55 protein-coding genes (2 of these 55 only partly in view) are annotated in these 55,747 nt (G+C 67.4%); 20 read left to right on the top strand and 35 right to left on the bottom strand.

The window, feature by feature from the left end:
- Positions 1-551: the 5' end (the start) of a helicase HerA-like C-terminal domain-containing protein gene (locus BKK80_RS06625; RefSeq protein WP_071068757.1), read on the bottom strand. It extends 976 nt beyond the left edge of the window; only the first 551 of its 1,527 coding nucleotides appear in the window; it begins with the start codon at positions 549-551; its stop codon lies beyond the left edge, outside the window.
- A gap of 227 nt (positions 552-778) precedes the next feature.
- On the opposite strand from BKK80_RS06625, the gene BKK80_RS06620 reads away from it, so the two are divergent.
- From BKK80_RS06620 to BKK80_RS06575, 10 genes are all read left to right on the top strand, one after another.
- The gene (locus BKK80_RS06620; RefSeq protein ID WP_071016190.1) at positions 779-1,504 is read left to right on the top strand and encodes a YebC/PmpR family DNA-binding transcriptional regulator; all 726 of its coding nucleotides are present in this window, start codon (positions 779-781) and stop codon (positions 1,502-1,504) included.
- 114 nt (positions 1,505-1,618) lie between these two features.
- On the top strand, positions 1,619-2,887 hold the full coding sequence (purD, locus tag BKK80_RS06615; RefSeq protein ID WP_071011714.1) for a phosphoribosylamine--glycine ligase: 1,269 nt from the start codon (positions 1,619-1,621) through the stop codon (positions 2,885-2,887).
- 151 nt (positions 2,888-3,038) lie between these two features.
- Positions 3,039-3,950 carry an oxygen-dependent coproporphyrinogen oxidase gene (gene hemF, locus BKK80_RS06610; protein WP_071070733.1) on the top strand — a complete coding sequence of 304 codons (912 nt, stop codon included), beginning with the start codon at positions 3,039-3,041 and terminating at the stop codon, positions 3,948-3,950.
- Positions 3,951-3,960: 10 nt separating this feature from the next.
- Positions 3,961-4,707 carry a nicotinate-nucleotide adenylyltransferase gene (locus tag BKK80_RS06605; RefSeq protein WP_071037294.1) on the top strand — a complete coding sequence of 249 codons (747 nt, stop codon included), beginning with the start codon at positions 3,961-3,963 and terminating at the stop codon, positions 4,705-4,707.
- Between the two features lie 51 nt (positions 4,708-4,758).
- Positions 4,759-5,502, top strand: coding sequence for a ribosome silencing factor (gene rsfS, locus BKK80_RS06600; protein ID WP_071037295.1), 744 nt, complete (start codon positions 4,759-4,761; stop codon positions 5,500-5,502).
- Between the two features lie 41 nt (positions 5,503-5,543).
- Positions 5,544-6,023 (top strand): 23S rRNA (pseudouridine(1915)-N(3))-methyltransferase RlmH, encoded by a 480-nt coding sequence (gene rlmH, locus BKK80_RS06595; protein WP_071011707.1) that lies wholly within the window; start codon positions 5,544-5,546, stop codon positions 6,021-6,023.
- 147 nt (positions 6,024-6,170) lie between these two features.
- On the top strand, positions 6,171-6,773 hold the full coding sequence (locus BKK80_RS06590) for a Maf family protein (protein ID WP_156811356.1): 603 nt from the start codon (positions 6,171-6,173) through the stop codon (positions 6,771-6,773).
- Positions 6,774-6,877: 104 nt separating this feature from the next.
- Positions 6,878-8,344, top strand: a complete 1,467-nt coding sequence (gene rng, locus BKK80_RS06585; RefSeq protein ID WP_071011704.1) for a ribonuclease G — start codon at positions 6,878-6,880, stop codon at positions 8,342-8,344.
- 144 nt (positions 8,345-8,488) lie between these two features.
- Positions 8,489-9,097 carry a phosphatase PAP2 family protein gene (locus BKK80_RS06580; RefSeq protein ID WP_071068756.1) on the top strand — a complete coding sequence of 203 codons (609 nt, stop codon included), beginning with the start codon at positions 8,489-8,491 and terminating at the stop codon, positions 9,095-9,097.
- 166 nt (positions 9,098-9,263) lie between these two features.
- Positions 9,264-9,785 (top strand): hypothetical protein, encoded by a 522-nt coding sequence (locus BKK80_RS06575; RefSeq protein ID WP_236903729.1) that lies wholly within the window; start codon positions 9,264-9,266, stop codon positions 9,783-9,785.
- 79 nt (positions 9,786-9,864) lie between these two features.
- Here BKK80_RS06575 and BKK80_RS06570 read toward each other — a convergent pair whose 3' ends face one another.
- Together BKK80_RS06570 and msbA are read right to left on the bottom strand one after the other, a co-directional pair.
- A complete protein-coding gene (locus tag BKK80_RS06570; protein ID WP_071011700.1) occupies positions 9,865-10,458 on the bottom strand; it encodes a peroxidase-related enzyme in 594 nt (197 codons plus the stop codon).
- Between the two features lie 132 nt (positions 10,459-10,590).
- Entirely contained in the window at positions 10,591-12,366 is a 1,776-nt protein-coding gene (msbA, locus tag BKK80_RS06565; RefSeq protein ID WP_071011698.1) for a lipid A export permease/ATP-binding protein MsbA, read from the bottom strand.
- 194 nt (positions 12,367-12,560) lie between these two features.
- Here msbA and BKK80_RS06560 point away from each other — a divergent pair, with 194 nt between their 5' ends.
- The 3 genes from BKK80_RS06560 to BKK80_RS06550 all read left to right on the top strand — a co-directional run bounded on the left by BKK80_RS06560 (position 12,561) and on the right by BKK80_RS06550 (position 15,630).
- A complete protein-coding gene (locus BKK80_RS06560) occupies positions 12,561-13,310 on the top strand; it encodes a glycosyltransferase family 2 protein (RefSeq protein ID WP_071037297.1) in 750 nt (249 codons plus the stop codon).
- Between the two features lie 84 nt (positions 13,311-13,394).
- Positions 13,395-14,240, top strand: a complete 846-nt coding sequence (locus BKK80_RS06555) for a glycosyltransferase family 2 protein (protein WP_071011695.1) — start codon at positions 13,395-13,397, stop codon at positions 14,238-14,240.
- Positions 14,241-14,361: 121 nt separating this feature from the next.
- A complete protein-coding gene (locus tag BKK80_RS06550; RefSeq protein ID WP_071011693.1) occupies positions 14,362-15,630 on the top strand; it encodes an O-antigen ligase family protein in 1,269 nt (422 codons plus the stop codon).
- Positions 15,631-15,645: 15 nt separating this feature from the next.
- Here BKK80_RS06550 and BKK80_RS06545 read toward each other — a convergent pair whose 3' ends face one another.
- The 4 genes from BKK80_RS06545 to dnaE all read right to left on the bottom strand — a co-directional run bounded on the left by BKK80_RS06545 (position 15,646) and on the right by dnaE (position 23,053).
- Complete coding sequence (locus tag BKK80_RS06545) at positions 15,646-16,638, bottom strand: glycosyltransferase family 2 protein (protein WP_071011691.1); 993 nt, start codon at positions 16,636-16,638, stop codon at positions 15,646-15,648.
- A gap of 18 nt (positions 16,639-16,656) precedes the next feature.
- Complete coding sequence (locus BKK80_RS06540) at positions 16,657-17,955, bottom strand: O-antigen ligase family protein (protein WP_083383992.1); 1,299 nt, start codon at positions 17,953-17,955, stop codon at positions 16,657-16,659.
- A gap of 277 nt (positions 17,956-18,232) precedes the next feature.
- Positions 18,233-19,447 (bottom strand): glycosyltransferase family 9 protein, encoded by a 1,215-nt coding sequence (locus tag BKK80_RS06535; protein ID WP_071011690.1) that lies wholly within the window; start codon positions 19,445-19,447, stop codon positions 18,233-18,235.
- A gap of 105 nt (positions 19,448-19,552) precedes the next feature.
- Entirely contained in the window at positions 19,553-23,053 is a 3,501-nt protein-coding gene (dnaE, locus tag BKK80_RS06530; protein ID WP_071011688.1) for a DNA polymerase III subunit alpha, read from the bottom strand.
- A gap of 232 nt (positions 23,054-23,285) precedes the next feature.
- Here dnaE and BKK80_RS06525 point away from each other — a divergent pair, with 232 nt between their 5' ends.
- Complete coding sequence (locus BKK80_RS06525; protein ID WP_071037301.1) at positions 23,286-24,128, top strand: sulfurtransferase; 843 nt, start codon at positions 23,286-23,288, stop codon at positions 24,126-24,128.
- Between the two features lie 32 nt (positions 24,129-24,160).
- Here BKK80_RS06525 and BKK80_RS06520 read toward each other — a convergent pair whose 3' ends face one another.
- From BKK80_RS06520 to rpsP, 5 genes are all read right to left on the bottom strand, one after another.
- A complete protein-coding gene (locus tag BKK80_RS06520; protein WP_071011685.1) occupies positions 24,161-24,841 on the bottom strand; it encodes a CoA pyrophosphatase in 681 nt (226 codons plus the stop codon).
- 121 nt (positions 24,842-24,962) lie between these two features.
- The gene (gene rplS, locus BKK80_RS06515) at positions 24,963-25,355 is read right to left on the bottom strand and encodes a 50S ribosomal protein L19 (RefSeq protein ID WP_071011683.1); all 393 of its coding nucleotides are present in this window, start codon (positions 25,353-25,355) and stop codon (positions 24,963-24,965) included.
- A gap of 75 nt (positions 25,356-25,430) precedes the next feature.
- On the bottom strand, positions 25,431-26,213 hold the full coding sequence (gene trmD / locus BKK80_RS06510; RefSeq protein WP_071011682.1) for a tRNA (guanosine(37)-N1)-methyltransferase TrmD: 783 nt from the start codon (positions 26,211-26,213) through the stop codon (positions 25,431-25,433).
- Positions 26,214-26,254: 41 nt separating this feature from the next.
- Positions 26,255-26,911 (bottom strand): ribosome maturation factor RimM, encoded by a 657-nt coding sequence (gene rimM, locus BKK80_RS06505; RefSeq protein ID WP_071011680.1) that lies wholly within the window; start codon positions 26,909-26,911, stop codon positions 26,255-26,257.
- A 78-nt stretch (positions 26,912-26,989) separates the two neighbouring features.
- On the bottom strand, positions 26,990-27,244 hold the full coding sequence (gene rpsP, locus BKK80_RS06500) for a 30S ribosomal protein S16 (protein ID WP_071011679.1): 255 nt from the start codon (positions 27,242-27,244) through the stop codon (positions 26,990-26,992).
- 143 nt (positions 27,245-27,387) lie between these two features.
- On the opposite strand from rpsP, the gene BKK80_RS06495 reads away from it, so the two are divergent.
- From BKK80_RS06495 to BKK80_RS06485, 3 genes are all read left to right on the top strand, one after another.
- On the top strand, positions 27,388-28,527 hold the full coding sequence (locus BKK80_RS06495; protein ID WP_084545501.1) for a PQQ-dependent sugar dehydrogenase: 1,140 nt from the start codon (positions 27,388-27,390) through the stop codon (positions 28,525-28,527).
- 151 nt (positions 28,528-28,678) lie between these two features.
- Positions 28,679-29,083 carry a hypothetical protein gene (locus BKK80_RS06490; protein ID WP_071011677.1) on the top strand — a complete coding sequence of 135 codons (405 nt, stop codon included), beginning with the start codon at positions 28,679-28,681 and terminating at the stop codon, positions 29,081-29,083.
- A 254-nt stretch (positions 29,084-29,337) separates the two neighbouring features.
- A complete protein-coding gene (locus BKK80_RS06485) occupies positions 29,338-29,832 on the top strand; it encodes a TM2 domain-containing protein (protein ID WP_071011675.1) in 495 nt (164 codons plus the stop codon).
- A gap of 67 nt (positions 29,833-29,899) precedes the next feature.
- Here the strand turns inward: BKK80_RS06485 and BKK80_RS06480 are convergent, their stop codons facing one another.
- Positions 29,900-31,045: a PA0069 family radical SAM protein gene (locus tag BKK80_RS06480; RefSeq protein ID WP_071011674.1), complete on the bottom strand. Its 1,146-nt coding sequence runs from the start codon at positions 31,043-31,045 to the stop codon at positions 29,900-29,902.
- 19 nt (positions 31,046-31,064) lie between these two features.
- The gene (locus tag BKK80_RS06475; RefSeq protein WP_071011673.1) at positions 31,065-31,583 is read right to left on the bottom strand and encodes an Lrp/AsnC ligand binding domain-containing protein; all 519 of its coding nucleotides are present in this window, start codon (positions 31,581-31,583) and stop codon (positions 31,065-31,067) included.
- A 142-nt stretch (positions 31,584-31,725) separates the two neighbouring features.
- On the opposite strand from BKK80_RS06475, the gene BKK80_RS06470 reads away from it, so the two are divergent.
- Positions 31,726-33,030: a D-amino acid dehydrogenase gene (locus BKK80_RS06470; protein WP_071068755.1), complete on the top strand. Its 1,305-nt coding sequence runs from the start codon at positions 31,726-31,728 to the stop codon at positions 33,028-33,030.
- 362 nt (positions 33,031-33,392) lie between these two features.
- Here the strand turns inward: BKK80_RS06470 and BKK80_RS06465 are convergent, their stop codons facing one another.
- From BKK80_RS06465 to BKK80_RS06435, 7 genes are all read right to left on the bottom strand, one after another.
- Positions 33,393-34,328 (bottom strand): electron transfer flavoprotein subunit alpha/FixB family protein, encoded by a 936-nt coding sequence (locus BKK80_RS06465; RefSeq protein WP_071011670.1) that lies wholly within the window; start codon positions 34,326-34,328, stop codon positions 33,393-33,395.
- Positions 34,329-34,345: 17 nt separating this feature from the next.
- A complete protein-coding gene (locus BKK80_RS06460) occupies positions 34,346-35,095 on the bottom strand; it encodes an electron transfer flavoprotein subunit beta/FixA family protein (RefSeq protein WP_071011668.1) in 750 nt (249 codons plus the stop codon).
- Between the two features lie 203 nt (positions 35,096-35,298).
- Complete coding sequence (locus BKK80_RS06455; RefSeq protein ID WP_071011666.1) at positions 35,299-36,105, bottom strand: MetQ/NlpA family ABC transporter substrate-binding protein; 807 nt, start codon at positions 36,103-36,105, stop codon at positions 35,299-35,301.
- A gap of 66 nt (positions 36,106-36,171) precedes the next feature.
- Positions 36,172-36,825 carry a methionine ABC transporter permease gene (locus BKK80_RS06450; RefSeq protein ID WP_071011665.1) on the bottom strand — a complete coding sequence of 218 codons (654 nt, stop codon included), beginning with the start codon at positions 36,823-36,825 and terminating at the stop codon, positions 36,172-36,174.
- Positions 36,815-37,849 carry a methionine ABC transporter ATP-binding protein gene (locus tag BKK80_RS06445; protein ID WP_071011663.1) on the bottom strand — a complete coding sequence of 345 codons (1,035 nt, stop codon included), beginning with the start codon at positions 37,847-37,849 and terminating at the stop codon, positions 36,815-36,817. Before BKK80_RS06445 ends, BKK80_RS06450 begins: the two co-directional genes overlap by 11 nt.
- Before the next feature lie 200 nt (positions 37,850-38,049).
- Positions 38,050-38,850: an enoyl-CoA hydratase gene (locus BKK80_RS06440; RefSeq protein ID WP_071011661.1), complete on the bottom strand. Its 801-nt coding sequence runs from the start codon at positions 38,848-38,850 to the stop codon at positions 38,050-38,052.
- A 36-nt stretch (positions 38,851-38,886) separates the two neighbouring features.
- Positions 38,887-39,810, bottom strand: a complete 924-nt coding sequence (locus BKK80_RS06435; protein ID WP_071068754.1) for a histone deacetylase family protein — start codon at positions 39,808-39,810, stop codon at positions 38,887-38,889.
- A gap of 135 nt (positions 39,811-39,945) precedes the next feature.
- On the opposite strand from BKK80_RS06435, the gene mltB reads away from it, so the two are divergent.
- Positions 39,946-41,052, top strand: coding sequence for a lytic murein transglycosylase B (mltB, locus tag BKK80_RS06430; protein ID WP_071068753.1), 1,107 nt, complete (start codon positions 39,946-39,948; stop codon positions 41,050-41,052).
- Positions 41,053-41,176: 124 nt separating this feature from the next.
- Here mltB and cysM read toward each other — a convergent pair whose 3' ends face one another.
- The 11 genes from cysM to cmk form a co-directional block, all read right to left on the bottom strand.
- Positions 41,177-42,079 carry a cysteine synthase CysM gene (gene cysM, locus BKK80_RS06425; protein WP_071068752.1) on the bottom strand — a complete coding sequence of 301 codons (903 nt, stop codon included), beginning with the start codon at positions 42,077-42,079 and terminating at the stop codon, positions 41,177-41,179.
- Positions 42,080-42,164: 85 nt separating this feature from the next.
- Positions 42,165-43,469 (bottom strand): solute carrier family 23 protein, encoded by a 1,305-nt coding sequence (locus tag BKK80_RS06420; RefSeq protein WP_071011655.1) that lies wholly within the window; start codon positions 43,467-43,469, stop codon positions 42,165-42,167.
- A 394-nt stretch (positions 43,470-43,863) separates the two neighbouring features.
- A complete protein-coding gene (locus BKK80_RS06415; protein ID WP_071068751.1) occupies positions 43,864-44,208 on the bottom strand; it encodes a ComEA family DNA-binding protein in 345 nt (114 codons plus the stop codon).
- Positions 44,209-44,372: 164 nt separating this feature from the next.
- Positions 44,373-45,365 carry an ADP-glyceromanno-heptose 6-epimerase gene (gene rfaD / locus BKK80_RS06410; protein WP_071011652.1) on the bottom strand — a complete coding sequence of 331 codons (993 nt, stop codon included), beginning with the start codon at positions 45,363-45,365 and terminating at the stop codon, positions 44,373-44,375.
- 65 nt (positions 45,366-45,430) lie between these two features.
- Positions 45,431-46,378 (bottom strand): D-glycero-beta-D-manno-heptose-7-phosphate kinase, encoded by a 948-nt coding sequence (gene rfaE1 / locus BKK80_RS06405; protein WP_071011651.1) that lies wholly within the window; start codon positions 46,376-46,378, stop codon positions 45,431-45,433.
- 71 nt (positions 46,379-46,449) lie between these two features.
- Complete coding sequence (locus tag BKK80_RS06400; RefSeq protein ID WP_071011649.1) at positions 46,450-47,835, bottom strand: UDP-glucose dehydrogenase family protein; 1,386 nt, start codon at positions 47,833-47,835, stop codon at positions 46,450-46,452.
- Positions 47,836-47,877: 42 nt separating this feature from the next.
- A complete protein-coding gene (lapB, locus tag BKK80_RS06395; RefSeq protein WP_071011647.1) occupies positions 47,878-49,098 on the bottom strand; it encodes a lipopolysaccharide assembly protein LapB in 1,221 nt (406 codons plus the stop codon).
- Positions 49,099-49,101: 3 nt separating this feature from the next.
- Positions 49,102-49,419, bottom strand: a complete 318-nt coding sequence (locus tag BKK80_RS06390; protein WP_071011646.1) for a LapA family protein — start codon at positions 49,417-49,419, stop codon at positions 49,102-49,104.
- Between the two features lie 229 nt (positions 49,420-49,648).
- Positions 49,649-50,059 carry an integration host factor subunit beta gene (locus BKK80_RS06385; RefSeq protein WP_071016182.1) on the bottom strand — a complete coding sequence of 137 codons (411 nt, stop codon included), beginning with the start codon at positions 50,057-50,059 and terminating at the stop codon, positions 49,649-49,651.
- Positions 50,060-50,087: 28 nt separating this feature from the next.
- Positions 50,088-51,782, bottom strand: coding sequence for a 30S ribosomal protein S1 (gene rpsA / locus BKK80_RS06380; protein WP_071011644.1), 1,695 nt, complete (start codon positions 51,780-51,782; stop codon positions 50,088-50,090).
- Positions 51,783-51,937: 155 nt separating this feature from the next.
- Positions 51,938-52,600, bottom strand: coding sequence for a (d)CMP kinase (gene cmk / locus BKK80_RS06375; protein ID WP_071011642.1), 663 nt, complete (start codon positions 52,598-52,600; stop codon positions 51,938-51,940).
- 138 nt (positions 52,601-52,738) lie between these two features.
- Here cmk and BKK80_RS06370 point away from each other — a divergent pair, with 138 nt between their 5' ends.
- Complete coding sequence (locus BKK80_RS06370; protein ID WP_071011641.1) at positions 52,739-52,975, top strand: DUF2061 domain-containing protein; 237 nt, start codon at positions 52,739-52,741, stop codon at positions 52,973-52,975.
- Positions 52,976-52,994: 19 nt separating this feature from the next.
- On the opposite strand, the gene aroA is transcribed toward BKK80_RS06370, so the two are convergent.
- The 3 genes from aroA to hisC form a co-directional block, all read right to left on the bottom strand.
- A complete protein-coding gene (gene aroA / locus BKK80_RS06365) occupies positions 52,995-54,299 on the bottom strand; it encodes a 3-phosphoshikimate 1-carboxyvinyltransferase (RefSeq protein ID WP_071011639.1) in 1,305 nt (434 codons plus the stop codon).
- Between the two features lie 81 nt (positions 54,300-54,380).
- Positions 54,381-55,277: a prephenate dehydrogenase gene (locus tag BKK80_RS06360; RefSeq protein WP_071037304.1), complete on the bottom strand. Its 897-nt coding sequence runs from the start codon at positions 55,275-55,277 to the stop codon at positions 54,381-54,383.
- A 146-nt stretch (positions 55,278-55,423) separates the two neighbouring features.
- On the bottom strand, positions 55,424-55,747 hold the final stretch of the coding sequence (gene hisC / locus BKK80_RS06355) for a histidinol-phosphate transaminase (RefSeq protein ID WP_071011636.1). The gene runs 798 nt beyond the window's last position; 324 of the gene's 1,122 nt are visible here — the last part of the coding sequence; the start codon falls outside the window, past its right edge; its stop codon occupies positions 55,424-55,426.

Raw genomic sequence — 55,747 nt, 5'->3', positions numbered from 1 at the left:
TGGATGGCGCCGATGGAGGCCGCCGAGATATTGCCGTACTCGGTGGTGAACTGCCCGGCATTGTCTCCCACGTACTGCAGCATCGCGCGCAGGTCCTTGGCGTCGAGCAGCAGCAGGCCGCTGGCATCGGCGATGCGGAACACCAGGTTCAGCACGCCCTGCTGGGTGTCGTTCAGCTCCAGCATGCGCGACAGCAGCAGCGGCCCCATATGGCTCACCGTGGCCCGCACCGGGTGGCCCTTTTCACCGAACACGTCCCACAACGTGGCGGGACAGGCGCCCCAGGCCGGCTCGGGCAGTTGCAGCTCCTGCAGGCGTGCCTTGAGCTTGTCGGTCGGCTGGCCCGCCTGGGAGATGCCGGCCAGGTCGCCCTTGACGTCGGCCAGGAAGACCGGCACCCCGAGCCGCGAGAAGCCCTGCGCCAGCGCCTGCAGGGTCACGGTCTTGCCAGTGCCGGTGGCACCCGTGATCAAGCCGTGGCGGTTGCCCATCCCGGGCAGCAGGGCGAGTTCATGCTGGGCGTTCTTGGCGATGACGATGGGTTCGGCCATGGCGGGGTCTCGTGTCGGCGGTGGCGCCGGGCGCCGGCGGGCGCGCAGCCCCGGCGCCGGCGGGGGCGCGTGATAAAATGCAAGGTTGATTATAGCCAGCAGCAAGGCATAACAAGCACATGGCGCGCCCGCCATGGCCGATCGCATCGGCATGGCGGGCGCGCCAGGCACATCCGGCGGCGGCGGGAACCTGCGCGCCGCCACAGCATTCCGCCTCGGAGAACATCATGGCCGGTCATTCCAAATGGGCCAACATCAAGCACAAGAAAGCCGCCGCTGACGCCAAGCGCGGCAAGATCTGGACTCGCCTGATCAAGGAAATCACGGTTGCCGCCAAGCTCGGCGGCGGCGACGCGGACTCCAACCCGCGCCTGCGCCTGGCCATGGACAAGGCCACCGACGCCAACATGCCCAAGGACAACATCCAGCGCGCCATCCAGCGCGGCGTGGGTGGCCTCGAAGGCGTCAACTACGAAGAGATCCGCTACGAAGGCTATGGCCTGTCCGGCGCCGCCATCATCGTCGACTGCCTGACCGACAACCGCACCCGCACCGTGGCGGAAGTGCGCCACGCCTTCTCCAAGCACGGTGGCAACATGGGGGCCGAAGGCTCGGTGGCCTTCATGTTCACCCACTGCGGCCAGTTCCTGTTCGCCCCCGGCACGCCCGAGGACAAGCTGATGGACGCCGCGCTGGAAGCCGGCGCAGACGACGTGGTGACCAACGACGACGGCTCCATCGAAGTGGTCTGCCCGCCCAACGACTTTGCCGCCGTCAAGGCGGCGCTGGAAGGCGCCGGCTTCAAGGCGGAGGTCGCCGACGTGGTGATGAAGCCGCAGAACGAAGTCAGCTTCACCGGCGACGATGCGGTCAAGATGCAGAAGCTGCTCGACGCCATCGAAGGCCTGGACGACGTGCAGGAAGTCTTCACCAACGCGGTCATCGAGGAATAAGCAGGCCTCCCGCAATCGGCTGGCGGCAGCCGGCGGCGCAAGCGCCGGCACCGCCCTTTCCGCGCCCCTCGGCACCGTCGCATCGCACGGGCGCATCTCTTCTGGCAGTGGATCATGAAAGTATTGGTTGTCGGCTCGGGCGGCCGTGAACACGCGTTGGCCTGGAAACTGGCCCAGTCCCCCAAGGTACAGGTTGTCTACGTGGCCCCCGGCAACGGCGGCACGGCGCTCGACAAGCGCCTGCAGAACGTGCCGCTGACCGACCCCGAGGTGCTGGCCGCCTTCGCCGAGCGCGAGGGCGTGCAGTTCACCGTGGTCGGCCCGGAGGCGCCGCTGGCCGCCGGCATCGTCGACATCTTCCGCGCCAAGGGCCTGCGCATCTTCGGCCCGACCCGGGCCGCCGCGCAGCTCGAGTCCTCCAAGGACTTCGCCAAGGCCTTCATGCAACGCCACGGCATCCCGACCGCGGCCTACCAGACCTTCTCCGACGCCGCGCAGGCCCATGCCTACATCGACGCGCAGGGCGCCCCCATCGTGATCAAGGCCGACGGCCTGGCCGCCGGCAAGGGCGTGGTGGTGGCGATGACGCTGGAAGAAGCGCACAGCGCGGTCGACATGATGCTGGCCGACAACAAGCTCGGCGACGCCGGTGCGCGCGTGGTGATCGAAGAGTTCCTGGAGGGCGAGGAAGCCAGCTTCATCGTCATGGTGGACGGCAAGAACGTGCTGGCCCTGGCCACCAGCCAGGACCACAAGCGCCTGCTGGACGGTGACGCCGGCCCCAACACCGGCGGCATGGGCGCCTACTCGCCGGCCCCGGTGGTAACGCCCGCGCTGCACGCGCGCGCGCTGCGCGAAATCATCCTGCCCACCGTGCGCGGCATGGAGAAGGACGGCATTCCCTACACCGGCTTCCTCTACGCCGGCCTGATGATCGACAAGGACGGCAACCTGAAGACGCTGGAGTTCAACTGCCGCATGGGCGACCCCGAGACCCAGCCGATCCTGGCGCGCCTGAAGACCGACCTGGTCGACGTGCTCGACCACGCGGTCGCCGGCAAGCTGGACAGCATCGAACTGGAATGGGACCGCCGCACCGCGCTGGGCGTGGTCATCGCCGCCCACGGCTATCCCGACGCGCCGCGCAAGGGCGACGCCATCACCGGCATTCCTGCCGAGACCGCGGACAGCGTGACCTTCCACGCCGGCACCACGCTCAAGGACGGCACTCTGCAGGCATCGGGCGGGCGCGTGCTGTGCGTGGTGGGGCTGGCCGACACGGTCAAGGCGGCGCAGCGCGCGGCCTATGCCGCAGTGGAGCAGATCCGCTTCGACGGCATGCAGTACCGCAGCGACATCGGCTACCGGGCGATCAAGCACTGAGCCGGCATGCCGGGCGCAGGCGCCGGTGCCGGCGCCCGGTCTTCCGGCCTGCCGGTACAATCATGACAACGCCATGACGCCGGGCGCCGCCACGCCCGGCCCCCGTCCCCGGCCCGAAGGGCCCGCCGCGGGTCCGCCCGCCTCCATCGCCATGATCGATTCCCAGGCAGTACGAGACTACCTGCTCGGACTGCAAGACCAGATTACCGACACGATCGCCGCCATCGACGGCGGCGCATTCCGCACCGACGCCTGGGAAAAGCCGCCCACCGAACGCCTGCGCGGCAACGGCCGCACCCGCATTCTCGAAGGCGGCGCCGTGATGGAACGCGCGGGCGTGGGCTTTTCGCACGTCACCGGCGACGCGTTGCCGCCGTCGGCCAGCGCCAACCGGCCCGAGCTGGCCGAGCGCGGTTTCGAGGCCATGGGCGTATCGCTGGTGTTCCATCCGCGCAATCCCCACGTGCCCACGGTCCACATGAATGTGCGCTGCTTCCTGGCCACCAAGGCCGGCGCGGATCCGGTCTGGTGGTTCGGCGGCGGCATGGACCTGACCCCCTACTACGGCGTGGCGGAAGACTGCGCGCACTTCCACCGCACCTGCCGCAATACCCTGGCGCCCTTCGGCGACGACCTCTATCCACGCTTCAAGCAGTGGTGCGACGAGTATTTCTACCTGAAGCACCGCGGCGAGGCGCGCGGCATCGGCGGCATCTTCTTCGACGACTTCTCCGCACTCGGCTTCGCGCGCAGCTTCGACATGATGCGCGCGGTCGGCGATGCCTTCCTGCCAGCCTACCAACCCATCCTGGAAGCCCGCCGGCACACGCCCTACGGCGAGCGCGAGCGTGACTTCCAGGCCTACCGGCGCGGCCGCTACGTCGAGTTCAACCTGGTCTTCGACCGCGGCACGCTGTTCGGGCTGCAGTCGGGCGGACGCGCCGAATCCATCCTGATGTCGATGCCCCCGCAAGCTAGCTGGCGCTACGACTGGCAGCCCGAGCCCGGCAGCGCGGAAGCGGCGCTGTACACCGACTTCCTGCCCGCGCGCGCCTGGGCCTGAACGCGAGACCATGCATAACAAGGAAACAGGCCCTGCCCCCGACGCCCGCGAGCAAGGCAGCACCACCCCCCGCCCCGAAGCAGACGCGGGGGCAAGCCAACGCCCCTACCGCCTTGGCATCCTGGGCGGCACCTTCGACCCGCCCCACATGGGCCATGTCGCGCTGGCGCGGCTGTGCATCGACCACCTCGGCCTGGACGAACTGGTCTGGATCCCGACCGGGCAATCCTGGCAGAAGGGTGCGGACGTGACGCCAGCCGCCCACCGGCTGGCCATGACCGAGCTGGCCGCCGGCGCACTGGCCGGCACCGGCGCCAGGATACGGGTCAGCCGCATGGAGGTCGAGCGCGCCGGCCCGAGCTACACGATCGATACCGTGCGCCAGCTCCGTGAGCAGTATGGGCCGCACGCCTCGATCGCCTGGCTGATGGGCACCGACCAGTTGCTGCGGCTGGACACCTGGCACGGCTGGCAGGACCTGTTCGCCTACGTGCACCTGTGCACGGCCACCCGCCCCGGCTTTGCGCTGGATGCGCTGGACGGGCCCGTGCGCGCTGCGCTGCAGGAGCGCCAGGCCGACACCCGGCTGATACAATGCACGCCCTCCGGCCATATGTGGATCGACCAGACGCTCGCCGTCGACCTCTCCTCCACCGGCCTGCGCCAGCACCTGTCCGACGGGCTGGCGGCGGATGACCAACTTCCCCCGGGCGTGGCACACTACATCGCGCAGCAGCGGCTCTACCGCGCCGCTTGAACCGTGCCGACCGCCCGAACGCAACCGAACCGAGCTGAACAAGAACACACCATGGATATTCGCAAACTGCAGCGCGCCATCGTCGACGGCCTCGAAGACGTCAAGGCGCAGGACATCAAGGTGTTCGACACCAGCCACCTGACCGAGCTGTTCGACCGCGTGGTGATCGCCAGCGGCAACTCGAACCGCCAGACCAAGGCGCTGGCGGCTTCGGTGCGCGATACGGTCAAGGAGGCCGGCGGCCACATCGTCGCGGTGGAAGGCATGGAAACCGGCGAGTGGGTGCTGGTCGACTGCGGCGACGCCGTCGTGCACATCCTGCAGCCGCAGCTGCGCCAGTACTACAACCTCGAGGAAATCTGGGGCGGCAAGCCGGTGCGCATGAAGCTGGCCGCCGCCAAGGGCCTGGCCAAGGCCAGCGAGCCGCTCGATGCCGAGGACGATTTCCCGGCCGCGCCGCGCCGCGCCAGCGGCCTGCGCCCGGCGCTGGCCCGCCTGCCGGAAGGCATGAAGGAACCCTCGCCGCCGCTCGGCCACGAGGACACCGATCCCGACGCCATCGCCACCCTGCGCAAGCCGGCCGCGCGCCCCCGCACCACCAGCACCGGCGGCGCCGCGCCCGCGCGCAAGGCCGCGGCCAAGACCGCCGCGCCGCGCAAGACGGCCGCCAAGACCGCGGCCACCAAGACCACGCGCGCCGCAGCCAAGCCTGCTACCAAGACGGCTGGCAAGACGGCGGCCAAGAGCGCCGCGGCCAAGCCGGCCGCGCGCAAGCGCACCACGCGCCAGGCCTGAGCCGGCGCGATGCCTGAGCCACGCCGCCAGCCCCCCGTGCCATGCAGCTCGTGATCGTCGCGGTCGGGCACAAGATGCCCGGCTGGATCGAGACCGGTTTCGCCGAGTACGCCAAGCGCATGCCGCCCGAGCTGCGTATCGAGCTGCGCGAGGTGAAACCCGAGACCCGCTCGTCGAGCAACAATGCCGCCACCGTGATGCAGCGCGAAGCCGCGCGCATCGACGCGGTACTGGCCGGGCTGCCGCGCCAGTGCCGCATCGTGGCGCTGGACGAGCGCGGGCGCGACCTCAGCACGGTGCAACTGGCGGAACAGCTGACCGGCTGGCAGCGCGAAGGCGGCGACGTGGCCTTCCTGATCGGCGGCGCCGACGGCCTCGACCCTGCGCTCAAGGCACGCGCGCAGATGCTGCTGCGCCTGTCCAGCCTGACCCTGCCGCACGGCATGGTGCGCGTGCTGCTGGCCGAGCAGCTCTACCGCGCCTGGTCGGTGACGCAGAACCACCCCTACCACCGCGCCTGAGGCGCCGCGCCGCGGGCACGGAAGCGGCCGGCGCCGGGTAGAATGCGGCCAGTCGCATGCAGGCGCGCCGCGCCGCCCGTCTCGATGCGCTCCGATCCGCCCGGATCCCCCTTTCCATCCGCCTTGCCCCACCCCGTTGCCGCCGTGATCCACGACACCCTCTACCTCGCCTCGCAAAGCCCGCGCCGGCGCGAACTGCTCGACCAGATCGGCGTGCGCCATACCCTGCTGCTCGCGGGCGCAGACGAGGATGCCGAAGCGCTCGAAGTGGTGCTGTCCGGCGAAACGCCCGACGACTATGTGCAGCGCGTCTGCGCGCTCAAGGCCGAGGCCGCGCTGCGCCGGCGCGAACTGCGCGCCTTGCCCGACAACCCCATCCTGTGTGCCGACACCACCGTGTGCCGCGACGGAGAGATCCTCGGCAAGCCGGCCGACGCCGACGAGGCCGCGCGCATGCTGGCCTCGCTGGCCGGACGCAGCCATCGCGTGCTTACGGCGGTGACGGTCGCCTCCACGCTAGGCCTGCACCACGCGCTGTCGATCTCCGAAGTCACCTTCCGGCCGCTGCGGGACGACGAAATCGCACGCTATGTCGCCAGCGGCGAGCCACTCGGCAAGGCCGGCGCGTACGGTATCCAGGGCCGCGCGGCCGAGTTCGTCGAGCGGATCGCCGGCAGCTATTCGGGTATCATGGGCCTGCCGCTGTTCGAGACAGCGGCGCTGCTGCGGCAGGCGCAACTGCGCTTCTGAAGGTTCCGCAGGGACTGCCGGCGCGTGCCGGCGCCCGCAGCAGGATCGTGGCAGCGGCAGCCACAACGATAAGGCCGGCCGACCGGCGACGCGACGCATTCACCATGACCGAAGACATCCTCGTCAACATCACGCCGCAAGAAACCCGGGTAGCCATCGTGCAACAGGCCGCCGTGCAGGAACTGCACGTCGAGCGCACGCTGACGCGCGGGCTGGTCGGCAACATCTACCTCGGCAAGGTCGTGCGCGTGCTGCCCGGCATGCAGTCGGCCTTCATCGACATCGGCCTGGAACGCGCAGCCTTCCTGCACGTGGCCGACATCTGGCATCCGCGCGATGGCGACAAGGGCGGCAACGGCGCGCCGCTGGCCATCGAAAAGACGCTCTACGAAGGGCAGGCGCTGATGGTGCAGGTGATCAAGGATCCCATCGGCACCAAGGGCGCACGCCTGTCCACCCAGGTCAGCATCGCCGGCCGCACCCTGGTCTACCTGCCGCAGGACCCGCACATCGGTATTTCCCAGCGCATCGAGGGCGAGATCGACCGCGAGGCCCTGCGCGCGCGCGTGCAGGGCCTGGTGCCTGCCGACGAGCGCGGTGGCTTCATCGTGCGCACCATCGCGGAGGAAGCCAGCGACGAAGAACTCGGCAACGACATCGCCTACCTGCGCAAGATCTGGGCGACGATCCGGCAGAGCGCCACCACCCTGCCGGCGCCCAGCCTGCTGTACCAGGACCTGAACCTGGCCCAGCGCGTGCTGCGCGACTTCGTCAGCGACCTCACCGGCCAGATCCAGGTCGACTCGCGCGAAAACTACCAGAAGCTGGTCGAGTTCGCCGAGGAATACACGCCGGCCGTGCTGCCTCGGCTGTCGCACTACACCGGCGAACGGCCCATCTTCGACCTCTACAACATCGATGCGGAGATCGAGCGCGCGCTGTCGCGCCGGGTCGACCTGAAGTCGGGCGGCTACCTGATGATCGACCAGACCGAGGCGATGACAACGATCGACGTCAACACCGGCGGCTACGTCGGCGCGCGCAACTTCGACGACACGATCTTCAAGACCAACCTCGAGGCCGCCCACACCATCGCGCGCCAGCTGCGCCTGCGCAACCTGGGCGGCATCATCATCATCGACTTCATCGACATGGAGAACGCGGAGCATCGCGATGCCGTGCTCTCCGAACTCAAGCGTGCGCTGTCGCGCGACCGCACCCGCATCACCGTCAACGGCTTCTCCCAGCTCGGCCTGGTGGAAATGACGCGCAAGCGCACGCGCGAATCGCTGGCGCACGTGCTGTGCGAGCAATGCCCGGTCTGCCAGGGCAAGGGCCAGGTCAAGACGCCGCGCACGGTCTGCTACGACGTACTGCGCGAGATCATGCGCGAGTCGCGCCAGTTCAACCCGCGCGAATTCCGCATCCTGGCCTCGCAGGAAGTGATCGACCTCTTCCTCGAAGAGGAAAGCCAGCACCTTGCCATGCTGGGCGACTTCATCGGCAAGCCGATCTCGCTGCAGGTGGAGTCCACCTTCCACCAGGAGCAGTACGACATCATCCTGATGTAGGCAGGCGCACCCAGGCAGGCGCCGCCGCACCAGAGGGTCAGGCTAGAGGTCACACCCGAGGGCCTCGCCGAACCTCCTTGTCGCAAAACCGTCATACAGGCACCGCACGCCTGTACCGCGGCCGTTTTCCACGACAAGGAATCCATGCTGGTCCTCGATGAACTCGCCGTCCCCGGCAATGCTCCGCTGCTGCTCTGGCTCGCCAGCCAGGCCGGGCACTTCGACCCGATCCTGCTGCGCGCCAGCTCGGCACTGTTCGACCCGCGCCTGTTCCCGCTGCACGCCGCCGCCTGCGCCTGGCTGCGCAGCCGCCAGCACAGGCCAGCCGCCCTGTCCGCGGCGGCTGGCGGCTGGCGCGACCTGCTCTATTGCCTGTTCTGTTTCACCTTGGCAATCGGCCTGGTCGGCGCCGCCAAGGTCCTGGTGCAGGCGCCGCGGCCGGCACTGCTGCTCGCCGAAGTGGTGCCGCAGCTGGCAGCCGGCGATCCCTACAGCTTCCCCAGCGGCCACGCGGCCGCAGCCGCCGCTCTGGCCTGCCTGCTGTGGGCGCGCGCGGGGTCGGTGGCACGCGCCGTGCTGGTCTTGCTGCTGGCCTGGGTGATGGCGATGCGTTGCATCGCCGGACTGCACTTCCCGCTCGACGTGGCGACGGGCGCCGCGCTGTCATGCGTTGCTTGCGCAGCGGCGGCGCGGCTGCGCGACCGGTTCGTACCGCGCCATGTCCGCGGGTCCGCGCTTCCGCCGACGCGCTGAACGGCAGCCGTCCGCGCCGTCCGGCATCGACGGGCCGGCGGTGTGTGGCGAACCACCTGCGTACACGATTCCGCCCTCGTCTTTCCCTCGCCATTGGCTATAAATAAGAATGCAGGCGAGGCTCGCCAACCGCGGCGGACCGTGGCAGCGCCTGGAAGGAGCCAGCATGCGGATCGCACCGATCATGTCCGGCAGCGTGGCCGGACTGCTGGCGACTTGCCTTCTCACCGCCTGCGAGACACCTCTGCTGCCCACCCCTCCAGCCGTCGTCGGCGCACCGCGCGTCTCCTCCGGCCCGGGCCTGCCACAGGCCGCACCGACGCCGATCCCGCAGCGCGATATCGAGCTGGCCGGTGAATGCAGGCGTACCGAGGAAGACGGTTTCCATGAGGAAGCCCAGATGCGCGTCGCCCACAATGCGGTCGAGGTCCTGATCTGGAACGTGCAGGCGGGGCGCCATGGCACCTGCCATTTCGACCTGAGGGAATTCCACCAGGTGCGCCAGACCCCGCACGTGGAACTCCAGGCGGTCGACGGCAGCGCCTGCAAGCTGATGGTCTGGCAGGATCCACGCCGCATCACACTGGCCTTCGCGCAGTGCGAAAGCCACTGCACACCGGGCGCGTACGAGCATGCCTGGCCGGTGCTGTTCGATCCTGAGAGCGGCAGCTGCGCCCAGATCCGCTGAGACGACTGAAGCGACTGAAGCGACTGAAGCGACTGAAGCGACTGGCGCGACTGGCGCGGCCTGCGCGCGGATACGTTCCTTACTTCGCTTTGGGCACCCGCCCCATCAGGAAGAACTCATCGTTGGGACGCATGCCGATGGTGTTGGCCATGCGGTTGGAGAGCCCGAAGAAGGCCGTGATGGCCGCGATGTCCCAGCCATCCTCGTCGCTGAAGCCATGGGCGCGCAGGGCGGCAAAGTCCTCTTCGCCCACCTCGGCCGATGCCTGGCTGACCTTGAGGGCGAAGTCGAGCATGGCGCGCTGGCGCGGCGTGATGTCGGCCTTGCGGTAGTTGACCGCGACCTGGTCGGCGAGCAACGGCTGCTTCTCGTAGATGCGCAGGATGGCGCCGTGGGCCACCACGCAGTACAGGCACTGGTTGGCGCCCGACGTGGCAACCACGATCATCTCGCGCTCGCCCTTGCTCAGGCCACCCTCCTTGAGCATCAACGCATCGTGGTAGGCGAAGAAGGCGCGGAATTCATCCGGCCGGTGCGCCAGCGCGAGGAAGACATTGGGCACGAAGCCGGCTTTCTCCTGCACTTCCAGGATGCGCGCGCGGATGTCCTCGGGCAGATCCGGCAAGGCGGGAACGGGAAAGCGGCTGATGGCGGCTTGCGGTGCGTGAGTCATCGTTGTCTCCTTGTACGGGGTTCCCCCCGGCCGGCCTCGACGGGCCTGTTGGAATGCCGCCGCGGCCCTGCCGCGCCGGCGCTCGGCGTCCCCGCGCCGGGAGCCCGGCACGATGGCCGGGGCCGCGCCGTCTCACTGCACCGCGAACTGGATGCGGTGCAGGCCGGCGTACAGGCCGTCGGCGGACAGCAGTTCGTCGTGGGTGCCTTGTTCCGCCACCCGGCCCTGCTCCAGCACGACGATGCGGTCGGCGTTCTCGATGGTGGACAGGCGGTGCGCGATCACCAGCGTGGTGCGGCCTTGCATCAGCGATTCGAGCGCGGCCTGGACCTGGCGCTCCGATTCGGAATCGAGTGCCGAAGTGGCCTCGTCCAGGATCAGGATCGGCGCATCCTTGTACAGCGCGCGGGCGATCGCCAGGCGCTGGCGCTGGCCGCCGGACAGCTTCATGCCATTGTCGCCGATATTGGTCTCCAGCCCCTCCGGCAAGCCCTTGACCACGTCGGTCAGGTAGGCCGCCGCCAGCGCCCGCTCCACGCGCGCCATGTCGATCTGCTCGCGCGGATGCACGCCGTAGGCCACGTTGGCGGCCACGGTGTCGTTGAACAGCACCACGTCCTGGCTGACGAAAGCGATCTGGTGGCGCAGATCCTGCAACGAGTAGCCGTCGATGGACTTCCCGTCGAGCAGGATGCGGCCCTCGGTCGGATCGAAGAAGCGCGGCACCAGGTTGACCAGCGTGGTCTTGCCGCTGCCCGACGGCCCCACCAGGGCCACCACCTCGCCGGCGTCGACGCGGAAATCGATGCCCGACAGCGCCGCCTTGCCGGCTTCGCCGTAGCGGAAGCCGATCCGCTCGAAGACCAGGTCGCCGCGCGCGCGTGCCAGCGGCAGGCCGCCTTCGCGGCGCTCGATCGGCTCGTCGATCAGGCGGAAGATCATCTCGGCGGCGGTGATGCCGCGCGTCAGAGGCTGGTTGATATCGGTCAGGTGCTTGAGCGGGGAGATCAGCAGCAGCATCGCCATCACGAAGCCGGTGAAGCCGCCTACCGTGGTCTGGTTGCCCTGCGCCTGCACCATGGCGATGGTGATGATCACCGACAGCGCCAGCGCGGCCAGGAAAGCGGTCACCGGCTGGTTCAGGCCACCCGCCACAGCCATGCGCATCGAATAGGCCTTGAGCCGCTCCGACATGCGGCGGAAGCGGTCCATCTCGTAGGCCTCGCCGCCGTGCAGCTTGACCACCTTGAAGCCGCCCGCCGCCTCTTCCACCACATAGGCCGCGCTGTTGGTGAGCGCCTGGTGATCGCGGTTCAGGCGGCGCAGGCGGCGGTTGATCTTCGACATCAGGTAGCCGATCACCGGCAGGATCACGGCCACGATCAGGGTCAGGCGCCAGTTCGTATAGAACAGGTAGATGAGTAGCGCCAGCACTGTGAGCGAGTCCCGCACCAGGGTGATGAACACATTGGTCAGGATGGACAGCACCTGATTGACCTCGAAGATCACGGCATTGATAAGCGAGGCGGCGGTGTTGCGGTGGAAGAACAGCGCGGGCGCGTGCAGCATGCGGTCGAACATCTGCATGCGCATCTTGAGCAGCACCCGGTTGGAGATCAGGCTCAGCAGGTAGCCCGAGGCGAACTGGGCCACGCCGCGGATCAGCGCCACGCCGGTCAGGATGGCGGGCACGTGCCACAGCCGCCCCGCGTAGTCGCCGCCGAAGCCCTTGTCCAGCAGGTCGTTGACGACCTTGGGGATGATACCCTCGCTGGCGGCGACCACCGCCATGGCCAGGATCGCGATGAGGAAAACGCGGGCTTCGGGACGCAGATAGCCCATCAGCCGCTTGCCGACTTGCACATCCTCCGCGGTGGTCTGTTGGGGCTTTGCTTGTATACTCACCATCACTCTTGATTAGAAGGCCCGTGAAGCCGGCATGCCGGTGGAAGGGCCGGCCACCGCCATCGGCGCCGGCGCAGCAGCATCACACATCTGGCACGCGGAGCCGGTGCCAGATGTGTGATGCTGCTGCCGCATTGGCGCACCTGGGCGGCAGCCATTGTAACCGTAATCCCTCGGATTCCCTCTCACTCTCCCCGATGCCTTCCCTGTCCGTCATAGTCATCACCCGCGACGAGGCGGCGCATATCGGCGACTGCCTGCGCTCGGTGCGGGACCTCGCCGACGAGATCGTCGTGGTGGATTCCGGCAGCCGCGACGACACCGTCCGCATCTGCCGCGAACTCGGCGCTCGTGTGATCGAAACCGACTGGCCGGGCTTCGGCCCGCAGAAGAACCGTGCGCTCGACGCCGCCACCGGCGACTGGGTGTTCAGCATCGACGCCGACGAGCGCGTCACGCCCGAACTGGCCGCCGAACTGCGCGCAGCCATGGCCGACGGCCGCGCCGATGCCTACGCCGTGCCGCGCTTGTCGCAGTTCTGCGGTCACTGGGTCCATCATTCGGGCTGGCGGCCCGACTACATCGTGCGCCTGTTCCGGCGTGGCAGCGCGCGCTTTTCCGACAACCTCGTCCACGAAAGCGTGGAGCCGCGAGGCCCCGTCGCCAGGCTCAAGACCTCGCTGCTGCACTACAGCTATACCTCGCGCGCGCAGGTCGAGGCCAAGAGCCGCCAATATGCCGAGGCCGGCGCTCGCGAACTGCGCCGGCGCGGCAAGCAGGTCGGGCCCCTCTCGCCCGCCCTGCATGGCGCCTGGGCCTTCCTGCGCACGCTGCTGGTCAAGCGCGGCATCCTGGACGGCCGCACCGGCTTCGCCATCGCCCGCATGAATGCCGCCGTCAGCTACGAGAAGTACCGCCGTGCCCGTGCATTAGGAGCCTCGGCCTGAGCCCGTCGCCACCCGCCAGGCCAGCCAGCCGGCAGACCATGCCGCTCCCCCACGCGCCCACAACGATCCCGCACCCTGATTGCCATGTTCTCCATCATCATCCCGACCTGGAACAACCTGCCCTACCTCCGCCTGGTCATCGACAGCCTGCGCCGCCATTCGGCGCATGACCACCAGATCATCGTGCACGTCAACGACGGCTCGGACGGTACGCTGGACTGGGTACGCGAACAAGGCATCGAACACACTGCCTCGCCGGGCAACATCGGCATCTGCCATGCGGTCAACCTGGCAGCCGCCCGCGCCACGCGCGACTACATCGTCTACATGAACGACGACATGTTCTGCTGCCCCGGCTGGGACAGCGCCCTGGTGCGCCATATCGAGCGGATGCCGTCGGACCTGTTCATGTTGTCCGGCACCATGATCGAGCCGGTCGACACCGGCAACCCGTGCGTGGTAGTGCAGGATTTCGGCCGTGACGCCGACCGCTTCGACGCCGCCGGACTGGTCGCCGCCACCACGCGGCTCGCCCGCGCCGACTGGCTCGGCGCCACCTGGCCGCCCACGCTGGTGCATCGCGACTGGTGGTTCAAGGTGGGTGGCTACAGCAGCGAACTGAGCCCGGGCATGAGCAGCGACAACGATTTCTCGATGAAACTCTGGCATGCCGGCTGCCGCGTCTTTCTCGGCGTGGGTGACAGCCTGGTCTACCACTTCCAGCAGAAGAGCACCGGCAAGATCGTCAAGAACGACGGCCGGCGCCAGTTCCTGAACAAATGGGGAATGACGCAGGCCACCTTCGACCGCTTCTATCTGCGGCGCGGGCAGGCAGCAGGCCATACCACGGTCCTGGGTGAACCGCCCGCGGACGGGCGGCTGCGCCGCGCCCTGCTCCGTGCGCGCCTCAAGCGGGTCCTGCAAGGATAAGCGCAGCCGCGCCCCGGCAAGCACGCCACAGCATCGCATATACTCGCGGTCGCGGCCACAAGCCAAGAACCGACGTCGGAACACGCACCCGTCGCTGCGCGCACGGGCCAACCCTCTCCCCATGCCATCCCAATCCACCCGCGCTTCCCGGCAACTGACCGCAGCCCGTCTCTTCGCGGTCACCGCCCTGTGCCTGGTGCCTGTTTCGACGGCAGGCACCAATATCGCCTGCGGGCTGTTCGCCGCCTGCCTGCTGCTGGCACCCGAGTTCTGGCGCGGCCTGCCGCTGCTGCCGCGCCATGGCGCCTCGCTCGCGGCCCTGCTGCTGCTCGGCGCCCTGATCATCAGCGTGTCCTATACGGTGGCCCCACATCACGAGGCCTGGGGCTGGGTCGGCAAATACCGCAAGCTGCTGTTGCTGCCGCTGGCGGTGATCGCCTTCAAGGACTCGGGCTGGGCGCCAGCGGTGCGCTACGCGCTGTTCGGCACCCTGACCCTGATCGTGGTGCTGTCGACGAGCAACTATCTGGGCTTGACCCAGATCGGCCCGGCCTATCTCGCGCACGAGCCGGAAACGCACGCCTGGGTCTTCAAGAACCGCATCGCCGCCGGCATGTTCGGCGTACTGCTCTTCTATCTTGCTGCCGACATGGCGCTCCGTGCCCGCGAGAGGCGCGTGCAGTGGGCGTCGGCGGCCGTGGCGGCCCTCTCGCTCATCAACGTCCTCGTCATGCTGCAGGGCCGCACTGGGCAAGTGATCGCCCTGCCCTTCGTGCTGCTCGTGGCGCTGCGCTGTATCCAAGGCCAGCGCAAGAGGTCGCCGGGCCGCGCCATGGCCATGGCATCGGTGCTGGTCGTTGGGGCGGGGGTGCTGCTGGGCATCGCCTTCACCATGCACGGCGGGCGCCTGCTGGAAGTCCGCGACGAAGTGCGGCAATACGAGCACAGCAACGCCGTCACCTCGTCGGGATTGCGCCTGGAGTTTTATCGCAAGAGCCTGCTGCTGATCGCGCAACGGCCACTGGCGGGCTTCGGTGCCGCTGGACTCGGCACCGAGTTCGAGCAGATGACACGCGGCAAGACGGAAGCAGCGGGTCAGATGACCTACAACCCGCACAATGAATACCTGCTGATGGCAGTCCAGCTCGGCGCTGTCGGCCTGCTGCTGTTTCTCAACCTGTTGCTGCAGATCGCGCGCGGCGCGGCGCGCCTGGACGGCCCGTCGCGCCATCTTCTGCTGGCCTGGCTCGCCATCTTCACCGCAGGCTGCCTGGCCAACTCGCTGCTGCTCGATTTCGCCGAAGGGCACATGATGATGCTGCTGGGCGGCATTCTGCTTGGCTGCGGATACCGTGGTGCGAAATCGCCAGCCGCACCGATTCCCAACTGAGCGCCTGCAGTCAGCCTACGCTTGCCGGGCCGCGCTCCAGGTCGTCGCGGCGCCGGCGGCGGCGCTGTCGGCCCCAGGCTTCTCGCCCGTTTCCGCCGTTTCCGCCGTTTCCAGCACCCGCCCCAATTGCGCCGGCAAGTCGGGTTCCCAGGCGTAGAGGTCCGCGGTCGGATGGCCGCGGAAGGCGTAGAGCGCGCGCTTCATCCTGGCCAGCCATCCGGAGCGGATCGCTGCCGGCGGCCGTCCTCTGCCACCGGACATCGATGCGCGCACATGGCCACGAACGAACGCCTGCTGCGTGATGCCCCATTTGAGCAGGAATGCGCGCCCACCGCGATTGCGCCGGACGCGCCGCGTCGTCGCACAACTGAAGTGATAGACGCGCGCCCCGCCGACCACGCGGAACGTCCTGCACCCCACCAGCCAGAGCTTCATCAGAAAATCATCGTCACTGCTCATGCCGGGGCCGAACTCGATGCTGTACCCGCCGACGAGTTGCCAGAGCCGGCGGCTGATCAGCATCGGTTGCAACGCGATGCCATCCCTGTCAGCGATCTGCCCGACTGCGGCAGCGAAAGCGCATAGGCCATCCGCATCGAAATCGTCGGGGGTCCTGCCAAAGTCGGCAACCATCACCTGCGCATTGCCCGTATCGACCGGTTCGATCAGATTGGCGGCCAGATAAACAAATGAGCCCCCTGCCCGGCGTCGCGCCGCATCGAGCGCGATGTCCCAGCCCGGCGTGCAGTACATATCGTCATTCAGATAGAGCAGCGTATCGCAGGTAGCAAGGCGCGCGGCATCATTCAGTGCCAGGCAGACGCCGACGTTTCCAGCCGACCATGTGTGGCGAATGCCCTGGGAACGGACCCACTCCAGCGTGCCATCCGAACCATCGTTGACGTGCACGATGATCTCGTGCGCGAGAGCGGAATGACGGCGAATCCCTTCGATGCACAATTTGAGATACGGCAGATTATTCCAGGACGGAATCAGTATGCTGAACATGTCGGTCCACGGTAGAAGCTACTGCAAGGAGCGCCCGGCGGCCGACGCCACCGGAGGTGCATTGTGCGAAGCGATGGCAGCCAGCACTGCAATCACGGTCGCATAGAACGACGCCGTCATCTTCAGGTTGAAGGTTTCCACCGTCAAGCCGAACGTCACAAAGGCGACGACAAAGACCACGCCCATCAGCGCCGCGCGCGCGGCGCACCTGGCCGGCGCCGCCCGAAAATTCCAGAACAGCGCGGCAGGCATCAGATAAAGCGCTGCCAGCGCTAGTCCGCCGATGATGCCGAAGCTGCCCACATAGGCCAGCATCTGGTTGTGCGTCTCGCCTCTCCCGAACTGCGCGGCGATCGGAGTCATGCCCCCCGTATCAACCAGGGACTGCAGGCTGGCGGCAAGCCCGTCCGCACCAAGGCCGAAGACGGGATCGCGTGGAATCAGGGAAAGCACTGCCTGGTAGATCTGAAGCCGGATGCCGATCGAGGTGTCCTTGTGTCCCTGCTCGAACTGCGACAGATCGGACCAGATCATGTGGATCCGCTCTCGCACCGTGTGGGAGGCCAGGTAGCCAGCCAAGGCAATCGCCAGAGCAGCGAACGGGAGCACCTTACGCCACCCACGCCCTTTCCGCTCCCGGGGCACGAAGGCCAGAACAACGACGATCACCGGGATAGCGAGCCATCCGCCGCGCGCACCGGTCTGCAGCGAGGACAGCAGGCCGGCTGCCAACCCTGCCAGCTTGAACAGCCGCACGCCAAGGGGATCCTTGCCCCACCAGTTCAAAGACAGTGCTGAAAGGACACCGAGCACGAGGGCAATGGCACCGAAATGGATCGGATTGAGGAAGGTACTGCCAAGCCGGCCATCGCCCCAGTCACGCGGCGCGAACACACTGATGCCCAAGGCGGCCATCGCGCCAACGCCAAAGGACAGATCTGCCCAACGCAGGGTGGCCGCCGGCGCCTTGCGTAGAGCGAGAAAGAGCGGGGCGGCAGCCAGGAAACGCGCAGGGGAATCGAAGGCGCCGAGTGTCAGCTGCCGATGCCACAGCTCGCTAAGGGCCACCGCGCAGAGTGGCGCGGCCATGGCGAAGCAGAAGCCCACGGCAAGCCGCGCGGACGCGTCCTGCACAGGAGCCGGCAGGGAGCGCGAAACGATCAACGAATATACGGCAACGAGCGATGCTGCCAGCAGCAGCGCACTCGCCCCGCCTCTCACTACCAGCGTCGCGGCGGGATACAACAACAGGAACGCCCCCCACAGCCAGCGCTGCGGAACGGGGCTGCCTGGCAATCTCGAAGGGAGGATAGGCATGGCTTGTCGCCGCCGAACTCGGCATCTGGCACGCTACGGCACGTGTGCCGACACAAGGAGTCCGGGAATGGGCAGCGGCCGACCCGGCCGCTCAAGCCACGGCCCGGACCATCAGAACAAGCTTCGGGCGCGCAGCAAGCTTGCACCGGCCGGCACACCAAGTCTTTCACAATAGCATCTTCATGCCATCGTGGGCGAACCGTGCTGTCACCACTAGCAAATTTCGGAAATTGCGCAGGCGACGGCGGAAAAACCTGAGCGATGCAGGCGACGAACGTCAGGGTCGGGACCGCATATCCCCTGCGGCATCCGGGCGGGAGACCTCGATAAGCTGGATGCGCTGGCGCCCTGCCATCGCGTCGGCGCTCCCGGCTGGCAGCCCGAGCATTTCCGCCGCGACCTGGATTACGCGTTGCGGACTCATTCCCGTCAGGCAGCGGCTCAGGCTATCGAGGCGCCGCTCGCAGCCCTCCTGCCGGCAAGGCACGCATTCGCCCTCGCCTTGCAGTAGGTAGACATTGCCGCGACGCCCAGAGCCACGCAGTGGCCACGGATCGCCGCCGCCCGCCACCCCCCCCTTCGGCCAGGGCCCCCAACGCACCGCATCGGATGGGCCGAACAATGCGATGGTCGGAGTCCCCGTCGCAGCGGCAACGTGGGTGGCACCGGTATCGGGACCAATGTAAAGGCTGGCGCGACGGAACAGCTCGGCGCTCTCGCCGAAAGATAGCTTCCCGACCAGGTTCAGGACCGGCCCTGCGGCGCCTGCCGCGATACCCTCGGCATACTCGCGTTCGCCCGCAGCCGGCCCGCCGCTAAGCGCTACCGCGAAGCCTTGCCCGAGCAGCCAGTCGCAGGCGGTGATCCAGCCGTCGACATGCCACTGCTTGTACGCGTACATCGGGTATGGATGCAGCACCGCCAATGGCTGGCCTGGCCGATAGGCCGGCGCAGCGAAAAGCGCGTCGAAACGGGCGATGCGCTGCGGATCCGTACCGATGCCCGGCGCCACGACCTCGGGCACCGGCTCGATGCCGATGGCCGGGGCCAGAGCAAGCGTGCTCGACACCGTATGCTCCGACTCGTGGCGATTCAAAGCGATACGGTGCAACATCAACCGCGTCCACCATGTGACGCGCTCAGGATCGACCAGCCCGGCGCGCCGGCGGCCAGCAAACCAGGCATAGAAGCGCGGACGGTCAGAGCTGAGCGCCGCGCAGGCCAGGTCGTAGCGCCGCCAGACGCGTGCGGCATCGCGCAAACGCTCGCCGAGACGGGCACGCTGCGCTACCACGATCACCCGACGGACATCCGGATTGTTCTCGAGTACACCTTCGGTGCCCCGGAAAACGAGCATATCGATCTGAGCCTCGGGCCAGCGCGCCTTGAGCGAGCGTACGATCGGCGTCGTCAGCAGAACATCGCCGATACGGCGCGTGGCCACCACGAGGATCGTACGGGGCGGGCGGGCAGGTGGGAAAAGCGCAGGCACGTGGAATCGATTCAGGCTGGCGGTAAGGGGAGCATGGGCTGGCAATGCAGACTCCAGGCCGTCCAGCGCCAGACGGCCGCGGGACGGTTGGCGGAAACCCTTGCCTCAACCATAGACCATGCTGACATTCTCGCTCGACAAGGCCTCGCGGAAGCTGGCGAGCGCCTCGTCCGACGGCGTCACTGCCCACTGCCGGCCGAGGATGGCCTCGCATTGCGCACTGGCGGCGGCGTAGCTGACACGCACCGGCAGTCCGGGGCCGCCGGCCTCGCCGGCCAGGTGCGGCGTCAGCAATTCGCGCAGCCGCTGCAGCGACGCATTGCCGTTGAAGGACAAAGCGACCGCTTCGGCAAAACGGCCGCGGGCGGCGACCAGGTCCAGCACCGATTCCGCGGTAAAGCGCACGCCGCCGGTAAAGGTGTCGTGGCGCGCGTTGCCGGTGGCGATCAGCAGTTCGTCTTCCTTGAACATGTGGCGGTTGGCGTCGAACAGCTCGTTGAAGACTGTCATCTCGATCTGCGCCGTGCCATCGTCGACCAGCACGATCAGCATCTTGCCGCGCTGGGTCATCTGGGTACGGATGCCGGTGATCACGCCGGCGATGGTCTTGCCGCGCACGTCGCGGCCGTAGCCGCCGCCGTTACCCTGCACCTCCTTCTCCAGCGCGGCCAGTGTGCCCTTGACGAAGCGCCGGACTTCGTCGCGGTAGGCATCGAACAAGTGGCCGGAGAAGTAGTAGCCGAGTGCCTGCTTTTCTTCCTGCAGCGTGCGCTTGGGCGGCCAGAACGGCTCGTCGACCAGCTCCGGCTTGTGCGCATCGCCGGCGTCACCCATGAGGTCGAACAGCGATACCTGATTGGCCGATTCCGCCTTCTGTTCCGCCGCCTCCATCGCACGCGAGACCGACGCCAGCATCTGCGCGCGGTTGCTGTTGAGGCTGTCGAAGGCTCCTGCCCGGATCAGTGCCTCCATGGTGCGGCGGTTGACCTGGCGACGATCGACGCGCTCGCAGAAGTCGAACAGGTCATCGAAGGGACGTTCCTCGCGCGCGCGCAGGATGTCCTCGATAGCACCCTGCCCCGAGCCCTTGATGCCGCCCAGGCCGTAGCGGATGGTCTTGGCGTCGGTCGGGGCGAAACGGTATTCGCTGGCATTGATGTCCGGCGGCAGCAGCTTGAGTCCGTTCAGCTTGCAGTCCTCGAACAGGATCTTCACCTTGTCGGTGTCGTCCATCGCCAGCGACATGTTGGCTGCCATGAATTCGGCCGGGTGGTGCGCCTTGAGCCAGGCCGTGTAGTAGGCCAGCAGAGCGTAGGCGGCCGCGTGCGACTTGTTGAAGCCGTAGCCCGCGAACTTCTCCATCAGGTCGAAGATCTCGTCGGCCTTCTCGCCGCTCAGGCCGTTCTTGTCGGCCCCTTCGCGGAACAGCTCGCGATGCTTGGCCATTTCCTCGGGCTTCTTCTTGCCCATGGCGCGGCGCAGCAGGTCGGCGCCGCCCAGCGAGTAGCCGCCGATGATCTGCGCCATCTGCATCACCTGCTCCTGGTAGACCATGATGCCGTAGGTCTCCTTGAGCACCGGCTCGACGCGCGGATCCGGGTACTCCACCTTCTCGCGGCCGTGCTTGCGCGCGCAGAAGCTGGGGATCAGGTCCATCGGGCCCGGGCGGTAGAGTGCCACCAGTGCGATGATGTCCTCGAAGCGGTCGGGCTTGGCATCCTTCAGCATGCCCTGCATGCCGCGGCTTTCCAGCTGGAACACCGCCACCGTATTGGCGGTCTTCAGGATATCGAAGGCAGGGGCGTCGGCGAGCGGAATCTGGCTGCAGTTCCAGTCGGCCTTGCTGGGGTCGAGGCGCCGGATGTAGCGCTCGGCCCAGTCGAGGATGGTCAGCGTGGTCAGGCCCAGGAAGTCGAACTTGACCAGGCCGGCGGCCTCGACGTCATCCTTGTCGTACTGGCTGACCACGCCACCGTCGTCGCCCTGCGTGTAGAGCGGACAGAAGTCGGTCAGCTTGCCGGGTGCGATCAGCACGCCGCCGGCGTGCATGCCGACGTTGCGCGTCATGCCCTCGACGCGCTGTGCCAGCTCCAGCAACTGGCGGACCTCTTCCTCGTTGTTCTCGCGCTCGGTCAGCAGCGGCTCTTCTTTCTTCGCTTCCTCGATGGTGACCAGTTTGCCCGGCTTGAACGGAATCAGCTTGGCGACGCCGTCGACGAAGCCGTAGCCCAGGTCAAGCACGCGGCCCACGTCGCGCACCGCCGCCTTGGCCGCCATGGTGCCGAAGGTGGCAATCTGCGACACCGCGTCCTTGCCATACTTCTCCTTCACGTAGGTGATCACGCGATCGCGCCCGTGCTGGCAGAAGTCGATATCGAAGTCGGGCATCGACACCCGCTCCGGGTTCAGGAAACGCTCGAACAGCAGCGCGTACTTGAGCGGGTCGAGATCGGTGATGCCCAGCGCGTAGGCGACCAGCGAACCAGCCCCGGAGCCCCGCCCCGGACCCACCGGCACGCCGTTGTTCTTGGCCCAGTTGATGAAGTCCGCCACGATCAGGAAGTAGCCGGGGAAGCCCATCTTGATGATGGTGCCGGTCTCGAATTCCAGCCGCTCGTAATACTCGGGCCGCTTCGCCTCGCGCTCGGCCGCATCCGGGAACAGGATTTCGAGGCGCTTCTCCAGGCCTTCCTTGGCCATGTGCACCAGGTAGTCGTCGAGCGACATGCCGTCCGGCGTCGGGAACAGCGGCAGGCGCGGCTTGCCCAGTTCCAGCGTCAGGTTGCAGCGGCGCGCGATCTCGACGGTGTTCTGCAGCGCCGACGGGATGTCGGCGAACAGCGCGCACATCTCGTCCTGTGTCTTGAAGTACTGGTCGGTGGTGAAGCGGCGCGTGCGGCGCGGGTTGGCCAGCAGCTCGCCCTCGGCGATGCAGGTGCGGGCCTCGTGCGCCGTGTAGTCGTCCGGTGTCATGAACTGCACCGGATGCGTGGCCACCACCGGCAGCCGCAGTGCGGCGGCCAGCTGCACCGCCTGCTGCACATAGCTTTCCGTACCGGCGTGGCCGGCGCGCTGCAGTTCGATATAGAAGCGCTGCGGAAAAAGTGCCGCCCAGTGCTGCGCGGCACGTTCGGCGCCGGCCGGGTTGCCGTTGGCCAGCGCCATGCCGATGTCGCCGCCCATGGCGCCGGACAGCGCGATCAGGCCGGTGGCCAGCGGCTCACCGCCTTCGCCCGGCTCTTCGAACCAGCCCGGGTCGATCTCGGCGCGGCCGCGATACTGGTTGACCAGCCAGGCACGCGACAGCAGGGTACACAGGTTCAGGTAACCGCGGCGGTCCTGCACCAGCAATTGCAGCCGCGGCGCCTTGTCGCGGTCATCGGCGTTGGTCAGCCAGACGTCGGCGCCGACCAGCGGCTTGACGCCGCCGCCGCGCGCTTCCTTGTAGAAGCGGATCAGGCCGAAGGCGTTGGCGAGGTCGGTCAGGGCGAGCGCTCCCATGCCGTCGGCCGCGGCGGCCTTGACGGCGTCCTCGAGGCGGACGATGCCATCGACGACAGAATATTCGGAGTGCAGGCGGAGGTGTACGAAGCGGGGTGCGGACATGGGGCGATATTGTACCGGCTCGGCCGGCCCTGGCTGACGGCTTTGTGTCCGCGGCCGGCCCCGCCACCCGCCCGCCTGGCCTGGCATCCCCCAGGGCCAAGTCCGACGAGGACGCTGGGGCATGCGCGCCACCCGGCCCCGTGGCGCTATAATTTCGCCTTTCCAATCAGGCAGTTACCGCCCGCATAGCGAGAACGCGCGTGGCGGCGCCTGCGCATCGATACGCGCCGTCATGCAGATCATCAATATCTCCGCCTACAAGTTCGTCACGTTGGAAGACCGCGAGACGCTGCGCGAGCAACTACGCGAGCGCTGTGAGGCCGCCGGCCTGAAGGGTACCGTGCTGCTGGCGCCGGAAGGTATCAACCTGTTCCTGGCCGGCCCGCGCGCCGCCATCGACGAGGTCGTCGGCTGGCTGCGCGCGGATGCGCGCTTCGCCGACCTGGCGCCCAAGGAAAGCGTGTCGGACACCCAGCCCTTCAAGCGCATGCTGGTGCGCCTGAAGAAGGAAATCATCACCATGAAGATGCCGCTGATCCGCCCGGAAGAGGGGCGCGCGCCATCGGTGGCACCGGTCGAGCTGAAGCGCTGGCTGGACCAGGGCCATGACGACGCCGGGCGCCCGGTTGTGATGCTGGATACGCGCAATGCCTTCGAGGTGGCGGTGGGGACCTTTGCCGGGGCAGTCGAGTACGGCATCCACAAGTTCAGCGACTTCCCTGCCGAGGTCGCCGCGCATCGGGCCGAACTGGAAGGCAAGACAGTGGTGTCGTTCTGCACCGGCGGAATCCGCTGCGAGAAGGCCGCCATCCATATGCAGGAAGTCGGCGTCGAGCACGTCTACCAGCTCGAGGGCGGCATCCTGAAGTACTTCGAGGAAGTCGGTGGCAGCCACTACCAGGGCGATTGCTTCGTCTTCGACTACCGCACCGCACTGAACCCGCAGCTGGAACCGGCCGGCCCCAAGCAATGCTTCGCCTGCCGCGCGGTGGTCACCGCCGAGGAGCAGCAGAGCCCGCTCTACGTGGTCGGCCAGAGCTGCCCTCACTGCGCCGCCGGCCAGGCCGCCGCCTGAACCCGGCCGCGCCCCCGGCGCGGGCCCGCGCCTCAGGCAGCCAGCAGGTGGTAGAGGTTGCGCAGCATCGCCGCGGTCGCCCCCCAGATGAAACGGTGGCCGCCGCCCTCGCGCGGGAACGGCATCGCATAGAACATGCGCTCACCGTCGACCCAGCGCAGCAGCCTGCGCTGGTGGTGGGCCGGGTCCATCAGAAATGACAAGGGCACCTCGAACACATCGGCCACCTCGCCGGCATTCGGGCGCAGCGTGAAGCCATCGCGTACCAGCCCCACCACCGGACTGACCAGGAAGCCGGTGCCGGTGATGTAATCGGGCAGGGTGCCGACCACCTCGACGAAATTGCGCGGCAGCCCCACCTCTTCCTCGGTCTCGCGCAATGCGGTCGTGATCCGGTCCGGGTCCGTCACGTCGAAGCTGCCGCCGGGAAAGCTGATCTGGCCCGCATGCGCGCTCAGGTTGGCATTGCGCTCGGTCAGCAGCACCGTCAGCCCATGCTCGCGCTCCACCAGCGGCATCAGCACGGCGGCATCGCGCAAGGCGCGGCCGCGGTCGTTGGCGCGGGAATCGTCGACCAGTTCGGGCTGCCAGGGGGGTGGCAGCTGCAGGCGCTGCCGGATGAAGCCCGGCTGCAGCCGCGAAGCGGCGATCGCCGGGTGGCGCGTATCGGTATCGAGGACGGGAAGGGCTTCGGGATCAAAGGCAGGGCGCATAGCGGCAGTAGTATGACAGAAGCCGCGCCGCAGCATATGAGGCGGCCGCAACCATGCAAAAAGGGCACCCGAAGGTGCCCCTGGAAAGCTGCCGACGGCCGGAGCCGCCGGAGTGACCGCCTTACTGAGCGGCAGCTGCCTTGGTCGAAGCCTTGGAAACCAGCTTTTCCTTGATACGAGCCGACTTGCCCGAGCGCTGGCGCAGGTAGTACAGCTTGGCGCGGCGCACGTCGCCGCGGCGCTTCACCTCGATGCCGGCGATCAGCGGCGAGTACAGCTGGAACGTACGTTCCACGCCCTCACCCGACGAGATCTTGCGCACGATGAAGGACGAGTTCAGGCCGCGGTTGCGCTTGGCAATCACGACGCCTTCGTACGCCTGCACGCGCTTGCGGTTACCTTCCACCACGTTCACGTTGACCACCACGGTGTCGCCGGGGGCGAACGCGGGAATGGTCTTGTTGGCGGTCAGACGAGCGATCTCGTCCTTTTCGATTTGCTCGATGATGTTCATCGTTTTTCTCCTAGACCATCATACCGGCGTTGTGTGCCCCAGGCATTGCCCGGGCCCCGGCAGAGGATGGGGTTTTCACTTGGCGGGAGCGAGCTCCCGCCCTTCCTTCGCGGACCACTCCGACAGAAACTTCTCGTCGGCGCGGGTCAGCAAACCCTGCTTGCGAGCCGCCTCGATCAGGTCGGGACGCTTGCTCGCGGTGTTGGCGAGCGCCTGACGGCGCCGCCATTTTTCAATCTCGGCATGATGGCCACCGAGGAGAATCTCGGGTACGCGCACGCCTTCATACACTTCCGGCCGCGTATAGTGCGGACAGTCGAGCAGGCCATTGACGAAACTGTCCTGTACCGCCGACTGCGCATCGCCCAGCACGCCGGGCAGATGTCGCACCACCGCGTCGATCAGCGCCATGGCCGGCAATTCGCCGCCCGACAGCACGAAATCGCCGAGGCTGATTTCCTCATCCACGCGCCGATCGATCAGGCGCTGGTCGATCGCCTCGTAGCGACCGCACAACAGCACCAGGCCGGGACGCTGCACCAGTTCCATCACCTTGGCATGGTCCAGGCGCGCGCCCTGCGGCGACATCAGCACCGTATGCGGCCGCTCGACGCCGGCCTGCGCCTGCACGGCAGCCGCCGCATCGAGAGCGTCCTCCAGCGGCTTGGCCAGCATCACCATGCCGGGGCCGCCGCCGTACGGGCGATCATCGATCGTGCGGTAGTTATCAGCGGTGAAATCGCGCGGATTCCAGGTCCGCAACGCGTAGCGCTGCTGCTGGGCTGCCCGGCTGGTGATGCCCCAGTCGGTCAGCGCACGAAACATCTCGGGAAACAGCGTGATCACATCGAACTGCATCCGCCCCTCCCCCACCACGCCGCCACCGCGCGGCTGGCCAATCAGTAATCCAGCCCCCAGTCCACCACGATGCGCCTGGCCGCTGTATCGACCTCGCGCAGATAGGCATCGACGAAGGGGATCAAACGCTCGCCCGGCTTGCCATCGGGCAGCGTGCAGGCGACCTGCAGAATCTGGTGCGCGCCATTGTCGATCAGGCCGGACACCTCGCCGAGGGATTCCCCCGACTCGTTGCTGACGGCACAACCGATCAGGTCGACCCAGTAGAATTCGTTTTCCTGCGGCGCCGGGAAGTCGGCACGACGGACCCAGACGCGGCGCCCCTTGAGCGCCTCGGCCAGGTTGCGGTCTGCCACGCCGGCAGCCTGCGCGACCACCGTACCGCTGTGCTCGCGCGCCTGCGCGATCTTCAGGCACAGTGGCGGCACCCCGGCATCCGCACTGCCGGCGAGGCCGGGCCGCGGTACGGCGAGCAGCCACCAGCGACGTGCATTCAGCAATGCTTCGGCGTCCTGGGCATGCGGCTGGACCTTGATCCAGCCACGGATGCCATAGGCAGCACCGACGTAGCCGACCTCCACCAGATCTTCCGGCAGGGCATCGGCATGAACCAGTGCCGCAGGCAACCTGGCAGGCTGCGGGGCGGCGGGCGAAGTCAACGGCCGCCGCGGCGCGGCGCCCTGCTTGCGTTCAGTCACGGCAGGAGGACAGATCTGTGCCGGAGACTGCCAGCCACGCACACGGCATGGCCAGGCGCATCTCCCGGCTCAAGCCGATCAGGCAGCGGCCTTGGCGGCGCCTTGCTTGACCAGGCGCGCCACGGTCGGCGACAGCTGGGCACCGACGCCTTGCCAGTAGGTCAGGCGGTCGGCGACAACGCGCAGGCCTTCGGCGCCGTCGGCAGCCAGGGGGTTGTAGAAGCCGATACGCTCGATGAAACGGCCATCACGGCGGTTACGCGAGTCGGTAGCGACGATGTTGAAGAACGGGCGCTTTTTGCTGCCGCCGCGAGCCAGACGGATGACGACCATGGATGAATTCCTCAGAAAACGGGGTGTTCGAACACGAAACACGAGAGTATAGCCCAATTCTCAAGGCCAAACAAACACTTAGCCAATTGACTGTGCACGGCAGGGCAGGCATGGTGGCGGGAACCCCTGCGAAGGAGCGCATCATGAGGATCCTGCCGCACTTCCACCCGGGCCGCGCGCTGGCCGCCTGGCGCAGCGCCGCCCTGCTCCCCTGCATGCTGTGCCTGGCTGCCCCAGTGCGGGCGGCCCTCCCGCTCAACGAGATCAAACTGCCGCCGGGCTTCCACATCGAACTGCTCAGCGACAAGGTGCCGGATGCCCGCGGCATGACGTTCTCACCGGGCGGCACACTCTTCGTCGGCACAAGTGCAAAAGGAAAAGTCTACGCCATCTCCGATCCGCTGGGGCCGCGGCCACGGGTGCGCACCATTGCCAGCGACCTGACCATGCCGGTCGGCGTCGCTTTCCGCAACGGCGCGCTCTACGCTTCCTCGGTTTCGCGCATTGTCCGGCTGGATGGGATCGAGGCACGCCTGGACGACCCGCCGCAGCCGGTGACGGTCAGCGACCGTTTTCCGAGCGAGACTCACCACGGCTGGAAATTCATCGCTTTCGGACCCGATGGCTACCTCTACGTGCCGGTCGGCGCGCCCTGCAATATCTGCGCGCCGGACGAGAACCGCTACGCCAATATCATGAAGATGCGGCCCGACGGCTCCGACCTGCAGGTCGTGGCCAAGGGGGTGCGCAACAGCGTGGGATTCGACTGGAATCCGGCTTCCGGTGAATTCTGGTTCACCGACAACGGACGGGACTGGATGGGCGATGACCAGCCCGACGACGAACTCAACCGCCTGTCCCGCCCCGGCCAGCACTTCGGCTACCCCTACTGCCATGCCGGCGACATCCCCGATCCCGAATTCGGCAAGCAGCGCCCGTGCTCGGAATTCGCGCCGCCCGCCGCCAAGCTCGGCGCCCATGTCGCCGCCCTTGGCATGCGCTTCTACACAGGCAATGCGTTTCCGCCGGAATACCGGCGCAATACGATCTTCATCGCCGAGCACGGCAGCTGGAACCGCAGCACACCAGTCGGCTACCGGGTGGTACGGGTGATGCTGGATCAACAGGGCAAGGTCACCGGCCAACAGGTGTTCGCGGAGGGCTGGCTGCGCCGGGGCAAGCCTTGGGGCCGCCCGGTCGACGTGCAGGTCGCACCCGACGGCTCCCTGCTGGTCAGCGACGACTTCGCCGGTGCCATCTACCGGATCCGCTACGCACCGTAGCGCCCTGCCCGTCCAGCCACCCGAACTGCCCCGAAACGGGGAAACAATCCGTTACACCGGTAACGCGATTCGCATAGGCGCACTCGGAGCGCATGCGTACCATGAAGCCATCTCGTGAACCCATCCGCGCGACAGGCTTCTGGAAATCCGTATGCTTTCCCGCTCCCCCCTGCGCAACGGCGTGGCCGGCCTGGCACTGCTTGCAGGCCTGCTCGGCACCGCGGCGATCAGCCACGCACAGGTCGCCTTCTGGCACCAGGCGCGCCCCGATGCCCGCCAGGCAGGCCCGCGCGCGCAAGCAGGCGGCTGGGAGATGGCAAGCGTGCGGGCCGAAAGCCGCGACCATGTCCGCGCGCAGATCGAGCGGATGGAAGCAAGGGCCCGCGCCGACGATCGCCTGAGCGGGCGCCCCGCGCCCTCTCCAGCCGCCTTGCGCAATGAGGAGCGCCCCCCACCCGCCGAACGGGAACGACCGTCCGACAATGCGCGCGGCGATCCGCGCGCGACCGGGATGGGTCCGGGCTGGCAGGCGCGCGAGCGCGAAAACGGCCGCTGAGCAAGGGGCCGGATCGGCGCCCACCCCTGGCTGGCTGCAACGCCTGGCATCCTGCCCCCCCCTGAACTCCACGAGCTTGCCCGCGCGGCAAGCTCCACCACCGCAAGCCCCCACCCTACATGTGGCGACGATGGCAAGGTACGGCCATCGCGCCTCGCCACGGCTTACAATGTGACCCGCCGCACGCTGGCCGCCAGTCAGCACGCCGCCCGGCGGGGGTGCCTGCCCGCCGCATGACCGGATCCCGTTCTGCCATGTCCGCTGCAAGCCAAGCCTCTGCCACGCCCTCCACTGCCAATGCCCGCCCGGCACGCGGCAAGTCCAAGCTGGCCACCGTCGCGCTCGCCTTCCTGCTGGGCAGCCTCGGGGCACACCGCTTCTACCTTGCCGGCGTGCGCGACCGCTACGGCTGGATGCACCTGCTCGCCACGCTGGCCGGCACGATCGGCGTGGCCTCGCTGCTGGCCGATGCCGGCAATCCGGTATTGAACTGGGTCTTCGCCGTGCTCGGCGGCACCTCGCTGACCTCGGCCTTCCTGGCTGCGATCGTCTACGGCCTGCGGCCGGACGAAAAATGGGATGCGCGCTTCAACCCGCACGGCGCACCGACCCGCTCCGGCTGGCCCGTCGTCATCTTGGTGATCCTTTCGCTGCTGATCGGCACCGGCCTGTTGATGGCCGGCCTGGCCATCAGTTTCCAGACCTACTTCGAATCGCAGGTAGAAGCTGCGCGCGCGCTGTCACAGTAGCGCCGAAACCGCGCCGCGGCAGCCGGGGAAGCCGGAAGCGGGCACGCGCCCCGACCGCCGTGCGCACTCAGAAAAGCGATCCCTGGCGCGGCGCCGGTGGCGCAGGAAGGGCCGGCGGCCGGAAGCGCGAGGTGTCCAGCTCATAGCGGTTGTAGCGGTAGCCCAGCCGGTCGGCCGCCTTGTAGAAGCGCTGGCGCAACAGGTCGGCCCAGATGCCGGTGCCGCGCATGCGCGAGGCAAAATCCGCGTCGTAGTCCTTGCCGCCGCGCATGTCGCGCACCCGGTTCATCACGCGCTCGGCCCGGTCCGGAAAGTGTGCCTGCAGCCACTCCTCGAACAGGGGCCTCACCTCCCACGGCAGCCGCAGCACGATGTAGTTGGCATAGACCGCGCCGGCTTCGCGCGCCGCCTCGAGGATGCGCTCCAGGTCCGGCTCGGTGACGAAGGGAATCAGGGGCGCCACGCTGACACCCACCGGAATGCCGGCCTCGCTGAGCGTGCGGATCGTGCGCAGCCGGCGCGATGGCGCCGCCGCACGCGGCTCCAGGGTGCGCGCCAGTCCGGCATCCAACGTGGTGATGGTGACGGCGGCCACGGCCAGGCGCTTGGCCGCCATCGGCGCCAGCAGGTCGATATCCCGCTCGATCAGCGCCGACTTCGTGATCAGCGCGACCGGATGGTCGCAAGCGTGCAGCACCTCGAGCACGCTGCGGGTGATGCGGTGTTCGCGCTCGATGGGCTGGTAGGCATCCGTATTGACGCCCAGCGCGATGGTCTCGCAGCGATAGAACGGTCGCGACAGGGCATGGCGCAAGCGCTCGGCGGCATTGGCCTTGGCGAACAGCCGGCTCTCGAAATCCAGCCCGGGAGACAGATCGAGGTAAGCGTGGGTCGGCCGCGCGAAGCAATAGATGCAGCCATGCTCACAGCCGCGATAGGGATTCAGCGAGACATCGAAGGGAATATCCGGCGACGCGTTACGCGTCAGGATCGAGCGCGCCTGTTCGAGGGTGACATGGGTGACCAGCCGCGGCCCCGCCTCGCTGGCGGGGGCCTCCACCGCGTCGGCGCGCGCGGGCATCTCGCCGGCCGGCGCCCAGCCGTCGTCGAACGCCTCGCGCCGGTCGCGCTCGAAGCGTCCCTGCAGGTTGCTGACGGCACCCCGCCCCTTGCTCGGCGCGGGCGGCCGCCCTGGACGTCCGGAATCTCCCATACCTGGCCAGCCCGGCGCCTCAGTTACGCCCGGCGCCGGCCGCCGGCGCCTTCTCTTCGACGGAAATGGCCAGGGTCTCCTTGATCTCTTCCATCACCACATAGCTCTTGGACTGGGCCGCGCCGGGCAACTGCAGCAGGATGTCACCCAGCAGGCGGCGATACTCGCCGATCTCGCGGATGCGCGCCTTGATCAGGTAGTCGAAGTCACCCGACACCAGGTGGCATTCCAGCACCTCCGGGATGCGCAGCACCTCGCGCCGGAACTGCTCGAACATATTGCCCGACTTGTCGCGCAGCGTGATCTCCACGAATACCAGCAGGGCACTACCCAGCAGCACCGGGTTCAGGCGCGCGTGGTAGCCCATGATGACACCATCGCGCTCGAGCCGCTTGACCCGCTCGATGCAGGGCGTGATGGTCAGGCCCACAGCCTCGGCAAGGTCCTTCATCGACATGCGCCCGTCCGCCTGCAGCAAGGCCAGGATCCTACGGTCCAGCCGGTCCAGGCTGCGCACGGGTTGCCGACTCGTTCTCATGATTTCTTCCTGTTTATCGAAATTTTTCGACAACTATAACTAGCGTATTTTCAATAGCATAGTAGTAAATGCTTCCGTGACTGGTTCTCCCAGTTACGCCCCCAACGCCGGATGCCCGGTCGACCAGTCGGAGTGAGTGGAAATGCGCGTTCTTGTTCTTGGCAGCGGTGTGATCGGTGTCACCAGCGCCTGGTATCTGGCCCAGGCCGGACACGAGGTCACGGTGGTAGACCGCGAGGCCGGACCGGCGCTGGAAACGAGCTTCGCCAACGCCGGCCAGATCTCACCGGGCTATGCGTCGCCCTGGGCGGCCCCCGGCGTGCCGCTCAAGGCCATCAAGTGGATGTTCCAGCAGCACGCGCCGCTGAGCATCCGCCCCGACGGCACGCTGTTCCAGCTGCGCTGGATCTGGCAGATGCTGCTGAACTGCAGCGCCGACCGCTATGCCGTCAACAAGGAACGGATGGTGCGCCTGGCTGAGTACAGCCGCGACTGCATCCGCGCACTGCGGGCCGACACCGGCATCGCCTATGAGGGCCGCACGCAGGGCACCCTGCAACTGTTCCGCACCGAAGCGCAACTGGCTGGTGCAGCCAAGGACATCGCCGTCCTCGACCAGGCCGGCGTGCCCTACGAACTGCTCTCGCGCGAACAACTCGCGAGCGCAGAGCCGGCGCTGGCCACGGTCAGCCACAAGCTGACCGGCGGCCTGCGCCTGCCCAATGACGAGACCGGCGACTGCCAGCTGTTCACGCGCCGGCTCGCCGCGATGGCCGAAGCCCAGGGCGTGCGCTTCCTCTTCAACCGCACCATCGGCAACCTGCTCACGCGCGGCGACGCGGTGACCGGCGCCATGGTGGACGGCGAGCCGATGTCGGCAGACCTGGTGGTGGTGGCGCTGGGCAGCTGGTCGACGCAGATGGTCAAGCCCTTCCTGTCCGGCCTTTCCGACCTGCCTGTCTATCCGCTCAAGGGCTTCTCCATCACGGTGCCGATGAACGACGCCTCGCGCAGCCCGGTCTCCACCGTGCTGGATGAAACGTTCAAGGTGGCCATCACGCGCTTCGACGACCGCATCCGGGTCGGCGGCATGGCGCAGATCGTCGGCTATGACCGTTCGCTGGACCCAGCCAAGCGCCGCACGCTGGAACACGTGGTCACCGACCTGTTCCCGGGCGCCGGCGACGTCAGCCGCGCCACCTTCTGGACCGGCCTGCGGCCGATGACGCCGGATGGCACGCCCATCGTCGGGCCGACCCCGGTCAAGGGCCTGTGGCTGAACACCGGCCACGGCACGCTGGGCTGGACCATGGCCTGCGGCTCGGGCAAGCTGCTGTCCGATCTGGTGTCGGGCGCCAAGCCGGCCATCCGCGCCGACGACCTGTCGGTCTCGCGCTACCTGCACGACACGCAGCGGCACACCTCGCCGCGCCCGGCCGTGGCCTGAAGGCCTGGAGGCCCGGAGAACGGCCTCCGCCGGTCTTCCCGGCAGCGGCGCCTGCCGCGCGCACCCATGAGAACGGGCGCTTCCGGTCGGAAGCACCCGTTTTTGCTTTCCTTTCCGCTTGCCTGACGGCGTCGCGCATCCCGCCGGCCCGTGACGGCATGCGCCCGGCGAGGTCCAGGGCCGCCGATTCGCCTCTTGCCCAGAGCATGCCCTGGATTGTTGTGCAGCAGGTCTCGCCCGCCGCCCTTCTCGCTGGCCTGTGGCAGGTGCGTACTGGATGAAAAAAAACCGTTCGCGGGTGCCCCCGGGAACGGCTCTTGCGATGCGGTCGGTGCTGGCCCCGCGGGGCCAGCCAGCGGGACTCAGCCCAGTGCCGCCACCAGCTCGGGCACGACCGTGTTCAGGTCGCCCACCAGGCCGTAGTCGGCCACGGAGAAGATCGGCGCCTCCGGATCCTTGTTGATCGCTACGATCACCTTGGAGTCCTTCATGCCAGCCAGATGCTGGATCGCGCCGGAAATACCGACAGCGATGTACAGCTGCGGTGCCACGATCTTGCCGGTCTGGCCGACCTGGTAATCATTCGGCACGAAGCCGGCATCGACAGCGGCGCGCGAAGCGCCCAGCGCCGCGCCCAGCTTGTCGGCCAGCGGCGTCAGCACCTTGGTGTAGTTCTCGCCAGAGCCCACGCCACGGCCGCCGGAGACGACGATCTTGGCAGCAGTCAGTTCCGGACGGTCGCTCTTCGCCACTTCACGCGAAACGAACTGCGAGACGCCGGCATCGGCCACGGCCGGCAGGCTTTCGACGGCAGCCGATCCGCCTTCGGCAGCGGCGGCGTCAAAGGCGGTACCACGCACGGTGATGACCTTGACCTTGTCGGCCGATTTCACGGTGGCGATGGCATTGCCGGCGTAGATCGGACGCTCGAAGGTGTCCGGGGCATCGACCTTGGAGATCTCCGAGATCTGGGCCACGTCCAGCTTGGCGGCCACGCGCGGCAGGATGTTCTTGCCGTACGGGGTGGCGGGCGCCAGGATGTGGCTGTAGTCGTTGGCGATGGCCAGCGCCTGCTCGGCCACGTTCTCGGCCAGGCCGTCGCCGAAGTACGGCGCATCGGCCAGCAGCACCTTGGTGACGCCGGCGATCTTGGCGGCGGCGGCAGCGGCGGCCGCTGCATTGGAGCCGGCCACCAGCACGTGGACGTCGCCACCGCACTGGGCGGCTGCGGTCACCGTGTTCAGCGTGGCGGCCTTGATGGTTTGGTTGTCGTGTTCAGCAATGACGAGTGCAGTCATGTTCTCTCTCCCCGCGCTCAGATGACCTTGGCTTCGTTCTTCAGCTTTTGCACCAGCGTGGCGACGTCCGGCACCATCACGCCCGCGCTGCGCTTGGCCGGCTCGACGACCTTCAGCGTGGTCAGGCGCGGCTTGACGTCGACACCGAGGTCTTCCGGCTTGACGGTGTCCAGCGGCTTCTTCTTGGCCTTCATGATGTTCGGCAGCGTGACGTAGCGCGGCTCGTTCAAGCGCAGGTCGGTGGTCACCACCGCCGGCAGCGACAGCGACAGCGTTTCCAGGCCGCCGTCGACTTCACGGGTCACCGAAGCCTTGCCGTCGGCCACGACCACCTTGGAGGCGAAAGTCGCCTGCGGCAGGCCGGCCAGCGCGGCCACCATCTGGCCGGTCTGGTTGGAATCGTCGTCGATGGCCTGCTTGCCCAGGATCACCAGCTGCGGCTGCTCCTTGTCGATCAGGGCCTTCAGCAGCTTGGCCACGGCCAGCGGCTGCAGGTCTTCGCTCGACTCCACCAGAATGCCGCGGTCGGCACCGATGGCCATCGCGGTGCGCAGCGTTTCCTGGCACTGGGCCACGCCGCAGGACACGGCGATCACCTCGGTGGCCACGCCGGCTTCCTTCAGACGCACCGCTTCTTCCACGGCGATTTCGTCAAAGGGGTTCATGCTCATCTTGACGTTGGCCAGATCCACGCCCGTGCCGTCCGACTTCACCCGGACCTTGACGTTGTAGTCCACCACGCGCTTGACTGCGACGAGTACTTTCATGCGCTCACTCCACTGATCACTGATAGTCAGAAATTTGCATCGCTCGCCATTATAACCACCGGTCTGGCGGCGCCTTAGTTTTTCGAACGATCGTACTATTTTATCGGTAAAGAATTGCCGGGCATAGCCCGGCAAGCTCGAAAACCCAGGTCAATTGTGCCGCAGGATGCCCTGCGGCGGCGAATTCGCCTCTGTTTTTCGACTTACCACGCGGTAATCACGGAGTCCTTGTAGGTCGCCTGGATGTATTGCTTCACCTCGGCCGAGTGATAGGCCTTGAGCAGCTTGGCCACCCAAGGCTTGTTCTTGTCGGCTTCGCGCACGGCGATCAGGTTGGCGTACGGCCCCTTCGGACCTTCCATGGCGATCGCGTCCTTGGTCGGCGACAGGCCTGCCGATTCCGCGTAGTTGCCGTTGATGGCGGCGGCGTCGAGATCGTCCAGCGAGCGCGGCAGCTGGGCGGCGTCCAGTTCCACGATCTTCAGCTTCTTCGGGTTCTCGGTGATGTCCAGCGGCGTCGCCTTCAGGCCGGCATCCGCACGCAGCTTGAGCAGGCCCTTGCTCTGCAGCAGCAGCAGGCCGCGGCCGCCGTTGGTGGGATCGTTGGGCACGCCCAGGCGCGCGCCGGCCTTGAGCTGGTCGAGCGACTTGACCTTCTTCGAGTAGATGCCCATCGGGAAGGTCACGGTGAAGCCCGCGTTGGCGAACTTGTAGCCGCGGTCCTTCATCTGCGCTTCCAGGTAGGGCAGGTGCTGGTAGCTGTTGGCGTCGAGGTCGCCGGCGGCCAGTGCGGCGTTCGGCTGGATGTAGTCGCTGAACTCGACCACCTGGATGTTGAGGCCGTCGCGCGCGGCGACCTTCTTCACCTGCTCCATGATCTGGGCGTGCGGGCCGCCGGTGACCCCGATCTTGATCGGCTTGTCCTGCGCCGCGGCCTGGCCGGCCGCGGCCACGCCGAACACGAGGGCGGCAGCGCCCAGGATGGTTTGCAGCACGTTACGACGTTGCATCTTGTGACTTCCCTGTCTGTGATGGCTGGAGATGACTGGCGGCGGCGCGATTCGCTCCGGCTCCGCCTACTTGTGGCTGATGCGGCGGACCAGCCAGTCGCCGAAGCTCTGCACGGCCTGCACGAACACGATCAGGATCACCACCACCGCCACCATCACCTCGGTGATGTAGCGCTGGTAGCCATAGCGGATGCCCAGGTCGCCCAGGCCGCCGCCGCCGATCGCGCCGGCCATGGCCGAGTAGCCGACCAGGCTGACGAAGGTGATGGTCAGGCCGGCGACGATGCCTGGCATGGCCTCGGGCAGCAATACCTTCCAGACGATCTGCCAGGTCGTCGCACCCATCGACTGGGCTGCCTCGACCAGCCCCTTGTCGACCTCGCGCAGCGCCGACTCCACCAGCCGCGCGATGAACGGGATGGCCGCGATGGTCAGCGGCACGACCGCCGCGGCGGTACCGATCGACGAGCCGACGATGAAGCGCGTGAACGGAATCACCACCACCAGCAGGATGATGAAGGGAATCGAGCGCACCGCGTTGGCGACCACGCCGATGGTGCGGTTGAACAGCGGATTCGACAGCACGCCGCCACGGTCGGTCAGGTGCAGCAGCACGCCCAGCGGCACGCCGAACAGCGCACCGACCACGCCCGAGATGCTGACCATCAGCAGCGTCTCGTTGAACGAGGTCAGAAACAGGTCAAACATCTCAGACCACATGCTCGAGCTCCTCGACCACCACGCCCTGCTCCTGCAGGTATGCCATCGCCGCCTTCACGTCGGCCAGTTCGCCGGTGGCCATGATGGCCAGCGAACCGAAGGCCTGCCCCTGGATCTCGTCGATGTGGCCGTGCAGGATGTTGAAATCGAGCCCGTGGCGGCGGATCGCCTGGGCCAGCACCGGCTGGTCCACGCCTTCGCCGGTGAAAGCCAGGCGGTAGACGTGGTCGCGGCCGTTGCCGAGCCGGCTCTCCACGCGCTTGAGCACGCTGGCCGGCAGTTCCTGCGCGATCACGTCGCCGATCATGGCACGCGTGACTTCGTGCTGCGGGCGCAGGAAGACATCGATCACGCGCCCCTGCTCCACCACGCGACCGGCGTCGAGCACCGCGACGCGGTCGCATACCTGCTTGATGACCTCCATCTGGTGCGTGATCATCACGATGGTCAGGCCGAGTTCGCTATTGATCTTGCGCAGCAGCTCCAGGATGGCGCGCGTGGTCTCCGGGTCGAGCGCCGAGGTGGCCTCGTCCGACAGCAATACCTTGGGCTTGCTGGCCAGCGCTCGCGCGATGCCCACGCGCTGCTTCTGGCCGCCGCTGATCTGCGCCGGGTAGCGGTCCTTCAGCTTGTCGAGACCCACCAGCTCCAGCAGCGGCATCACGGCGGCGGCGATCTGCTGCTTGTTCTGGCCGGCCAGTTCCAGCGGCAGGGCCACGTTGTCGTAGACCGTGCGCGAAGACAGCAGGTTGAAATGCTGGAAGATCATGCCGATCTCGCGGCGCGCCTGCCGCAGCGCGCCCTTGTCGAGCGCGGTCAGGTCCTGGCCCGCCACGATGACGCGGCCGCTGGTCGGACGGTTGAGCAGGTTGATGGCGCGCACCAGGGTGCTCTTGCCGGCGCCGCTGCGGCCGATGATGCCAAAGACCTCGCCTGCCGCGATGGACAGGCTGACGTCCCGCAATGCATGCACTTCGCCCGACGCACCGGGAAAGCGCTGCGAGAGACCTTGCAGTTCGATCATGAGAGAAGACGAAAAGAAAACGGCAACAGGCGAGAAGGTCTCCAGCGCTGTTGCCGCACATTATTTTTCTGCGAGGCGCCTATTCTATGCGAACCGCCTCATACCAGAAACGAATTTTTTCCGATTCTCTTATACCAATAGCGCATAAAGCGATGGGAAATCCGCCAGGAATAACACCTTGAAGTGATGTATAAGTTACATCATGCCCGCCAAGCGGGCGCACGCTTGTCGAGGAAGGCCTGCACGCCCTCCAGTGCCGACTCATCCATCATATTGCAGGCCATGGTCTGGCCGGCCAGTTGGTAGGCGGCCTCGATACCCATTTCGAGCTGGCGGTAGAACAGGCCCTTGCCTGCCGCGACCGCCGCCGCCGGCTTTGCGCAGATGCTGGCGGCCAGCCGCGCCACCTCCGCATCGAGCGCCTGCAGCGCCACCGCGGTGTTGATCAGGCCGCGCTCGCGAGCCGCCTGGGCGCTGATCATGTCACCGGTCAGCAGCATCTCCATGGCCTGCTTGCGGCCCAGGTTGCGCGACAGCGCCACACCCGGCGTCGAGCAGAACAGCCCCAGGTTGACGCCGGAGACGGCGAAGCGCGCATCGTCGGCCGCGACCGCGAGATCGCACATGGCCACCAGCTGGCAGCCGGCCGCGGTGGCGATGCCGTGCACGCGGGCAATGACCGGCTGCGGCATCTTCTGGATCGCCATCATCACGCGCGTGCAGCGTTCGAACAGGCGGCGATAGTAATCGTGCGAAGGCTGCGCGCGCATCTCGCGCAGGTCGTGCCCGGCGCAGAAAGCGCGCCCCGCGCCGGCCAGCACCACCACGCGCACGGCCGGGTCGGAAGCGATACGCGCCAACGCGGCCGACAGCGCGTCGAGCAGCCCTTCGGACAGCGCGTTGAAGGCGTCCGGGCGGTTGAGCGTGAGGCGCAGCACGCCCGGCGCGTCGAGTGATTCCTGCAGCAAGGGCGCGGCCGCCCTGTTATCCGATTCGGCCATGATCCAGTCTCCAGTGCCGGCGGCGCGGGCGCGCCGTCAGCCCTCCATCAGCACTTTCAGGTGCGCGGCCACGCTGCGCGCCAGCGCACTCAGGTTGTAGCCCCCCTCGAGGCAGCTGACGATGCGTCCCTGCGCGTGGCGACGCGCCACTTCGAGCAGGCGCTCGGTGATCCAGGCGTAGTCCTGCTCGACCAGGCCCATCTGCCCCATATCATCCTCGCGATGGGCATCGAAGCCGGCCGAGATGAACAGCATCTGCGGCTTGAACTCCTCCAGCCGGGGCAGCCAGATCGTCTCGGCCACCTCGCGCACCGCCATGCCGTTCGAGTAGGCCGGCAACGGGATGTTCGACATGTTCGGCGCGATCGTTTCCGCGCCGCTGTAGGGATAGAACGGGTGCTGGAAGAAGCTGCACATCAGCACGCGCCGGTCGCCGCGGAAGGCCGCCTCGGTACCGTTGCCGTGGTGCACGTCGAAGTCGACGATGGCGACCCGCTCCAGCCCGTGCGCCTCCAGCGCGTGCCGCGCAGCGATCGCCACATTGTTGTAGAAGCAGAAGCCCATGGCACGGTCGGGCTCGGCATGGTGGCCCGGCGGCCGCACGCAGCAGAAGGCGTTCTCCAGCTCGCCGGCGATCACCGCATCGGTCGCCGCCACCGCGGCGCCGGCCGCGTGCGCGGCCGCCTCCAGCGTGCGGGGGTTCATCAGCGTATCGGGATCGATCGGGTGGTAGCCGCTGGCCGGGCTCGCCGCGGCCAGCGCGGCGAGATAGTCGGGACGATGGACGCGCTCGAGATGCGCGGCGGTGGCCGGCGGCGCTTCGCGCCGGTCCAGCAGGCCGTCGAGACCGTGCGAGATCAGGTGGTCTTCGATCGCCTGCAGCCGCTCCGGGCATTCGGGATGGAAATGCCCCATCTCGTGCAACAGGAAGGACGGATGGGTGTAGTAGCCGGTCGGCATGCTCTGCTCTTGTCAGGCCCGTGGCGGGGTAAATTTGTCTCCAATCGCTACGTTAGCACAGGAGGCCGGTCCCGCCCAATGCGCGCGGCGTGGACGCCGCATCCGCTATACTCAAGCGCACTTGCAAAGGACAACATGACCGATTCACAGCGTTCCCTGCGCCGCCCGCTGCTGGGCGCCGCGATCGCCGCCGCGGGCCTGGGCCTGTGCGGCCTCTCCCCCCTGTCGATGGCCGCCGGCAAGCGCCGTGTCGCCCTGCGCGAAGAGGAGATCGAACCCGGACGCTACCGCGACAACGCGCAGACGCAGGCCTTCATCGACGACATGGCGACCCGCCACGGCTTCGCGCGCGAACAGCTCGCCGACTGGTTCGGCCAGACCGTGTATTCGGCGACCGTGGCACGCCTGATCCTGCCGCCGGCCACGCCAGGACGCAAGAGTTGGCGCGCCTATCGCTCGCGCTTCATCGAACCGATCCGCATCAACGCCGGCGTGCGCTTCTGGCAGCAGAACCGCGCCACGCTGCGCCGCGCCGAGGCCGAGTTCGGCGCGCCCGCCTCGGTGATCGTCGGCATCATCGGGGTGGAGACCATCTACGGCCGCGACATGGGCACCTTCCGCGTGATGGACTCGCTCTCCACGCTGGCCTTCGACTACCCCGCCACGCCCAACCGGGACGCGCGCAGCGCGATGTTCCGCAACCAGCTGTCCGACTACCTGCTGTGGTGCCGCGACACCGGCACCGACGTCTTCTCCGTGCTGGGCTCCTATGCCGGCGCCGTCGGCATCCCGCAGTTCATGCCGACCAGCCTGCGCGAGTACGCCATCGACTACGACGGTGACGGCCACGTCGACCTGCGCAACAGCCCCACGGATGCCATCGGCAGCGTCGGCCGCTTTCTCCAGCTGCACGGCTGGGAAGCGGGCCGCCCGGTGGTGTGGCGCATCGCCGGCGACGACGGCAGCCGGGGCGTGGCCGCCGCCGCGGCCGACGGCGAACCCTGGCCCACGCGCACGCTGAACCAGTTGCTCAAGGCCGGGCTGCGTGTGGATGAACCCATCGACCTGGCGAGCGAAGGCGAAACCGGCGTGCTGATCGCCGACCTGCCCACGCCGGACCAGCCGACCGAATACCGCGTCGGGCTGCGCAATTTCTACGTGCTGACGCGCTACAACCGCAGCTTCTTCTATGCGCTCGCGGTGTACGAGCTGGGAGAAGCCGTCAAGGCGGCGATGAGCTGAGACGGCAGGAAACGGGAAAATGCCCCGGCGGTGCGCCGACGCCGCCGGTCCCACGGCGCGGCTTGACACGGTTGCTCTCCCGCAACCCGCAGGGGGCTGCAGAACGAGCGGCGCAAGACCAGCCTCAGGCCGGGAACACGCCTGTCGACAGGTAGCGGTCGCCGCGGTCGCACACCACGAAGACGATGGTGGCATTCTCGACTTCCTCGGCAACGCGCAGGGCAACGCACAGCGCGCCAGCCGCCGAGATGCCGCAGAAGATGCCCTCCTCGCTCGCCATGCGGCGCGCCATGTGCTCGGCATCCGCCTGGCTGACGGGCTCGGTGCGGTCGATGAACTTCGGATCGTAGATCTTGGGCAGGTAGGCTTCCGGCCATTTACGTATGCCCGGAATGCGCGACCCCTCGGCCGGCTGCGCTCCGACGATCTGGACGGCGGGATTCTGCTCTTTCAGGTACCGCGACACGCCGGTGATGGTGCCGGTGGTCCCCATGGCGGAGACGAAATGCGTGACGCGCCCTTCCGTATCGCGCCAGATCTCGGGACCCGTGGTCTCGTAGTGCGCCAATGGGTTGTCCGGATTGGCGAACTGGTCGAGGATCACCCCCTTGCCCTCGCGCTGCATCGACTCCGCCAGGTCGCGCGCATACTCCATGCCGCCCTTGACGGGCGTGAGCAGGATCTCGGCGCCGTAGGCCGCCATGCTCTGGCGGCGCTCGAGGCTCAGGTCCTCGGGCATGATCAGCACCATCTTGTAGCCGCGGATCGCCGCCGCCATGGCCAGCGCGATACCGGTATTGCCCGAGGTGGCTTCGATCAGGGTGTCGCCCGGCTTGATGCGGCCGCGCGCCTCGGCGCGGGCGATCATCGACACGGCGGGCCGGTCCTTGACCGAGCCGGCCGGGTTGTTGCCCTCGAGCTTGCCGAGAATCACATTGCCGCGTTCGGCGTTGCCCGCCCCGGGGATGCGCTGCAGTTGCACCAGCGGGGTGTTGCCGATGGTGTCTTCGATCGTCTTGTAGGCCATGGTGCTGGATCATCAATGTCGGCGGACATTGTAATGCAGCGGCCTGTCCCTTGCCGGCGACGCCCCGGCAAGGGACGGTCGGCGCTCAGCCCTGCTCGCGGCCCTTGCCGAGCAGGTGGTAGAGCAGGATCGCGCCGAAGGTGGCGGTGCCGATGCCGCCCAGGGTCATGCCGCCCAGCTTCAACGTCAGGTCGCCGGCGGCCACGGTCAGCGTGGCGCCCACCGTGATCAGGTTGCGGGAACTGGAGAAGTCCACATGGTTCTGCACCCAGATACGGCCGGCGGTGGCCGAGATCAGGCCGAACACGACGATGGTCAGGCCACCGATCACCGGTCCGGGAATGGTCAGGATCAGTGCGCCGAACTTGGGCGAGAAGCCCAGCACGAGAGCCACCGCGGCCGCCACCACGAAGATCAGCGTGGAGTAGATGCGCGTCACCGCCATCACGCCCATGTTCTCCGCATAGGTGGTCACGCCGGTGCCGCCGCCGCTGGCCGAGATCATGGTGGCGATGCCATCGCCGATGAAGGCGCGGCCGATATAGGGATCCAGGTTGCGGCCGGTCATCACGCCGATGGCCTTGATGTGGCCGAGGTTCTCGGCCACCAGCACGATGGCCACCGGGGCGATCAGCAACATCGCATTGGCGTCGAACACCGGCGCGGTGAACACCGGCAGGCCGAACCAGGCCGCGCTCGCCACGCCGGAGAAGTCGATCGGCTTGCCCAGCCCCATCACATTGGTGGCAAGCCAGTACAGCAGGTAGCCTGCCAAGCCGCCCAGCAGTACCGGCAGGCGGCCCAGCATGCCGGGCATGCGCACTGCCACCAGGCCGACCGCGAACACGGTCAGCAGGCCGACCCAGGTGTCGAGCGAACCGCCGCTGACGGCCTTGACCGCCACCGGCGCCAGGTTCAGGCCGATGGCCGCGACGATGGCGCCGGTCACCACCGGCGGCATCAGGCGCTCCACCCACTGATAGCCGATCGCCTGCACCACCAGGCCGATCACCGTGTACAAGGCACCGGCGGCGATGATGCCGCCGAGCGCCAGCGGAATATTGGCGTTGGGGCCGCTGCCGCCATAGCCGGTGGCAGCGATCACCACGGCGATGAAGGCAAAGCTCGAACCCAGGTAGCTGGGCACGCGGCCGCGCACGCACAGGAAGAAGATCAGGGTGCCGATACCGGAGAACAGGATGGCGATATTCGGCGGGAAGCCCATCAGGATGGGCGCGATCGCGGTCGAGCCGAACATGGCCACCACGTGCTGGATCCCCGCCAGCAGCGTCTGCCCCGCTGGCAGGCGCTCGTCCGGGGCGATCACGCCCTCGGTCTTCAGCTTCCATTTCGGCAAGAAGCCCGTGCCGCCGATCTCTTCGTTCTGCATCTGTTTTTTCTCCCGATCTGCTTCTCTTGTCAGTGCTGTCAGTGCTACCGGTGCTGCCGGTGCTGCCGGTGCCGCTCTTATGAATGCATCGTTGCGAGTACGCCTTCCACCTGGCGGCTGGCGCCCGGACCGCTCTTCACTGTCTCTATCGGCGGTGGCCAGCTCCGCCGCCTCTACCCGCTCCGCCATGGCGAAGCCCCGGCGGCGTCCGCATGATACTCCGCGCCAGCGGTCCGGCGGAACGCCCGAGCTTGCGTCGGAGCACGAGTCATGCCAGTTGCCCGGAACGACCGGACGCGGCCAGCGCCCGGCGGCGCCAAAGCAAAAGCCCCGGACATGCCGGGGCTTGCATGAGACGGCGCCGCGAAACGGTGCCGCCAGGGCGCGGCCGCGCTCAGCGTGCGGGCTTGGCCACCGCCTTGGCACCGGCCTTCGGGTCCGGCCTGGCGTCCTTCTTCGCCGCCGTAGCCGGGCGCGAGCCGAAACTCAGGCCCTGCTCCTGCAGCCGCACCACCGACTTCGGTCCCACGCCCTTGACGCGCTGGGCGAAGTCGTCGGCATCTTTGTAGGGCCCGTTCCGACTGCGTTCCTCGATGATGGTGCCCGCCGTGGCCGGCCCGATACCCTTGATGGTGCGCAGCGCCGCTTCGTCGGCGTTGTTGACGTCGACCGCGTGGGCGGCGCTGCCCAGGGAAAAGGCCAGTGCGCCCAACACGGCCAGCAAGGCTCGTTTGCTCATGGATGACTCTCCTATCCGGTTGCTCAGGACCTCGCCGCAAGAGGCGGGTCCAGCGCAGGATAAGAGGCAGCGGGCGGCTGTGCGTCGATCGGCCACACAAGTTGACACCATCCGCACCGGGATGTGTCCGTCGCGGGGGCGGGCCCCGGAACGACCCGGCCGGATCAGCCGCGCTGCAGCAGCCAGCGGCAATAGCGCGCCACGCCTTCCTGCACCGTCAGGAAGGGCTGGTCATAGCCGGCTGCGCGCAGGCGCGACATGTCCGACTGGGTGAAGCACTGGTACTTGCCGCGCAGCGCGTCAGGGAACTTGATGTACTCGAGCAGCCCTTCCTGCGTCATTTCCGCCAGGCTCAGCGCCGGCTTGCCCTCGGCCTCACGCAGCGTGTTGACCACCGTGGTGGCGATATCGTTGAAGGGCTGAGCGCGGCCGGTGCCGAGGTTGAAGATGCCGGACTTGTCCGGATGCTCGAGGAAGAACAGGTTGACCTTGACCACATCCTCGACCGAAATGAAATCGCGGCTGTGGCCGCCGGGGGCATAGCCGCCGTATTCGCCGAACAGCTTGACGATGCCTTCGCTGCGGAACTGGTTGAAGTTGTGGAAGGCCACCGAGGCCATGCGGCCCTTGTGGTCCTCGCGAGGACCATAGACATTGAAGTAGCGGAAGCCGACGATCTGCGACAGCGCACCCGGCAGCGTGCGGCGCACCACCTGGTCGAACAGGAACTTCGAATAGCCGTAAACGTTCAGCGGCTTCTCGTAGGCCCGCTCCTCGCGGAAGGTCTGCGAGGCACCATAGGTGGCGGCCGACGAGGCATAGAGGAACTGTGCACCGAGGTCCAGGCAATGCCGCAGCAGCGTCTGGGTGTAGCGGAAATTGTTCTCCATCATGTAGCGCCCGTCGGTCTCCATGGTGTCGGAGCAGGCGCCCTCGTGGAAGATCGCGCGGATCTTGCCGAACTCGCCGCGCGCCAGGCGGGCGAGAAAGTCTTCCTTGTCGAGGTAGTCGCGGATCTCGCAGTCGACGAGGTTGTGGAACTTGTCCGCCCGCGTCAGGTTATCCACGGCGATGATGTTGTCCTCGCCCCGCTCGTTCAGGCCCTTGACGAGGTTGCTGCCGACAAAGCCGGCAGCGCCGGTCACGATGATGGTCATGGTCGTTCCAACGAATCCAACTAGTCCAACAGGTCCGACGGGTGCTGTGCGGGCACGTTGCGCCCTCAGCCCGCCGCGCCGAACAGTTCGGCGTAGCTGACCACGGCCGTGCCCAGCTTGCCCACCACGATGCCGCCGGCCCGGTTAGCCAGTTGCACCGCTTCCTTGAGAGGCACGCCGGCGCCGAGCATGGCCGCCAGCGTGGCGATCACCGTATCGCCGGCACCGGATACGTCATAGACTTCACGCGCCTGCGCCGACACGTGCAGCACCTCGGTCTCGGTATAGAGCGTCATGCCCTCCTCCGAGCGCGTCAGCAGCAGCGCCTCGAGCTGCAGGTCGCGGCGCAGGTTCTGCGCGCGCACGGTCAGGTCGGCCTCGGTCTTCCACGCGCCCACCACATGGCGCATCTCGGCGCGGTTTGGCGTGATCAGCGTGGCGCCGCGGTAGCGTGAGTAGTCGTCGCCCTTCGGGTCGACCAGCACCGCGCGGCCGGCGGCCCGACCGGCCTCCACCATGCGGCCGACGTGCGCCAGGCCGCCCTTGCCGTAATCGGACAGCACCAGTACCTCGTGCTCGGCCAGCAGCGACTGGAAGCGGTCCTGCACCGAGCGCAGCACTTCGTGCGTCGGCGGCTTCTCGAAGTCCACGCGCAGCAGTTGCTGCTGCTGCGCCACCACGCGCAGCTTGATAGTGGTATTGACGTTCGCATCGCGGTGCAGGTACGGCTTGACCTCGCTGGCCTCCAGCAAGGTCTCCAGCATGCGGCCCGGCTCGTCGTCGCCGATCACGCCCAGCATGCCCACGCGCGCGCCCAGCGCAGCAGCGTTGCGCGCCACGTTGGCGGCGCCGCCCAGGCGCTCGTCGCTGCGCTTGATCTGCACCACCGGCACCGGCGCCTCCGGTGAGATGCGCTCGACATCGCCGAACCAGTAGCGGTCGAGCATCATGTCGCCGACCACCAGAATGCGGGCCTGGCGGATCTGCTCCTGCGGAATCACGGTCTTGTTCATCGGCTTCCCTTGGCAACGCCGCCCGGCCCGTCAGCGGGGCGGCTGGCTTGCATACCCGTTTGCCTCGTGGGCTATTGCTCTGCGGCCGCGGCCGTCGAGGGCCGTCCGATCGCGTGGTATTCGATGCCCGCCTCCTGCATGGCCTCCGGCTCGTACAGGTTACGGCCATCGAAGATCACCGGCGCCTTCAGGCGCGCGCGGATCTGCGCGAAGTCAGGACTGCGGAACACCTTCCATTCGGTCATGATGATCAGCGCGTCAGCCCCTTCCAGCGCCGGCATCTGCTGCTCGCAGAAGTGCACGCGCGCCATGCCGCCATCGATGTCGGCAAGGTCCATCGCCATCACGCGGCGGGCCTCCTCCATCGCCACCGGATCGTGCACACGCAACGCCGCACCACGCGAAACCAGCTCGCGCACCAGCACGCGCGAAGGGGCTTCGCGCATATCGTCGGTATTGGGCTTGAAGGCCAGCCCCCACAGGGCGAAGGTGCGCCCCGCCAGGTCTTCGCCGAAGCGGCGCACCACCTTCCGCCCCAGGATCGCCTTCTGCGCGTCGTTGACAGCCTCGACCGCCTCCAGCACGCGCAGCGGCTTGCCGTAGGCGGCAGCCGTGCGCATCAGCGCCTGCACGTCTTTGGGAAAACATGAGCCGCCGTAGCCGGCACCGGCATAGAGGAAGCTGTAGCCGATGCGGGGGTCCGAGCCGATACCCAGGCGCACCAGTTCGATATCCGCCCCCACTTCGTCGGCCAGGTTGGCCAGCTCGTTCATGAACGAGATCCGCGTGGCCAGCATGGAGTTGGCCGCGTACTTGGTGAACTCGGCCGAACGCACGTCCATGTAGAAGGTGCGCTCGTGGTTGCGGTTGAAGGGTGCGTACAACTGCCGCATGATGGCCTTGGCGTGTCGGCCGGCGACGTCGTCGTCGCAGCCCAGCACGATGCGGTCGGGGCGCATGAAATCCTCGACCGCCGCCCCTTCCTTGAGGAACTCCGGATTCGACACCACGGAGAACTGCAGGTCTTCCAGGTTGCGTGCGGCCAACTCCTGGCGGATCACCGCGGCGACGCGGTCGCCGGTGCCGACCGGCACGGTGGACTTGTCCACCACCACCTTGAAGCCGGTCATGTAGCGGCCGATATTGCGCGCGGCGGCCAGCACATACTGCAGGTCGGCGGAGCCATCCTCGTCGGGCGGCGTACCGACCGCGATGAACTGCACGTCGGCATGCTCGACGCTGGCGGCGATATCGGTCGAGAAGGTCAGCCGGCCGGCGGCACGGTTGCGCTCGATCAGTTCCTTCAGGCCAGGTTCGTAGATAGGCACGCCGCCCGCGTTGAGCAGGGCGATCTTCCGTTCGTCGACGTCCAGGCAGAAGACATCGTTGCCCAGCTCGGCCAGGCAGGCACCGGTCACGAGGCCGACGTAGCCGCTGCCGATGATGGTGACTTTCATTGTTCGTACTCCAGATTCGGGGGCGCGCGCAGGCAGCCGGACTCAGCCCAGCGCTTCGGTGCGGCGCGGCGCATAGGTTTCCCAGCGGGCACAGCCGGGGCACTGCCAATAGAAGAGCCGGGCGCGGAATCCGCACTCGCGGCAGGTGTAGCGCGCCAGGTTGCGCGTGCGGGCCTGCAGCAGCTTGCCGATGGCAGCGGCCTCCTGGCCCTGGTCGGCAACCGGCGTGGCGGTCGCGGTGGCGCCGGCCGCCTCCTGTGCCGGCGCTTCCTGCCGGCCCAGTTCGGCCTGCGCCTCGAAATAGCGTGTCAGCGCCAGCAGCGAAGGCTGGCGGCGCAACTGGTCGCGCATCAGCGTCACCGCGGCGGCCGCCCCGTTTGCCTCCAGTTCGGCGCGATAGGCCGTGTCGAGCAGCTCTGGAGCCAGATTGCCCTTGAGCAGGCCATGCAGCCAGTCGAGCGCGCGTCCTTGCTGTCCCAGCTGGTGGTAGGCTTTGACCACGCGGTCGGCCACCAGCGGCACGAAGGCGGCATCCTGCCGCTCGATGCCGAGCCAGTGCTCCAGCGCCGCCGCAGGATCGCCGGCGGCGGAGGACACGTCGCCCAGCAGCATCGGCGCGCGCACGTTCTTCGGGTTCTCCTTGAGTGCCTGATGCAGCCACTGCACCGCCTGCTCGGGCTGCTTGCGCTGCAGCGCCTCCTGGCCCAGCTCGCAGCAGAACTGCGCGATCTGCACGCTGTAGTCCTTCTGCTCGAGCCCCTGCAGCTCACGCGCGGCGTCGATCGCCTTCTTCCATTCTTTCTCGACCTGGTACAGCTCGAGCAGTACCCGCTTGGACGATGCGGCATAGGGGCCGGACATCAGGCGCCGCAGCGACTCCTCGGCGCGATCCAGCAGCCCCGCCCGCAGGAAGTCCTGCCCCAGCTCGTACAAGGCGTGTTCGCGTTCGGACTCGGGCAGGTCGGGACGACTGGCGAGGTTCTGATGCACGCGGATGGCGCGCTCGGTCTCGCCGCGCCGGCGGAACAGCGCCCCCAGCGCGAAATGGAGTTCAGTGGTTTCCGGATCGAGCCGGGCCACTTCGATGAAGGCGTCGATGGCCTTGTCAGGCTGCTCGTTGAGCAGGAAATTGAGGCCTTTGAAGTAGGAGCGCGGCAGCGCCCCCTGCTCGCTCAGCAGCTGGCGCACGTCGAAACGCGCGGCCACCCAGCCCAGGCCGAAGACGAGCGGCAGTCCCAGCAGCCACCAGGTTTCAAACATCATGACTCAGACTTTCGGTCCCATTATGTTGTAGGGAACGCCCGTCCCGCGCTCACTGCTCTCTGCCGCCTGCTGCGCGCGTGCCGCATCCAGCGAACGGCGCAAACGGCTGGCCTCCATGCGCTGGCGCATCAGCGCCGGCGCGACCGCGATCAGCGCGGCGACGATGCCGAGCGCGAAGGCGGCAAGCAGGATCAGGATCAACGGCGCGTGCCAGACTGCGCCGAAAAACAACTGCAGCGCCGCCTCGCCGGTATTTCGCAGTGCCAGCACGAACAGCAGCACGAACAGCACGATGCGGATGGTCCAGGCAACAAGTTTCATGCGAGCAAGGATGGACTAGAAAAGCGCGTTCAGGAGCCGGCGCCACGGCACTTGCGGCGAATTCCCGGCATTGTAACGGAATCGTTCGGCGCCGAAGGTAAGCCCTTGCCTGCAATCTGTGACGAAACATGACAGGCACGCCACACGGCGGCAAGAGATGCCGGCGGCCCCAACGAAAAAAGCGCTCCGGTCAGGAGCGCTTTTGCAGACAGCCGCGGAGCGGACCCGCTCAGGAGCGGACCAGGTTCAGCCCGCCGTCCAACAGCGCGCTGCCACCCGCCTGGGCCGATTGCCCGGCCTGGCCATGGGCGGCATGCGCACCGCCGCCACCGCTGCCGCCGTTGACCGGCGACCGCAGCAGCGAACGGTCCACCCGCTCGCGCAATTCCTTGCCCGCCTTGAAGTGCGGCACCCGTTTCTCGGGCACCAGCACGCGTTCGCCGGACTTGGGATTGCGGCCAACGCGCGGCGGACGCCGGTTCAGACCGAAGCTGCCGAAGCCGCGGATCTCGATGCGATGGCCGTCGGCCAGCGCATCGGACATCGCGTCGAGGATCGTTTTCACCGAAATGTCCGCATCGCGCAGCAGCAGCTGCGGGAAACGGCCAGCCAGTTTTTCGACGAGCTCGGACTTGGTCATGGGCATCCGCTACGCGTGGAACCAGCGCTTACTGGTTGTCCTGGCCCAGCTTGGCCTTCAGCAGCGCGCCCAGGTTGGTCGTGCCGGCAGTGCTGGTATCGGCCTGGAACTTCTGCATCGCTTCCTGCTGCTCTGCGTTGTCCTTGGCCTTGATCGACAGGTTGATGTTGCGCGACTTGCGGTCGACGTTCACCACCAGGGCGGTGATCTGTTCGCCTTCCTTCAGCACGTTGCGAGCATCTTCCACGCGGTCAGCCGCGATTTCCGAAGCGCGCAGGTAGCCTTCCACGTCGTCAGCCAGCTGCACCACGGCGCCCTTGGCATCCACCGCCTTGATGGTGCCGGTCACGATGGAGCCCTTGTCGTTGGCCGAGATGAAGTTGTTGAACGGATCGCCCGACAGCTGCTTGATACCCAGCGAGATGCGTTCCTTGTCGACGTCGATACCCAGCACCACGGCTTCCACTTCGTCGCCCTTCTTGTACTTGCGCACGGCTTCTTCGCCGGCTTCGTTCCAGGACAGGTCGGACAGGTGGACCAGGCCGTCGATGCCACCGGGCAGGCCGATGAACACGCCGAAGTCGGTGATCGACTTGATCTGGCCCGACAGCTTGTCGCCCTTCTTGTGGTTGCGGCTGAAATCGTCCCACGGGTTGGCCTTGCACTGCTTCATGCCCAGGCTGATACGACGCTTGTCTTCGTCGATATCCAGCACCATGACTTCGACTTCGTCACCCAGCTGGACAACCTTGGACGGGGCCACGTTCTTGTTGGTCCAGTCCATTTCCGACACGTGCACCAGGCCTTCGATGCCGGCTTCGATCTCGACGAACGCGCCGTAGTCGGTCAGGTTGGTCACCTTGCCGAACAGGCGGGTGCCTTGCGGGTAGCGGCGCGAGATGCCGACCCACGGATCTTCGCCCAGTTGCTTCACGCCCAGCGAGACGCGGTTCTTTTCCTGGTCGAACTTGAGGATCTTGGCGGTGATTTCCTGGCCAACCGACAGCACTTCGCTCGGGTGGCGGACGCGGCGCCATGCCAGGTCGGTGATGTGCAGCAGGCCGTCGATGCCGCCCAGGTCAACGAACGCACCGTAGTCGGTGATGTTCTTGACGATACCGTTGACGATGGCGCCTTCCTTCAGGGTTTCCATCAGCTTCTGGCGCTCTTCGCCCAGGGTCGCTTCCACCACGGCGCGGCGCGACAGCACCACGTTGTTGCGCTTGCGATCCAGCTTGATGACCTTGAATTCCAGGGTCTTGCCTTCGTACGGCGTGGTGTCCTTGATCGGACGCACGTCGACCAGCGAGCCGGGCAGGAAGGCGCGGATGCCGTTGACCATGACGGTCAGGCCGCCCTTGACCTTGCCGGTCACGGTACCCGAGATGATCTCGCCGTCTTCCAGGGCCTTCTCGAGGTTCAGCCACGAGGCCAGGCGCTTGGCCTTGTCGCGCGAAAGGATGGTGTCGCCATAGCCGTTCTCGAGCGCGTCGATGGCCACGGAGACGTAGTCGCCGGCCTGCACTTCGAGTTCGCCCTGGTCGTTCAGGAACTCCTCCACCGGCACGAAAGCCTCGGACTTGAGGCCGGCGTTGACGACCACGAAGTTGTGGTCGATGCGCACGACTTCAGCGGAGATCACTTCGCCAGCCTTCATATTGGAGCGGGCGATCGATTCCTCGAACAGTGCGGCAAAGGATTCGTTAGTTTGCAGGTCGGACATAAACGTAGGTTAACAATCCGCAGTACGCTGGCCGGCGCGAGGATCGCGCACAGTCTGCCAATGCAGCGGGGTCAGGTTGAACAAAAGCCGGCGCCGGCCGTCATCGACCGGGCAAGCCGCCTCGGCGCCTGATGGCACGCCGGCCGCGTGAAGCATCACGCGCGCGTTTCGGCATGCCACGCGAGCACCTGCGCAACCGCCTGCTCCACCGTCATGTCGGAGGTATCGAGCAGCCGCGCATCTTCGGCGGGACGCAGCGGCGCGGCGGCACGGGTACGATCCCGCGCGTCGCGCGCCTCGAGGTCACGCAAAAGGTCTTCGATATTAGCAGAAATCCCCTTATCAATCAATTGTTTATAGCGTCTCCGGGCGCGTGCCTCGGCGCTTGCCGTCAAGAACACTTTCAGCCCGGCGTCGGGAAAGATCACGGTGCCCATGTCGCGCCCGTCCGCCACCAGCCCCGGCAGCTTGCGGAAGTCGCGCTGCAGCCTGGTCAGGGCGTCGCGTACCGGCTGATGCACCGCGAGCGCCGAGGCGCGGTTGCCGATCGCCTCGGCGCGTATCGCCAGGCTCACTTCCTCGCCAGCCAGCCAGACCCGGTCCGGGCCGAACTTGACATCGAGGCTGGCCGCCAGTTTTGCAAGCGCCTCGACATCCTGGACGTCGATGTCCACGCGCACGCTGGCCAGCGCCACCAGCCGGTACAAGGCACCGCTGTCGAGCAGGTGGAAGGCCAGCGCATCGGCGACCTTGTGCGCGACAGTACCCTTGCCGGAAGCCGTGGGTCCATCGATGGTGATGACATCAACGATAGTCATTTTTGATTACAACAACAAAAATAATTGCCTTGAAAAGCAAATAGGAATCATTATCATTTGGTCATGGTGCACACGCTGGATCGAATGACCTCCCGCTGCGTGCCATTTACGGACCCTCATCGCGCAAGGCAATCTACCATGGCCAAAACCCTGTCGTTCGGCGTCATGCACCTCGGCATCGCCTTCAGCGTCACCTACGCGCTGACCGGCAGCCTGGCCATCAGCGGCGCCATCACCTTCATCGAGCCGGCCGTCAACACCGTGGCCCACTACTTCTTCGAACGCTTCTGGGCACGGCGCGAAGCCCGCGCCCATGCGGCAGGACCGGCGGAACCGGCTGCGCCCGCCGCGGCGGATGCCATGCCGGGCGGCTGATACGGTGCCCCGCGGCGCCTCAGCGTGCGACGCCGGCCAGGACCTGGAAGTAGTCGGGGAAGGTCTTCGCCACGCAGCCCGGCTCATTGATGCGCACCGGCAGCGGCCCGAAGGCCGCCAGCGCAAAACACATCGCCATCCGATGATCATCATAGGTGTCGATGCCCTCGGCCGGACTTTGCCATTGCTGCGGCGGCGTCACGCGCAGGTAGTCCGCGCCCTCCTCCACCTCCGCGCCGAGCTTGCGCAATTCCTTCGCCATCGCCGCGATGCGGTCGGTTTCCTTGACCCGCCAGCTGGCGATGTTGGTCAGCGTGGTGGTGCCCTTGGCGAACAGCGCGGCTACCGCCAGCGTCATCGCCGCGTCGGGAATGTGGTTGCAATCGAGCTCGATGGCATGCAGGCCGCCATCGTCGCGCTCGGTGCCACGCACCTCGATCCAGTTGTCGCCCGCCATCATGTTGGCACCCATGCGATTGAGCGCATCGGCGAAGCGGACGTCCCCCTGGATACTGGCCATGCCGACACCCTCCACGCGCAGCGGGCCGCCGCCGATGGCGCCAGCCGCCAGGAAGTAGGACGCCGACGAGGCATCGCCCTCGACGAAGATCTCGCCAGGCGAGCGGTAGCGCGCCCCCGCCGGCAGCACGAAGCGCGACCAGCCATCGCGCTCGACCACCACGCCGAAACGCGCCATCAGGTTCAGGGTGATCTCGATATAGGGCTTGGAGATCAGCTCGCCCACCACCTCGATCACGATGCGGCCATCGGGCGCCTGCACCAGCGGCAGCGCCATCAGCAGCGCGGTCAGGAACTGGCTGGAAACGTCGCCGCGCACGCGGATCGGCCCATCGATGCGGATCGACGCCGGATGCACCGCCAGCGGAGGATAGCCCTCCGTGCCCAGGTAGTCGATGCGCGCGCCGACCTGGCGCAGGCCATCGACCAGGTCACCGATCGGCCGCTCGTGCATGCGCTGCACGCCGGACAAGCGGTAGCTGCCGCCCTGCAGCGCCAGCGCCGCGGTCAGCGGACGGATCGCGGTGCCGGCATTGCCCATGAAAAGCTCGGCCGACTTGATGGGGAATCCGCCGCCGGTGCCGCTCACGAGATAATCGGCACCGTCCTGCCGCCAGGCCACGCCCAGCGCCTGGAGGGCCTGCAGCATCACCCGCGTGTCGTCCGAATCGAGCAGATCGCGCACGCGCGTCTCGCCGTCGGCCAGGGCGGCCAGCAGCAGCACACGGTTGGAGATGCTCTTGGAGCCCGGCAGGCGGACCGTGCCGGCGGCACGGGTGAGAGGACCGATCGTAAGGTGTTCCATGGTGGCTGATTGACTGGCTAGCGGGTGGGGACTGGCGGGCACTGCGCAGCGGCGCGGCACGGCTTGCCGCGCCGGCCGGCATCACGGTTCGACGTTGGCAGCGGCGGCGCGCTGGGCGCCCCAGGCGAGCCGCGCCTGGCTGGCGCGCGCGAAGACGCGTTCCAGGCCTTCGCCGTCGCTGGCCTCGATCCGCGCCTTCAGGTGCGCCAGCACGGACTGGTAGGTGGCGATCTCGCGCAGCAGCGCATCACGGTTCGCCACGCAGATGTCGCGCCACATCTCCGGCGATGACGCCGCGATGCGGGTGAAGTCGCGGAAGCCGCCGCCGGCGAAATCCAGTTTCAGTGCGGCGTCCTCGGCATTGGCCACCTGGGCCACCAGCGCGTAGGACAACACGTGCGGCAGGTGGCTGACGGCCGCGAACACGGCATCGTGCTGGACCGCGGACATCACGTGGCAATCGGCGCCTGCCGCTTCCCACATCGCCCGCACGGCGGCGACATCCGCACGCGCGTTCTCCTGCAGCGGGCACAGCACGGTCTTCTTGCCTTCATAGAGCCCCGCCAGCGCGGCCTCGACGCCGTTGAGCTCGCGCCCGGCGATCGGATGGGCGGGAACGAACTGCGCCACCTTGTCGCCCAGCGCGGTCTTGGCCGCCATGATGACGTCGGACTTGGTGCTGCCGGCATCGGTGACGATGGTGCCCGGCTCGAGATGCGGCTCGAGCGCGTGCAGCAAGGCGAAGGTCTGCGCCACCGGCGCGCACAGCACGATCAGGCTGGCGCCCTTGGCCGCAACCTCCAGCGGCGCGGCTTCGTCGATCACGCCCAGTGCCTGGGCCCGCTCGAGCGAGGCCCGGGAGCGCCCGACACCGATCACCTTGCCGGCCACACCGGCCCGCTTGAGCGCCAGCGCGAGCGAACCTCCGATCAGGCCGACACCGACGATGACGACACGGGAAAAATGAAGAGCGGACACGGGAATACGCTGCCTGCCAGGCGAGGAAATTTCGGGAATCCGATATTGTAGCCGGTCGCGCGCGCGTTTTCGCACCGCCGGGGATTGGCCTGCCCGCCCTGCGCCGGGGGACGATCCCCCGGAAACATGGCGACGCGCCGAGTGCGTTACTTCAGCGCGGTCTCGAGCGCGGCGATGCAGGCCGCGTTCTCCTCGGGCAGGCCGACGGTGATGCGCAGCCAGCGAGGCAACTTGTAGCCACCGACCGGACGCACGATCACGCCCTGCTTGAGCAAGGCCAGGTTCACGCGGTTGCCGGCCTCGTCGTCATCACCGACGCGCACCAGCACGAAGTTGCCGGACGAGGGCACATATTCGAGGCCGAGGCGCTCGAAGGCCCCGGCCAACTGGGCCTTGCCGGCCCGGTTCAGCTCCGCGCTCTCGCGCAGGAAGGCCGCATCGCCCAGCGCCGCGATGGCTGCCGCCTGGGC

This window comes from Cupriavidus malaysiensis, from assembly GCF_001854325.1.
GTDB lineage: Bacteria > Pseudomonadota > Gammaproteobacteria > Burkholderiales > Burkholderiaceae > Cupriavidus > Cupriavidus malaysiensis.
The sequence above is the reverse complement of the archived record's forward strand: the minus strand, read 5'-3'. Positions and strand labels throughout refer to the sequence as shown.

Coding starts and splice junctions, on each gene's coding strand:
- BKK80_RS06575 (WP_236903729.1), top strand. CDS start 9,264: ATGCGGATCGCACCGATCATGTCCGGCAGCGTGGCCGGACTGCTGGCG.
- BKK80_RS06605 (WP_071037294.1), top strand. CDS start 3,961: ATGCATAACAAGGAAACAGGCCCTGCCCCCGACGCCCGCGAGCAAGGC.
- BKK80_RS06435 (WP_071068754.1), bottom strand. CDS start 39,810: ATGCCGACCGGCTACTACACCCATCCGTCCTTCCTGTTGCACGAGATG.
- BKK80_RS06445 (WP_071011663.1), bottom strand. CDS start 37,849: ATGATCGAACTGCAAGGTCTCTCGCAGCGCTTTCCCGGTGCGTCGGGC.
- BKK80_RS06470 (WP_071068755.1), top strand. CDS start 31,726: ATGCGCGTTCTTGTTCTTGGCAGCGGTGTGATCGGTGTCACCAGCGCC.
- BKK80_RS06580 (WP_071068756.1), top strand. CDS start 8,489: ATGCTGGTCCTCGATGAACTCGCCGTCCCCGGCAATGCTCCGCTGCTG.
- rng (WP_071011704.1), top strand. CDS start 6,878: ATGACCGAAGACATCCTCGTCAACATCACGCCGCAAGAAACCCGGGTA.
- BKK80_RS06495 (WP_084545501.1), top strand. CDS start 27,388: ATGAGGATCCTGCCGCACTTCCACCCGGGCCGCGCGCTGGCCGCCTGG.
- purD (WP_071011714.1), top strand. CDS start 1,619: ATGAAAGTATTGGTTGTCGGCTCGGGCGGCCGTGAACACGCGTTGGCC.
- BKK80_RS06620 (WP_071016190.1), top strand. CDS start 779: ATGGCCGGTCATTCCAAATGGGCCAACATCAAGCACAAGAAAGCCGCC.
- BKK80_RS06520 (WP_071011685.1), bottom strand. CDS start 24,841: ATGCGCCCTGCCTTTGATCCCGAAGCCCTTCCCGTCCTCGATACCGAT.
- BKK80_RS06455 (WP_071011666.1), bottom strand. CDS start 36,105: ATGCAACGTCGTAACGTGCTGCAAACCATCCTGGGCGCTGCCGCCCTC.
- BKK80_RS06475 (WP_071011673.1), bottom strand. CDS start 31,583: ATGAGAACGAGTCGGCAACCCGTGCGCAGCCTGGACCGGCTGGACCGT.
- dnaE (WP_071011688.1), bottom strand. CDS start 23,053: ATGTCCGCACCCCGCTTCGTACACCTCCGCCTGCACTCCGAATATTCT.
- rpsP (WP_071011679.1), bottom strand. CDS start 27,244: ATGGTCGTCATCCGTCTGGCTCGCGGCGGCAGCAAAAAGCGCCCGTTC.
- BKK80_RS06370 (WP_071011641.1), top strand. CDS start 52,739: ATGGCCAAAACCCTGTCGTTCGGCGTCATGCACCTCGGCATCGCCTTC.
- cysM (WP_071068752.1), bottom strand. CDS start 42,079: ATGGCCTACAAGACGATCGAAGACACCATCGGCAACACCCCGCTGGTG.
- BKK80_RS06460 (WP_071011668.1), bottom strand. CDS start 35,095: ATGAAAGTACTCGTCGCAGTCAAGCGCGTGGTGGACTACAACGTCAAG.
- rlmH (WP_071011707.1), top strand. CDS start 5,544: ATGCAGCTCGTGATCGTCGCGGTCGGGCACAAGATGCCCGGCTGGATC.
- BKK80_RS06550 (WP_071011693.1), top strand. CDS start 14,362: ATGCCATCCCAATCCACCCGCGCTTCCCGGCAACTGACCGCAGCCCGT.
- BKK80_RS06540 (WP_083383992.1), bottom strand. CDS start 17,955: ATGCCTATCCTCCCTTCGAGATTGCCAGGCAGCCCCGTTCCGCAGCGC.
- cmk (WP_071011642.1), bottom strand. CDS start 52,600: ATGACTATCGTTGATGTCATCACCATCGATGGACCCACGGCTTCCGGC.
- BKK80_RS06385 (WP_071016182.1), bottom strand. CDS start 50,059: ATGACCAAGTCCGAGCTCGTCGAAAAACTGGCTGGCCGTTTCCCGCAG.
- rpsA (WP_071011644.1), bottom strand. CDS start 51,782: ATGTCCGACCTGCAAACTAACGAATCCTTTGCCGCACTGTTCGAGGAA.
- BKK80_RS06390 (WP_071011646.1), bottom strand. CDS start 49,419: ATGAAACTTGTTGCCTGGACCATCCGCATCGTGCTGTTCGTGCTGCTG.
- BKK80_RS06415 (WP_071068751.1), bottom strand. CDS start 44,208: ATGAGCAAACGAGCCTTGCTGGCCGTGTTGGGCGCACTGGCCTTTTCC.
- BKK80_RS06400 (WP_071011649.1), bottom strand. CDS start 47,835: ATGAAAGTCACCATCATCGGCAGCGGCTACGTCGGCCTCGTGACCGGT.
- BKK80_RS06570 (WP_071011700.1), bottom strand. CDS start 10,458: ATGACTCACGCACCGCAAGCCGCCATCAGCCGCTTTCCCGTTCCCGCC.
- trmD (WP_071011682.1), bottom strand. CDS start 26,213: ATGCAGTTCGATGTGATCACGCTGTTTCCCGAGATGTTTCGTGCGCTG.
- rfaE1 (WP_071011651.1), bottom strand. CDS start 46,378: ATGAACAAGACCGTGATTCCGCAGGAGCAGATCCGCCAGGCCCGCATT.
- BKK80_RS06560 (WP_071037297.1), top strand. CDS start 12,561: ATGCCTTCCCTGTCCGTCATAGTCATCACCCGCGACGAGGCGGCGCAT.
- aroA (WP_071011639.1), bottom strand. CDS start 54,299: ATGGAACACCTTACGATCGGTCCTCTCACCCGTGCCGCCGGCACGGTC.
- rplS (WP_071011683.1), bottom strand. CDS start 25,355: ATGAACATCATCGAGCAAATCGAAAAGGACGAGATCGCTCGTCTGACC.
- hemF (WP_071070733.1), top strand. CDS start 3,039: ATGATCGATTCCCAGGCAGTACGAGACTACCTGCTCGGACTGCAAGAC.
- msbA (WP_071011698.1), bottom strand. CDS start 12,366: ATGGTGAGTATACAAGCAAAGCCCCAACAGACCACCGCGGAGGATGTG.
- BKK80_RS06465 (WP_071011670.1), bottom strand. CDS start 34,328: ATGACTGCACTCGTCATTGCTGAACACGACAACCAAACCATCAAGGCC.
- BKK80_RS06450 (WP_071011665.1), bottom strand. CDS start 36,825: ATGTGGTCTGAGATGTTTGACCTGTTTCTGACCTCGTTCAACGAGACG.
- mltB (WP_071068753.1), top strand. CDS start 39,946: ATGACCGATTCACAGCGTTCCCTGCGCCGCCCGCTGCTGGGCGCCGCG.
- rsfS (WP_071037295.1), top strand. CDS start 4,759: ATGGATATTCGCAAACTGCAGCGCGCCATCGTCGACGGCCTCGAAGAC.
- BKK80_RS06525 (WP_071037301.1), top strand. CDS start 23,286: ATGCAGATCATCAATATCTCCGCCTACAAGTTCGTCACGTTGGAAGAC.
- BKK80_RS06490 (WP_071011677.1), top strand. CDS start 28,679: ATGCTTTCCCGCTCCCCCCTGCGCAACGGCGTGGCCGGCCTGGCACTG.
- BKK80_RS06420 (WP_071011655.1), bottom strand. CDS start 43,469: ATGCAGAACGAAGAGATCGGCGGCACGGGCTTCTTGCCGAAATGGAAG.
- BKK80_RS06440 (WP_071011661.1), bottom strand. CDS start 38,850: ATGGCCGAATCGGATAACAGGGCGGCCGCGCCCTTGCTGCAGGAATCA.
- BKK80_RS06480 (WP_071011674.1), bottom strand. CDS start 31,045: ATGGGAGATTCCGGACGTCCAGGGCGGCCGCCCGCGCCGAGCAAGGGG.
- BKK80_RS06545 (WP_071011691.1), bottom strand. CDS start 16,638: ATGTTCAGCATACTGATTCCGTCCTGGAATAATCTGCCGTATCTCAAA.
- rfaD (WP_071011652.1), bottom strand. CDS start 45,365: ATGACCATCATCGTGACCGGCGCTGCCGGCTTTGTCGGCAGCAACCTC.
- lapB (WP_071011647.1), bottom strand. CDS start 49,098: ATGATGTTTGAAACCTGGTGGCTGCTGGGACTGCCGCTCGTCTTCGGC.
- BKK80_RS06485 (WP_071011675.1), top strand. CDS start 29,338: ATGTCCGCTGCAAGCCAAGCCTCTGCCACGCCCTCCACTGCCAATGCC.
- BKK80_RS06555 (WP_071011695.1), top strand. CDS start 13,395: ATGTTCTCCATCATCATCCCGACCTGGAACAACCTGCCCTACCTCCGC.